This is a genomic window from Dietzia sp. SL131 (assembly GCF_026672565.1).
GTDB classification, from domain to species: Bacteria; Actinomycetota; Actinomycetes; order Mycobacteriales; family Mycobacteriaceae; genus Dietzia; species Dietzia kunjamensis.
Genome location: NZ_JAPPRI010000003.1, coordinates 396844 through 453085 on the forward strand (window position 1 = coordinate 396844; position 56242 = coordinate 453085).

Genomic DNA, 56242 nt, shown 5'->3' on the forward strand with positions numbered 1-56242 from the left:
TCGCTCGTCGCCGTCACCATCGCGCAGCAGGTGACCTGGGCCGAGGCCATGGGCCTGGTGGTCATCGAGGGCATCATCATCGTGATCCTCGCCGTCACCGGGTTCCGCACCGCCGTGTTCAACGCGGTGCCCGGCGAGCTCAAGGCGGCCATCGCCGTCGGCATCGGCCTGTTCATCGCGATGGTCGGTGTCGTCGACTCCGGTTTCGTCCGCCGCCTCCCGGACGCGGCCGGCACCACCGTCCCGGTGGGGCTCGGCATCAACGGGTCGATCGCCTCGTGGCCCACCTTCGTCTTCGTCGTCGGTCTCCTGCTCTGCGGAATCCTCGTCGCACGCCAGATCCGCGGCGGCCTGTTCATCGGCATCGTCGTCACCGCGGTCTTCGCGGTGATCGTCGAGGCCCTAGCGGACGCGGGCCCGTCCTTCGTCGACGGTGAGCCCAATCCGACCGGCTGGGGCCTCGCGGTCCCCGGCATCCCCGATTCTCTCGGGGGCATCCCGAACCTGTCGCTGATCGGCCAGGTGGACCTCATCGGCGCGTTCGTCCGCATCGGGCCGCTGGCCGCGGGCCTGTTCGTCTTCACCCTGCTGCTCGCCAACTTCTTCGATGCCATGGGCACTTTCACCGGCCTCGGCAAGGAAGCCGAGCTCATGGACGACAAGGGCAACCTGCCCAACATGAAGGCCGCGCTGGTCGTCGAGGGATTCGGTGCCGTCGCCGGCGGTCTGACCTCGTCGTCGTCGAACACGGTGTTCCTCGAGTCCGCCTCCGGCATCGCCGAGGGAGCCCGGACGGGCCTGGCGAACGTCGTCACGGGCGGGTTGTTCCTGCTGGCGATGTTCTTCACCCCGCTGTACGAGGTCGTCCCGGTCGAGGCCGCCGCGCCCGCGCTGGTGATCGTGGGTGCGCTGATGATCCCGCAGATCAAGGCGATCGACCTGACCAACTTCGCGGTCGCGCTACCGGCGTTCCTCACGATCGTGGCGATGCCGTTCACGTACTCCATCGCCAACGGCATCGGGATCGGTTTCATCGCCTGGGTCGTCATGGCAACGGCCACCGGCAAGGGCCGCACCGTGCACCCGATCCTCTGGATCGTCGCGGTCGCGTTCGTCGTGTACTTCGCGATCGGTCCCATCACCGACGCGCTGGCCTGACCGGCCGGCGGGAGGAGCGACCGAACCGTGCACGTCGTCGACGTCTCCGACCCCGCCGACCCCAGGCTGGACGACCTCCGCGACCTCAACAACTCCGACCGGCGGCCCGACCTGCCCGGCGGGCGGGGACTGGTGATCGCCGAGGGCACGTACGTCGTGGGCCGCATGCTGCTCTCGCGCTTCCGGCCACACGTCCTCCTGGGTACCGACGCGCGGTTGCACCAGTTGCGCAGGGAGGCCGCCGCCGAGGGGTGGGACGCCGACGAGCGCGCGGGCGACGCGGTGTACCTGCGCACCACCAAGGACGTCCTCAGCGAGGTGATCGGCTTCCGGTCCAGCCGCGACATCCTCGCCGCCGCGGACCGGCCCGCACCACTGCCGGTCGAGGAGGTGCTGGACGGCGCGCGGACGCTCGTCGTGCTCGAGGGCGTCAACGACCCCGAGAACCTCGGCGCGATCTTCCGCAACTGCGCTGCCCTCGGGGTCGACGGCGTGCTGTTCGGGGCGGCCGCCGGGGACCCGCTCTACCGGCGGGTCGTGCGGGTGTCGATGGGACACGTGCTCCGCCTGCCGTTCGCCCACCTGCCCGGCACGCCCACCACCTGGCAGCGTTCGCTCGAGGACCTGCGGGAGCGGGGCTTCCGGACCGTCGCCCTGACGCCGTCCGCCGACACCCCGCTGTCCCGGGCCGTCGACGCCGACAGGGTGGCGTTCGTGCTCGGCGCGGAGGGCCCGGGGCTCACCGAGCACGCGATGCGTGCCTGCGATGTGCGGGCCGCGATCCCCATGACCGACGGCACGGATTCGCTCAACGTCGCCACCGCCGCGGCGGTCGCGTTCTACGAGCGGTCCCGCCGGGACTGACCCGCTCGCGACGGGCCGCGTCGACCCGCTAGCGGGATCCGCCGTCGCGACGGCGGCGGGACACCGAGTCCGCGCCCCGGCGCACGGCGTCACCGACGAGGCCGGCGATGCTCCGTATCCGGCCGCCGCGCGCACCCCCGCCCGGCCCGCGGGATCCGGAGGGGAGCCGCTCGTAATCGTCGTCGGCGTAGGGGGAGGGCCCGCCGGCGGCGCTGTCGCCATCGGCGTCCGTGTCGGACCCGACGCCGGCGGCACGCCTCGCGGCCGCGTGGAGCTCGGCGCGGCCCGGCATCCCCACGACGTGCAGTGCCGGCCCGGAGAGCGGGGTGTGCTGGCGTACCTCGCGGCGACCGTCGGTGGCGAACCCGTGGACCGGCACGTCGAGACCCCCCGGCTCCAGGTCGAAGCCGAGCAAGTCGCGGTGGGCGGCGTGGAGGAGTGACGACGGCGAGAACGGCAACGCCAAGGGGGTGTCGGTCGCCGTGTCGAGCGGGAACTCGCCGGCCCAGTAGGGCCTCTCGAACGGCAGGGGCATGCCCTCGTCCTCGACGATCCGGTCGTCGGCCCCGGCGAACGCCCGCACGAGCCGCCCCGACTCCCACCGGGCGAATCCGCTCACCCCGTCCTCCGCATCCTGGGCGAACAGCAGGATGGTGGGCGCCTCGACCAGTTTCAGCCACGACTCCGGGGTGGCGGACGGCGTGATGGGCCCCTCCATCGGGATCTGGACGACGGTGAGTCCCGGGAACGAGCCCACGTAGATCTCCCCCGGCCCGGCCGAGGCCGAGCGGTTGAGCGGGAACGCGCCCAGGGACGCCACCGTGACCGTGGGGAACAGCCGCGACAGCAGACGTCGCGCGAAACCGGGGTCGGACGGCTGTCCCGCCCGGATCGGTGCGGCGGGATCGTCCGTGGCCAGATACCAGAAGGTTGCGACGTGGTGTCCCATGACCGGACTCAGTCGTCCTTACCGCGGACCCCGAGCAGGACGTCCTCCCACGAGGGCATCGTGGGATGACGGCGCGAGGGGCGTCGTTCGGGTTCGGTGGGCGTGGGCTGGAGGAAGTCCTCGTTGTCGGTGTTGTCGTCGTCGTCGTTGTCGTTCCCGCCTCGCACCCCCGCGGGGCGCGAGGCGCCGGACGTCGGCTCCGACCGCCCGGACGACACCGGTCCCGTCCCCGCGGTAGGGGCGGATGCGGCGGGGGTGGACGGTCCGGCTGGTGTCGACGATCCGGCTGGGGTGGCCGGCGCGGCGGACGGCGCGGGGACCGCGCGGATCGGCGGCGGGCCCGGCGGCAGCGGGGGAGGAGACGAGACCGAGCGCAGCGCCGTCGCGCGCGAGGGGTCGAGGATGTTCTCCGCCTCGTCGTCGAGGGCCCGGGCCGAACCGCCGTGCGAGTCGGGGACGAACGACCACGTCGCACTGGCGTCGTCGGACAGGCCCGCCGGCCAGGAGGTACGGACGACCCACCCACCGGACCGGTCACGCCAGGCGTCCCAGACGACCAGGTCCGGGTCCACGCCACGGCGGTCGAGGGCGGCACCCACCCGGTCGGCGAGCGTGTTGAGGGCCGGGCCGTCCGGCAGCACCGGATGGGCGCCCTTGGCCATGTCGGCGGCGTTGGCGCGTTCCAACAACACCGGCACGGCGAACCCCTGGATCCGCGACAGTGACACGCCGGCGTCGGCGGCGACCTCCTCCGGGGAGGCGCCGTGCCGGATGCGGTCCTGGATCTCGCGGGGGCGCAGCGTACCGGTCACGGGAGCCCGACCGGACCCACCACCGGGCACGAACTCACCACGGGCGGCCGCCCGCAGACGATCATCGAGTGGGAGGGAGAGCTTCTCGCCGGAGTCCGGGACCTCGCATTCGACGACCGACGACTCGGTGTCCACACCGACGATCCTCAGCTTCCGCATGCCGCCTCCTCGACTCCTCGCGGTCCCGTGGGCGGCTCGAGGGGTCGAGTGGCGCGCACCCGGGTCCTGGGCGTTGATCCACATGGTAGGTCAGCACAGCCCACCCGGCGCGCGGACGGGCCGGGTGGGCTGCGGAAAACTGCAGACGATGCTGCGCGGGTGGCCCCGGAGGACGCCGATCAGGCGAGCTGGCCGACCACGTGGTCGATGCAGCGGGTCAGCTGCGTGACGTCCTCCGGCTCGATCGCCGGGAACATGCCGATGCGCAACTGGTTGCGGCCCAGCTTGCGGTACGGCTCGGTGTCGAGGATGCCGTTGGCGCGCAGCGTCCTGGCGACCTTCGCGGCGTCGATCTTCTCGTCGAGGTCGATGGTGCCCACGACCTGCGAGCGGTGGGCCGCCTCGGTGACGAACGGGGTGGCGTAGTCGCTGGCCTCGGCCCAGTCGTAGAGGCGCGAGGACGAGTCCTTGGTGCGCGCGACGCACCAGTCCAGACCGCCCTGCGAGTTCATCCACTCGATCTGCTCGGCGAACATGATCAGCGTGGCCACGGCCGGGGTGTTGTACGTCTGGTTCTTGCGCGAGTTGTCCACCGCGGTCGGCAGGGACAGGAAGTCCGGGCACCAGCGGTCGGTGGCGGCGATCTCGTCGACCCGCGCGAGCGCGGCCGGGCTCATGATCGACACCCACAGGCCACCGTCCGAGGCGAACGACTTCTGCGGGGCGAAGTAGTAGACGTCGGTGTCGGCGATGTCGACGGGCAGCCCGCCGGCGCCGGAGGTGGCGTCGATCGCCACCAGCGCGTTGTCCGAGCCGGCCGGACGGCTCACGGGGAGCATGACGCCGGTCGAGGTCTCGTTGTGGGCCCAGCCGATGAGGTCGACCGACGGGTCCGAGGTCGGCTCGGGGGCCGAACCGGGCTCGGCGGAGATGACGATCGGGTCGGCCAGGAACGGCGCACCGCCGGTGACCTTGGCGAACTTGGAGGAGAACTCACCGTAGGTCAGGTGAAGCGACTTCTCGCGGACCAGTCCGAAGGCGGCGGCGTCCCAGAACGCGGTGGTGCCGCCGTTGCCCAGCACGACCTCGTAGCCGTCGGGCAGGGAGAACAACGAGGACAGGCCGTCGCGCACGCGGCCCACGACATCCTTGACCGGGGCCTGCCGGTGACTGGTGCCCATCACGGTGGTGGCGGCGTCGGACACGGCCGCGATCTGCTCGGGACGGACCTTGGACGGGCCGCAGCCGAAGCGGCCGTCGGCGGGCTTGAGGTCGGCGGGGATGGTGGGCAGCTGATCGCTCATGCTCTTGGGGTGCCGTTCGGTCGGGGTGTGGGACGTGGTCCATCGTAGTCCGGCCCGTCCGTGGCCCGGAGTACCGTCTGGGTCATGGAGGAACCCGCCCTGGAACCGGCCGATTTCGACGTGATGCGGGTCGGGTACGGCCTGCATCCGCGCTTGGACGTCGCCGACCTGGACGACGGGTGGCTGCCGCTGTTCACCGCGTGGTTGGAGGAGGCGGGGCGCCGAGGTGTCCGTGAGCCCAACGCGATGGTGCTCGGCACCGTCGGTGCCGACGGCCGGCCCTCGACCAGGACGGTGCTGTGCAAGGGCGCCGACGAGCGGGGGGTGACGTTCTTCACGACGACGACGTCCCGCAAGGGCACGCAGTTGGCGGAGACCGGGTACGCGTCGGTGACCTTCCCGTGGTTGGTCGCCGAGCGTCAGGTCCACATCGAGGGTCCGTGCCATCCGGTTGACCGGGCGGACAGCCTCGACTACTGGCGCACGCGGCCCCGGGGGTCGCAGGTCTCGGCGTGGGCTTCGGAGCAGTCCCGACCGGCCGAATCCGTCGAGGAGCTGGAGTCGCTGTACGCGACCGCGGAGCGGCGACTGGCGGGCGTCGACGAGATCCCCATGCCGGACAGATGGGGCGGGTTCCGGCTGGTGCCCGAACGGGTCGAGTTCTGGCAGGGCGGTCCGGACCGCTTCCACGACCGCGTCGAGTGCCTCCTGGCGGGGGAGACGTGGACGGCCCGCAGGCTCCAGCCCTGACCACCCGCGTCCAGACAGGCTGTGGGGCCGTGGGGGGGAGCGTCTGAGAACTCCCTTCGAACCGTGGTCCGCCCTCACGGTAGGGTGTGGCACAGCACATTCGTGGCGGGATTCAGGCCGCCGGGACCAGTCGTCGGAGAGGGAATCGCGTGACCGCAGGCTCGAACGGTTCGGACCGCAATGCAACACTGTCCTACCCCGGCGGTGAGCTCGAACTCGATGTGGTGGAAGCGACCTGCGGAAGCGACGCGGTGCAGCTGGGTTCCCTGCTGGCGAAGACGGGGATGACGACCCTGGACGTCGGGTTCGTCAACACCTCCGCCTGCACCTCCTCGATCACCTACATCGACGGCAACGAGGGCATCCTCCGTCACCGCGGGTACCCGATCGACCAGCTCGCCGACAACGCGTCCTTCCTGGAGGTCTCGTACCTGCTCATCTACGGTGAGGACCCCACGGAGGCCCAGCTCGCCGAGTTCACCGAGAAGGTGCTCGCCGAGACGACGCTGCCCGGCCAGATGATGCCGCTGCTGCAGGCCTTCCCCCGGGACACCCACCCGATGCCCGTCCTGTCGGCCGGCGTGAGCCTCTTCGGGACCCACGGTGACGACCTGGACATCGACGACCCCAAGGCCGTCGACCTGGCCACCGCCCGACTCCTCGGACGCGGCCCGACCCTGGCCGCCGCGATCGAGCGCATCCGGGGCGGCAAGAACGCCATCGACCCGGACCCGTCGCTCGGGTACGTCCGCAACTTCCTGCGGATGACGTTCGGCCCGGACTACGAGGTCACCGACGAGGTCGCCGACGCCCTCGACATGCTCCTCGTGCTGCACGCCGATCACGAGCAGAACTGCTCCACCTCCACCGTCCGCATGGTCGGTTCCTCCGAGGCCCCGCTCTACGCCTCGATCACCGGGGGCATCAACGCGCTGTACGGTCCGCTGCACGGTGGCGCCAACCAGGCCGTGCTGGAGATGCTCGAGCGGATCGACTCGGAGGGCGGCGACGCCACCGACTACATGGACCGGGTCAAGAACAAGGTCGACGGCGTCAAGCTGATGGGCTTCGGCCACCGCGTCTACAAGAGCTACGATCCGCGCGCGCAGATCGCCAAAAAGCACGCGCACGCGCTGCTGTCGCAGAGCAACGACCCGCTGCTCGAGATCGCGCTCAAGCTCGAGGAGACGGCGCTCGCCGACGACTACTTCGTCGAGCGCAAGCTCTACCCGAACGTGGACTTCTACACCGGCCTGATCTACCGCGCGATGGGCTTCCCGACGGAGATGTTCACCGTGCTGTTCGCGCTCGGCCGTATGCCCGGGTGGATCGCGCACTGGCGCGAGATGCGCGAGGATCCGTCCACCAAGATCAACCGCCCGCGTCAGGTCTATACCGGCCCGGCCGAGCGGAGTTTCACCCCGATCAGCCAGCGCTGAACCCGGGAACCTGACTCCAGGAGGAGACACCATGGACAAGCCCGAGATCGACATGCCGACGGGCCCCGCGCCCACCGACCTCGTCGCCGAGGACATCACGGTGGGGGACGGTGCCGAGGCGGTCGCCGGCGGCAACGTCACCGTCCACTACGTGGGGGTCGACTACGAGACCGGTGAGCAGTTCGACTCCTCCTGGGACCGCGGCGAGTCCATCACCTTCCCGCTCAACGGCCTGATCCAGGGTTGGCAGGAGGGGATCCCGGGGATGAAGGTCGGCGGTCGCCGCCAGCTGGTGATCCCGCCGGACAAGGCCTACGGCACCTCCGCGGCGCTGCACCCGCTCGGCGGCAAGACCCTGGTGTTCGTCATCGACCTGCTCAACGCCTGAGCCCTCCTCCCGTAGCCGGGAGACCCGATCGCCCCGTCCTCCCCACGGAGGGCGGGGCGATCGGCGTCGGTAGGGGGGCCGGCAGGGCGGAGATGGCGGGGCGGACGTCGCACGCCTCGCCCGGGCTGACGCGCACCGTGGGGAGCCCGGGGTGTGTGCCCGTTCTGCCCGCATAGACGGGGGCTACGCGCCCGGACTGGTCCCAGGCGGACGCGCACCCCCGCGCAGCCGTGCAGAACCGGCGCGTAGGTCCGGGTTACTTCCTCGGTCGCAGGAAAGGCGCCAGCGCGTCCAACACGGCCGGGTCCTCGATCGTCGAGGGCACCACCACGTCCTGCTGGCCGTCGGCGATCTGCCGCATGGTCTTGCGCAGGATCTTGCCCGACCGGGTCTTGGGCAGCCCCTGGACCACCGTGCAGTCCCGGAACGTGGCCACCGCCCCGATCTCGTCACGCACCATCGCCACCAGCTCGGCCCGCAGCTCCTCGGGGTCCCGGACCTGGCCGGACTTGAGGACCACGTACCCGACGGGCCGCTGGCCCTTCAGCTCGTCCCTGACCCCGATCACGGCGGCCTCCGCCACGGCGGGGTGGGTCGCGATGACGGCCTCCATCGACCCGGTCGACAGGCGGTGGCCGGCCACGTTGATCACGTCGTCGGTCCGGCCCATCACGTAGACGTAGCCGTCGGAGTCGATGTACCCGCCGTCCCCGGTCGAGTAGTACCCGTCGAAGACCGACATGTACGAGGAGACGAACCGTTCGTCGTCCTCCCACAGCCCCGCCAGCGTCCCCGGTGCCATGGGCAGCTTGATCGCGAGATTGCCTTCCTCGCCCGCGGGCAGCGGGTTGCCCTCGCCGTCGAGAACGTGCAGGTCGTACCCGGGCACGGCGACGGTGGGCGAGCCCGCCTTGATCGGCATCGGCTCCAGACCGCGCAGGTTGGACGCGATCGGCCACCCTGTCTCGGTCTGCCACCAGTTGTCCACCACCGGCGTGCCGAGCTTGTCGGTGGCCCACTGGTAGGTGTCGGGGTCCAGGCGCTCACCCGCGCAGAACAGCGTGCGCAGGGAGGACAGGTCGTACTTGTCGACCTCGGCGCCCTCCGGATCCTCCCTGCGCACCGCGCGGACGGCGGTCGGGGCGGTGAAGAGCGCGGTGGCACGGTGCTCGGAGATGACCCGCCAGAAGGCACCGGCATCCGGCGTGCCGACCGGCTTGCCCTCGTAGATGATGGACGTCGCACCGATCAACAGCGGTGCGTAGACGATGTACGAGTGGCCGACCACCCAGCCCACGTCCGAGGCGGTCCACCACACCTCACCCGGCCGGACCCCGTAGACGTTCCACATCGACCACGCGAGCGCGACCGCATGGCCACCGTTGTCCCGCACGACGCCCTTGGGCAGGCCCGTGGTACCGGAGGTGTAGAGGATGTACAGGGGGTCGGTGGCCTTGACGGGCACCGGGGCCGCCCGCTCGGACGCGGCGACGGCGTCATCCCAGTAGCTCCAGGTGGTGCCCGGCGTCTCCGGGAAGGCCTCGTCGCGGAACTGCTCGTGACGCGGGGCCACGATCACGGCGCCGGGGGTGTGCCGGGTGAGTTCGAGAGCCTTGGTCACCATGGGGAAGTACGGCACCTTGCGGGTCGGCTCGATCCCGCCGTGGGAGGTGACGATGACCTTCGGGCGCGCGTCGTCGATACGAATCGCCAACTCCGGGGCGGCGAAGCCCCCGAAGACGACGGAGTGCACCGCACCGAGCCGGGCACACGCGAGCATCGCGACGGCCGCGCGGGGAACCATGGGCATGTAGATGACGACCCTGTCGCCCCGCCCGACGCCCTCGGCGGCCAGCGCTCCGGCGAACTCCTCGACCCGGTCCAGCAGCTGGGCGTAGGTGATGGTCTCCTTCACCCCGGTCACGGCGGAGTCGTAGATGAACGCGGCCTGGTCCCCCCGGCCCGCCTCGACGTGGCGGTCCACGCAGTTGTAGGAGGTGTTCAGCTCCCCGTCCGGGAACCAGCGGTAGAACGGCGGGCGAGAGCGGTCGACCGCCGTGGTCGGAGGCGTGGTCCAGTCGATATCCGCCGCGACGTCGAGCCAGAACGCGTCGGGATCGCTGATCGAGAGCCGGTGGGCGGCGGCATAGGACGAGGCGGTGGAGTCCGACATCGGGAGTTCCCCTCACAGGTGGCAGCGTGCCCGCCGGCCGGGCCGACGGGCTGTGACAGGACTCACTCTAGTGGCAGGCCGAGCTCCCGATACCTCATCATCCGCTCGGCATACCTCCGCTCAGGGGGGCGCCTGCGGACCTCGAGGAGGGCCGCGGCGACGGCATCGGCCATCCGGTCGCAGAAGGAATCCGGTTCGTCGGCGGCGTCGGGCCTCTCCGGGACCACCACGTCCACGATCCCGGCTCCCAGCAGGTCGGCGGAGGTGATCCCCTGCGATCGGGCGACCTCCGGCGCCCGGGAGGTCTCGTGGTGGAGGATGGCGCTGGCGCCCTCGGGCGGGAGCGGTGCGAGCCACCCGTGCCGTGCACACAGGACCCGGTCGGCCGGGAGCAGCGCGAGGGCGGCCCCGCCGGTGCCCTGGCCGAGTATCACCGAGACGGTCGGGCTGGACAGCGTGACCAGGTCCGCGAGGCTCCGGGCGATCTCGCCCGCGAGGCCGCCCTCTTCCGCCTCCCGGGACAGCGCGGCCCCCCGGGTATCGATGAGCAACACCAGCGGAACGCCCATCTCCGCCGCGATCCGCATCCCACGGCGGGCCGACCGCAACGCGGACGGACCGAGCGGGCTCGTCTCGTTCTCCGCATCGCGGTCCTGGGCCAGGACGACCGCGGACTGGCCCCGGAAGCGCGCCAGGGAGAGCAGGAGGGACCCACTGTCCTCTCCCTGCCCCGTCCCCGACAGCGGGACGCGGGTGGGTGCAACCCGGTCGAGGAAGGCGCGGGCGCCCGGGCGGTCGTGCCGGCGGGACCGGGTGATGGCGTCCCAGGCGTCGGGTGGGGTGCCGTCGTCGGGCTCCGGCTCGGGTACGGGGCCGGGCGGTGGGGCCGGCTCGTCGTGGGAGGGCGGGTCCTGGCACAGCACCCGCAACGCCCGCGCGGTGAGGTCCCGCAGGCCCTCGGGAGGGAGGACACCGTCGATCATCCCGCGGCGTGCGAGGTTCTCCGAGACCTGGACGCCGTCGGGGAAGGGGGCGTCGTAGAGGGCCTCGTACACGCGGGGTCCGAGGAACCCGATGAGTGCTCCGGGTTCCGCGACGGACACGTGCCCCAGTGAGCCCCAGGACGCGAACACGCCGCCGGTGGTGGGGTGCCGCAGATAGACGAGGTAGGGCAGGCCAGCGGTCTTGTGTCCCGCCACCGCGGCCGAGATCTTGACCATCTGCAGGAATGCGATCGTGCCCTCCTGCATCCGGGTACCACCGGAGGTGGGGGAGGCGAGGATGGGCAGGCCCTCGGCGGTCGCCCGTTCGATCGCCGAGACGATCCTCTCGGCGGCGGCGATCCCGATGGAGCCGGCGAGGAAATCGAACTCGCATGCGATGAGCACCACGCGTCGACCCAGCAGGGTTCCTTCGCCGGTGATGACGGACTCGTCCACTCCCGATTTCTCCGCCGCCCGCCGCAGGGAGTCCTCGTACCCGGGCACCGAGTCCACGTGGGGCGGGCGTACCGGAGCGCCGTCCCACGGTCGGAACGAACCGTCATCGAGGACCAGGTCGAGGATCTGCAGTGCTCCCGTTCGCGCCATGACCGCATCGTACGGTGGGGGCGACTACCAGCCGGTATCCTCGGCGCAGGGGTGCGCCGCCGCACCCCCCGTCCCGCAGAGGAGGCCCCGTCGCCATGATCGTCACCCGCAGGGACGGCGCAGTCGTCGTCGTCACCATCGACCGTCACGAGACCCGCAACGCCCTGGACGCCGAGGTGTGTACCGCGCTGCGGGAGGCCGTCGAGGCCGCCGGGGTTGAGGCCGAGTCCGAGGATCCGGTCCGGGCGATCGTCATCACGGGCGCGGGAACCGCGTTCTGCGCCGGGGCCGACCTGTCCGGCGGGGTGTACAACTCGAACTTCTACGACTGCCACGCCGGGATGCTCCGGGCCGTCGAATCGGCTCCCGTGCCGGTCATCGCAGCCGTCAACGGACCGGCCGTGGGCGCCGGTGTGCAGCTCGCGCTGGCCGCGGATCTCCGGGTGGTGGCACCGGGCGCGGTCTTCGCCGTCCCGGTCGTCAAGGTGGGGCTGGCGCTCGACAACTGGACGATCAAGCGGCTCGCCAACGTCGTCGGCGGCGGGCACGCCCGCTCGGTCCTCATGACCGCGCGCCCCGTCGGCGCGGAGGAGGCGGCCCGGATCGGCCTGGCGAACGAGATCGGTGACATGGATTCGGCGATGGAGCTCGCGGCGGAGCTCGCCCGCTCGGCGCCGCTGAGCCTGCGGCACATCAAGACCGTCATCAACGACGACGACGCCCGGCTGCTCCCGCGGGACGAGCACACCGAGCTCCAGCTCCGGGCCTGGGGCAGTGAGGACATGGCCGAGGCCCGGGCCGCGCGCGCCGAGAAGAGGCCCCCCGTCTTCCGCGGACGCTGACGCGCCACACCAGCGGTAGGGCGCGCCGCGGCGGCTCCCACGTGTCGGCCCCACGTGGACCCCGGCCCGGGTACGATTCCAGCGCCCGACCCGGATCCGCCTGACGTGGGCGTCTGGCACGGCCCCGGGTAAATGACATCCAGGGGGAACGCCAGCGATGGCCAGGCACAGTGCGTCGCCGCAGAGTGGGAATCCGACGGCCCGCAGGGTCGTCCTCGTGGGAGCCGCGCTCCTCGCGGTCGTGCTCGTCGCGGTACTGGTGCTCGCCGGGCTCTCCCGGGCCGGTGTCGGTGGATTCTGTGGAGACGACCTCCGGATCAGTGTCGCCGCCGAGCCCGAGATCGCCGACCACGTGGATGCCCTGGCCGAGGATGCCGACGGGTGCTATTCCTTCGAGGTCGCCCCTGTCTCGTCGGCTGACCTCGCCGGGCGTGTCGCCTCCCGTGAGGCGCTCCCCGACATCTGGGTCCCGGACTCGGCGGTGCGGCTCGCGCAACTGTCGCGGGACGTGCAGATCCCCTTCGACACGGTGGTGAACTCGCTCGCGTCCACCCCGGTGGTCATCGCGTCCCGCGACACCCCGGTCGACATGTCGACGTGGACCTCCGCCCTGGCGACCCCGGGACTGATGATGGGCGATCCCGTCCGGTCCGGGATCGCGGACGCGCCGATCCTCGCCGCCGCGTCCGAGGTGGAGATCATGCGGTCGACCGCGGACGCACTGGGCGCGTCCATGGCGATCCTGGCGCAGGGGCAGATGAGCCGCATGGAGGTTCCCCCGACATCGCGCGAGATGCTGGACAGGGTGGTCTCCGGGGGCGGCGCGACGATCGTGACGGAGCGTGAGGCGGTGCTCGCCCGGCGTGAGGCCCCGCACGCGGGACTCCAGATCGCCGCTCCCGCCACCGGGGCGGTGTTCCTCGGGTACCCGCTGGCGGTGACCACCCAGGACCCGACCCGGCGAGCCGAGGTCGCCGGTGCCGCCGAAGCACTCCGCGACGCCACGGCCTCGCCCGCCCACCGCGACGGCCTCTCGGCGGACGGTTTCCGGAAAGCGGACCGCGCGCCCCTCGCGGACGGGTCAGGGGTGGGCGAGATCGAGATGCTCGTCGTCCGCGACCCCGACCGCCTCCACGGCGTCCTCCGACGGTGGCGGGTGTTGGCGATGCCCGGGCGGTCCCTCGTCCTGGTGGACACCTCGGGATCGATGGGATTCGGGATACCGGGTACGAACCGGACCCGGATCGAGGCACTGGTCGCCACGGCGGGCGCCGGCCTCGGGCAGTTCCCCGACGACGCGGCTCTCGGGCTGTGGGCGTTCGGCGGGGCCGCCGGCCGGGATGGCAGGCCCTACGCGGAGGTCGCGCCACTCCGACGACTCGACGAGGCCGGCGCCGACGGTTCGCACCGGGAGGCCCTCGGCGGCGCGCTGGCGGCCCTGCCCGGTCTGGTGGGCGGCGGAACCGACCTCTACCGGTCCGTACTCGACGCCTACGCCCAGGTGCGCTCCGGCTACGACCCCAACATGGTCAATTCGATCATCGTGATCTCCGACGGGGCCGACGACGCCACCTCGGACCTCGACGAAGGGGAGTTCCTCGCCCGACTACGCGACATGGTCACCCCGTCGCGCCCGGTGATCGTCGTGACGATCAGTCTGCTCGACGACGCCGCGTCGGGCACCCTGGCGGAGATCTCCCGGGTGACCGGCGGCAGCAGCCACGTCGCGCGGACGCCCGACGAGATCGTGCGGGTGTTCGCCGACGCGGTGGGCCGTCGCGGAGCGGCGCCCGGCGCCTGACTCCCTTAACCCCGGATAGAGGTAGCTGCCCCCTCGGATGGGGGTGCGGCATCCTCCGGTTTCCAGGGAATCGACCGCGTTGCCTGAGAGTCTTCGCCGAGAACTTGTGTTACGTGTCACACTTCCTCCGTCACTATCTGTGAGGCGCATCACTACAGGGGTGCGCTGATGAGAACCCGAAACGGAGGACCTCCGTGTCCCAACCAACTGATCCGCCGACGGGGGGCGCATCGCGGCGAACCCCAGGAACGGCGGAGTTCACGGCGATGCAGTCCAGCCCCGCCTTCCAGGAGTTGCGCAGCAAGTTCCGGGCGTTCGTCTTCCCCATGACCGTCGCCTTCCTCATCTGGTACTTCCTCTATGTCATCCTCGCCGTCTACGCCACGGACTTCATGGCCACGAAGGTCTTCGGAAACATCACCTGGGGGCTGATCATCGGGCTGGGGCAGTTCGTGACCACCTTCCTCATCACGTTCCTCTACATCCGGTTCGCCAACCGCGTGATCGACCCCCGTGCGGAATCCATCCGCCTCGAGCTGGAAGGTGAGGCTGTCTGATGGATTGGCTACTCAACATCAATGAACTCACGCCGGGTGAGCAGGTAGGCAGCACGCTGCTCAACATGGTCGTGTTCGGGATCTTCATCGTCATCACGATGACGCTCGTCCTGAGGGCATCCAAGTCCACGAAGTCGACGAAGGACTTCTACACCGGTGGGTCGAGCTTCACCGGTCCGCAGAACGGGTTCGCGATCGCCGGTGACTATCTGTCGGCGGCATCCTTCCTCGGCATCGCCGGCGCCATCGCGATCAACGGCTACGACGGCTTCCTCTACTCGATCGGATTCCTCGTCGCCTGGCTCGTCGCCCTGATGCTCGTCGCCGAGCTGATGCGCAACACCGGCCGGTTCACCATGGCCGACGTGCTCAGCTTCCGCCTCAACCAGCGGCCCGTCCGGATGGCGGCGGCCCTGGCCACCCTCGCGGTGTGCCTGTTCTATCTCATCGCCCAGATGGCGGGCGCGGGTGGCCTCGTCGCCCTCCTGCTGAACATCAACGACTCCACGGGGCAGGCGATCGTCGTCGCGGCCGTGGGGCTGCTGATGATCGTCTACGTGCTGGTCGGCGGCATGAAGGGCACGACCTACGTCCAGATGGTCAAGGCCGTCCTGCTGGTCAGTGGCGTCCTCATCATGTGCCTCATGGTTCTCGTGGCCGCCCGCGGCAACTTCTCCGCGCTCCTGGGTGAAGCAGTCGCGAACTCGGGCAAGGATCTGCTGCAGCCCGGTCTGCAGTACGGCGCCACCGAGACCAGCAAGCTGGACTTCGTCTCGTTGTCGATCGCACTCGTCTTCGGTACCGCCGGCCTGCCCCACGTGCTCATGCGCTTCTACACGGTCCCCACCGCCAAGGAGGCCCGCCGGTCCGTCACCTGGGCCATCGCCCTCATCGGCGGGTTCTACCTGTTCACCCTCGTGCTCGGCTTCGGTGCCGCGGCGATGGTCGGACCGGAGGTCATCGAGGCCGCGCCCGGTGGCGTGAACTCGGCGGCACCACTGCTCGCGTTCGCCCTCGGCGGTGAGATCTTCCTCGGCATCATCTCCGCGGTCGCCTTCGCGACGATCCTGGCGGTGGTGGCGGGGCTGGCGATCACGGCGTCCGCATCGTTCGCCCACGACATCTACAACGGCGTCATCAAGCACGGAAAGGCCACCGAGAAGTCGCAGCTCCGGGTCTCGCGGATCACGGTCGTCGTGATCGGGCTCCTGTCGATCGTCATGGGTATCGGCGCCATGGGGCAGAACATCGCCTTCCTCGTCGCCCTGGCCTTCGCGATCGCCGCGTCGGCGAACCTGCCGACGATCCTGTACTCGCTGTTCTGGAAGCGGTTCAACACCACCGGCGCCCTGTTCTCGATGTACGGCGGGCTCATCAGCACCCTGGTGCTGATCGCGCTCTCGCCGGCGGTCTCCGGTGGCGAGAAGTCGATGATCACGGGCGTCGACTTCTCCCTGTTCCCGCTCTCGAACCCGGGCATCGTGTCGATCCCGCTGGCGTTCCTGCTGGGCATCGTCGGCACGTTCATCGGGAAGAAGGACGAGTTCCCGGAGAAGCGGGTGGAGATGGAGGTCCGTTCCCTCACCGGTGTCGGTGTGGAGAAGACCATCGCTCACTGACGTCTCCTCGGCGGGCCCACCACCACGGGCCCCCGCCGGGTCCGCCCGGTCGTCCTCGGACGACCGGGCGGACCTCGTCGTGGGCCGGGAGGGACTACCCTCAGTGGGCACCACACCGATTCGGAGGCGGTAGAGATGTATCCCGGACAGGACGACCAGACCCGACGCATGGGGCAGCAGCCCGACTCGCGTGCCTACTCGCGGATGGGCGACGACCAGGCCTACGACCCCGCCTATGACGACGGCTACGGAGCCGACGGGGGATACGCCGCCGCGCCCGCGGCGAAGCGCCGTGGCCCCGCCCTCGATGTGGGCAAGTTCGCCGGCAGCGTGGTCGCGACCGCCCTTGTGGCGGCCATCGCCGGATGGCTGATCGCATGGATCGTGGAAGCGGTGTTCGCGCGTTTCGGCCACCAGTGGGCCAACGGCGGGAACACGCCCACGATGTACGCGGTCTACGGGGCCGTCGCCGCGCTCCTCGCCGGGCTGCTCTGGTACCTGCTGCTCGTCGGCACGGCCAACCCCCAGCAGTTCTACTCCTGGACCGTCGGGCTGCTCATCGTCGCCGCCGTGGCGCTGCCGCTGCTGGTCACGGTGCCGTTCCTCGACGGCCTGGCCGCCGCGATCGTCCACCTGTTCATCGGGTTGCCGATCCTGGCGCTGACCAGCGCATTCTCCGCCACTCTTCGGCGATGACGCGCCTGCGGCGGCCGTGACGGCCGGCCGCTGTGGGTGGTGCCCCCGAGAGGAATCGAACCTCCGACACCGGCTTTAGGAGAGCCGTGCTCTATCCACTGAGCTACGAGGGCGGGAACCGGGGAGAGTCTAACCGATGGGCAGGGGATCGTGATCGCCGACTTGGAGTGAGTGGTCCCGGCCGGTAGTCTTGACCGTCGGCGTCCATGTCATCCCCTGGTGGGACGGTGGACCACCTCGCGCGGGTCACCACCGGCCGCCGTTCGAGGGGGAGGGCGCCCGCCCGGCCGGCAGCCCACTAGACAGACAGAGGTATCGCCTGTGTCCACGTACACCCCCAAGCCCGGGGACGTGACGCGCGCCTGGTACGTCATCGACGCCACTGATGTGGTTCTCGGTCGACTCGCCGTCCAGGTCGCCAACATCCTCCGTGGCAAGCACAAGCCGCAGTTCGCCCCGAACGCCGACACCGGCGACTTCGTCATCATCATCAACGCCGACAAGGTCGCGATCTCGTCCAACAAGCGTGACCGCGTGGTGCAGCACCGCCACTCCGGTTTCCCGGGCGGCCTGAAGTCGCAGACCCTGGGCAAGGCCATGGACACCCGTCCCGACCGCGTCGTCGAGAAGGCCGTCAAGGGCATGCTGCCGAGCAACAAGCTCGGCCGTGCCGTCGCCTCCAAGCTCAAGGTGTACGCGGGTCCCGATCACCCGCACGCCGCCCAGCAGCCCGTGCCCTTCGAGATCAAGCAGGTGGCCCAGTGACCGACGAGAACATCACCCCCGAGGCCGAGGTCGCCGACGACGTGGTGGCGGACCTCGCCGCCGAGGTCGCCGAGGACTACAGCGAGGCCGACTACGCCGGTGGCACCGACTTCGTCGCCGACGCCGACGCCCAGCTGGGGTCGACCGTCACCTCCGGTCCGGCCCAGGCCGTCGGACGTCGCAAGGAAGCCGTCGCCCGCGTGCGCCTGCTCCCCGGTTCCGGCCAGTTCACCCTGAACGGCCGCACCCTCGAGGAGTACTTCCCGAACAAGGTGCACCAGCAGCTCGTCAAGTCGCCGCTGGTCCTCGTCGAGCGCGACGAGCAGTTCGACATCGTGGCACTGCTCCACGGTGGCGGCCCCTCGGGTCAGGCCGGCGCGCTGCGTCTGGCCATCGCCCGCGCGCTCATCCAGTACTCGCCGGACGACCGCCCGGCGCTCAAGAAGGCGGGCTTCCTCACGCGCGACGCCCGTGCCGTCGAGCGCAAGAAGGCCGGCCTCAAGAAGGCCCGTAAGGCCCCGCAGTACTCGAAGCGCTGATCCACCCGGGTCGCGTCACCGGAGCAGGCCCCTGCGTATGCGGGGGCCTGCTCCGGTCCATTTGCCCACTGCACTGTGGGTCGGGGTTATCCTGACCCGGCCATTCACGCCCACCGTCCGCGGCGGGGCGAACCACCACCCCCGGAGGACCACACGATATGACGCGACTGTTCGGCACCGACGGGGTCCGCGGACTCGCCAACCGGACCCTCACCGTCGACCTGGCCGTGCGCCTGGGGGCGGCCGCCGCGGCGGTCCTGGCGACCGAGGTCGAGCCGTCGCCCCGGCGGTCCGGATCCCGGCCCGTCGCCGTCGTCGGCCGTGACCCCCGTGTCTCCGGGGAGATGCTCGAGGCCGCCCTGGCCGCCGGCCTGGCGAGTCAGGGCGTCGATGTCCTGCTCGTGGGCGAGTTGCCGACCCCGGCCGTCGCCCACCTCACGGCCCAGCACGAGGCCGAGCTGGGTGCCGTGATCTCCGCCTCGCACAACGCGATGCCGGACAACGGCATCAAGTTCTTCGCCGCCGGGGGCCACAAGCTGGCCGACGAGGTGGAGGACCGTGTCGAGGCCGCCCTCACCGACGGTGCCATCACCGGACCGACCGGCTCAGCGATCGGCCGTATCTCGCGGGCGCCGCAGGAGGACGCCCTGGACGGCTATGTCCGGCACCTGCTCGATGCCACGCCGGGCCGGTTGGACGGGCTCGTCGTCGTCGTCGACTGCGCCAACGGCGCCGCCAGCGCGGCGGCCCCGCGTGCCTACCGCGAGGCCGGCGCCACGGTGATCGAGATCCACGCCAGCCCCGACGGCTACAACATCAACGACAACTGCGGTTCCACCCACCTCGACGACGTCCGCGCCGCGGTGCGCGCGCACGGCGCCGACCTGGGCCTGGCGCACGACGGCGACGCGGACCGGTGTCTGGCCATCGACGCCTCCGGCGAGGTTGTCGACGGCGACCAGATCATGGCGATCCTGGCCCTGGCGATGCGCGACTCCGGGGAACTCGTCGGCAACACACTGGTGGCCACCATCATGAGCAACCTGGGGCTCAAGGTCGCCATGCGGGAGGCCGGGATCGAGATCACCGAGACCAAGGTGGGCGACCGCTACGTCCTCGAGCGTCTGCGCGAGGGTGGGTACAGCCTCGGCGGCGAACAGTCCGGGCACCTCGTGCTGCCCGCCCACGCCACCACCGGTGACGGCGTGCTCACCGGGTTGCGCCTCATGGCCCGCATGGCGGAGACCGGCAAGTCGCTGGCCGAGCTCGCCGGGGTCATGACCGTGCTGCCGCAGGTCCTCGTCAACGTGCCGGTCGAGGACAAGGCCGCAGTCGTGGCATCCGGGGCGGTCTGTGACGCCGTGGTGGGGGAGGAGCGCAGGCTCGGCTCCACAGGCCGCGTGCTTCTGCGTCCCTCCGGCACCGAGCAGCTCGTCCGCGTGATGGTCGAGGCGGAGGACGCGAACCTGGCCGGCGAGGTCGCCGAGCGCCTGGCGGGCGTGGTCGCCGCCGTGTGACCGGCCGGGCCCGTGCGCTCTCCGGCGCCGGGCCCCGGCGACCGGGCCCCACGGGCCGGGCACCGGAGGGCGATCAGCCGCCCGTGAAGGACTTGACCAGCTTGAGCATCGGCGGGGCGCTGGCGAGCAGGTCGTCGGCCTCCTCGTCGAGCATCTCGTGGGTGACCGTGACGGTGCCCTTGAACTCCGCCTCCGGATCGGCGAACGCGGCATAGGTGTCGTCGTCGGTCAGGGTGGCCAGCAGGTACCCCGCCAGCAGCGGGCGCACGGCCCGATGGGTGCGGAGGTCGGGGTCCGCCAACCCGACCCGCTCGAGAAGCGGGTTGCGCTCGACCAGACCCGTCTCGATCGCCTTCTCCAGGCGTCGGTGTACCAGGTCGCCGCGCCACAGGCGCTGCAGATCGCGGGCGTCCTCGGAGTGGACCCCGCCCGCACCCGAGAGCAGCAGGGCGGGGGCGTCGACGGTCATCGCCCGATCGGCGGCCGAGGGCACGGTCTCGGTGGGGAAGACCATGACCACCCCGTCGATGTCGGTGCGCTGGGAGGCCAGCAGCGCGGCGACCCCGCCGCCGAGACCGTGCCCGGCCACGGCGATCCGGTGTGGATCTGCCCGGACGGCCCCACGGCCCAGGGTGGCCTGGAGGACGTCCTCCAGCGCGGCGGACAGGTGATCCGCGTAGTGCTGGTGGTTCGGCCTCAGGCCGCGGTCCGAGGCGGGCGCCACCACCACGAACCCCCACGACGCGAGATGCTTGAGGGTGTCGACGTAGTGCTCGGGCCCCCTGGTCCAGTCGTGGGCCCAACCCACGAGCGGGGCCGGCGACGGAGCGCCGCGGGGGACGAACACGACCCCCGGCGTCCCGGTGAAACCGAGGTCGCCCCTGTCGACACCGTAGGGGCCGCGTCGGGACACCTGGGCGAGCAGTTCCTTCGTCTTCTTGGCCACGATGGCCACAGTATCGCCTCGGGGGCGACGAAGGGGCGAGGGTCCCCGGACTGCGTGGCTACACTTAGCGGCCATGTGCGGAATCGTCGGATATGTCGGGCACAGGCCCGCCCTCCCTGTCGTCGTCGAGGCCCTGCGGCGGATGGAGTACCGCGGCTACGACTCGGCTGGTGTCGCCGTCCTCGACGGCGCGGGCACCTCCCGGGTCGAGAAGAAGGAGGGCAAGCTCGCCAACCTCGAGGCGGAGCTCACGGCGGCGGGCGGGGGCGGGTTCCCGGGTACCACCGGCATCGGCCACACCCGCTGGGCCACCCACGGTCGCCCGAGCGACCGGAACGCCCACCCGCACGTCTCGGGCGACGTCGCGATCGTGCACAACGGCATCATCGAGAACTTCGCCCCGCTGCGCGCGGAGCTCGAGGCCGCCGGGGTCGATCTGGAGTCCGACACCGACTCGGAGGTGGCTGCCCACCTGGTGCGGTGCGAGATGGAGTCGGGCCGCAGCGGCGGTGACTTCGTCGCCGCGTGCCGCACCGTGCTCCGCCGCCTCGAGGGCGCGTTCACCCTGGTCTTCAGCCACGCGGCCCACCCGGACGTCCTGGTGGCCGCGCGCCGCTCGACCCCACTGGTGCTGGGCGTCGGCGAAGGCGAGATGTTCCTCGGTTCCGACGTCGCGGCGTTCATCGAGCACACCCGCGAGGCGGTCGAGCTCGGCCAGGACAACGTCGTGGTGTTGCGGGCCGACTCCTACGAGATCACCGACTTCGCCGGAGAGCCCAGCGAGGGGCGCCCCTTCCACATCGACTGGGATCTCGCCGCCGCCGAGAAGGGCGGTTACGACTACTTCATGCTCAAGGAGATCGCCGAGCAGCCGCAGGCGGTCGCCGACACGCTGCTGGGCCATTTCCAGAACGGCCGCATCGTGTTGGACGAGCAGCGGATGACAGACCAGGACCTGAGGGACATCGACAAGGTGTTCATCGTCGCCTGCGGCAGCGCCTACCACTCCGGCATGGTCGCCAAGTACGCGATCGAGCACTGGACGCGCCTGCCATGCGAGGTCGAGATCGCCTCGGAGTTCCGTTATCGCGACCCGGTCCTGGACCGTTCCACGCTGGTGGTGGCCATCTCCCAGTCCGGCGAGACCGCGGACACCCTCGAGGCGGTCCGCCACGCCAAGTCCCAGAAGGCGCGCGTCCTGGCCGTGTGCAACACCAACGGCTCGCAGATCCCGCGGGAGGCCGACGCCGTCCTGTACACGCACGCCGGTCCCGAGATCGGTGTCGCGTCGACGAAGGCGTACCTGGCTCAGATCACCGCCAACTACCTCGTGGGCCTCGCGCTCGCGCAGGCCCGCGGCACCAAGTACCCGGACGAGGTGGCCGCCGAGTTCCGTCAACTCGAGCAGATGCCGCACGAGATCCAGAAGGTCGTGGACTCCCTCGACCCGGTCCGCGGGATCGCCCGGGAGCTCGCCGGCGCCAAGTCGGTGCTGTTCCTGGGGCGCCACGTCGGCTACCCGACGGCCCTCGAGGGCGCGCTCAAGCTCAAGGAGCTCGCGTACATGCACGCCGAGGGCTTCCCGGCGGGCGAACTCAAGCACGGGCCCATCGCGCTCATCGAGGAGGGCCTGCCGGTCTTCATCGTGATGCCGCCGGTCGAGGGCCGCGGGGTGCTGCACTCGAAGCTGGTGAGCAACATCCAGGAGATCAGGGCCCGCGGCGCGCGGACCATCGTGATCGCCGAGGAGGGTGACGACGTCGTCCGGCCGCTGTCGGACTACTTCATCCCGATCCCGGCGTCGACCACTCTCCTGCAGCCGCTGCTGGCCACCATCCCGTACCAGGCGTTCGCGGCCGAGGTCGCGGCCGCGCGGGGGTACGACGTGGACAAGCCGCGCAACCTCGCCAAGTCCGTCACGGTGGAGTAGGACGGCGGGGGCCACGGCAATGAGGCGCGCTCACCCGGTCGGGCAGATCAGGGATGCCGAGCGCCCGCTCATCGCCGCCGCCGCAGCCTCCGGGGACCCGGATGCGGTGATGCGCCGTGCCGCGGCCGGGGTGGCCCACCACACCGCCGTCCTCCTGAGGGAGCGCACCGGGGGCCTCTATGGCCGGACGGTGCAGTTGCTGGTCGGTGCAGGCGACAACGGGGGCGACGCGCTCTACGCCGGCGCGATGCTCCGGGCCCGTGGCTGTCGCGTCGACGCCGTGATGCTCGACCCGGTCCGCGCACACTCTCGCGGCCTGGTCGCCCTGCGCCGTGTCGGCGGGCGGATCCACGACACGGAGTCGGTGGGCTCTCGTCTTCCGGTCCCGGATGTCGCCGTCGACGGCGTGGTGGGCCTGGGCGGACGCGGACCGCTGCGCCAGCCGGCCGACCGGATCGTCGACGGCCTGGCCGCGGCCGGGGTTCCGTGGGTGGCAGTGGATCTGCCCAGCGGGGTCGACGCCGACACCGGCACCGTCCACGACGCCCACGTTCCCGCCACCCTCACCGTGACGTTCGGGCTGCTGCGGCGGGCCCACTTGCTGGCTTCGCCGGTGTGCGGCCGCGTCGAGGTGGTGGATATCGGCCTCATCGATCCCACGGATCCCGTGCAGGCGCGTCGTCTGCAGATGCAGGAGCGCGTGCCGGACTATCTGAGCGCCGGTCCGGACACTGTCGTCGCCCACTCCCGCGCCGAGGTGGGGCGCACGTGGCCGGTGCCCGGCCCGGCCGACGACAAGTACACCCAGGGCGTCGTGGCCGTGCGCGCTGGATCCGACCGGTATCCGGGGGCAGCGGTGCTGTGTGCGTCCGCCGCCGTGGCGGCGACGTCGGGGATGGTGAGGTACGTCGGATCCGCCGCGGGGGCGGTGCTCGCGGCCCGACCGGAGGTGGTGTGCCACCCGACGGTGGCCGAGGCCGGCACCGCCCAGGCGTGGGTGGTGGGGCCGGGCGGCGGGACGGGGACCGACGCGGTGGCCGACATCGACGCGGTCCTGTCGACGGGACGGCCCACCGTCCTCGACGCCGACGCCCTCACCTGCATCGCCACCCACCCCGTGCTGCTGCGCAGCGCCACCGCGCCCGTACTGCTCACCCCGCATGCCGGCGAGTTCGACCGCCTCACCGGTGGATGGGACCGCGGGGACCGCCCCGGCGCGCTGCGCCGCTTCGTCGCGGGTCTGCGCGAGCGCGGGATCGGGGCGACGGTGCTGCTCAAGGGGCGGGTCACCCTGATAGACGACGGTGAGACGACGTTCGCCGTGGATGTCGGTTCCTCGTGGGCCGCGACAGCGGGCTCGGGCGATGTCCTGGCCGGGATGGCGGGCGCGCTGCTGGCGAGCGGCATGGGTGTCGGTGGCACGGGGGTCGGTGGCAGGGGTGTCGGTGGCAGGGGGTGGGCGGTTCCGTTCCCGGGGAGTCGTTGGCGTGGCCGGCGGTCGCGGCCGCGACGGCGCACGGGGAGGCCGCGCGGCGGGCCGCGCACCGCCAGGGAGTGGCGGGTGCGCCGATCGGGGCCTCCGATCTGCTGGCAGCAGTGCGGGGAGCGATCTCCGCCCTGCGGGGGGCGTGAATCGCCCACCGGTGGTGCTTTTTGGCAGTATTGACGAAATGGGTCCAGTTGTCCCCCCGGCGCCGTGCCGCGCCGAGATCGATCTGGACGCGATCGAGCACAACAGTCGCGTCCTGGTCCGAGCTGCGCGCGGGGCGCGGGTCATGGCCGTGGTCAAGGCGGACGCCTATGGTCACGGGGCCGTCCCGGTCTCACTGGCCGCACTGCGCGGTGGCGCGCACGCCCTCGGCGTGACGACCATCGCGGAGGCGACGCAGCTTCGGTCGGCGGGGATCGGGGCCGAGATCCTGGCGTGGCTCTACTCGGCGTCCGATGACGTCCGGTCGGCCCTGGAGGCCGACATCGACCTCGCCGTCCCGAGCCCGGGTCACCTCGACACCGTTCTCGAGGCCGCCCGACGTACCGGCCGCCGCGCGCGGATCACCCCCAAGATCGACACGGGTCTCGCCCGGTCGGGCATCGCGTTGGAGGACTGGCCGGCCGTGCTCGAGCGGCTGGTCGCGGCGACCGCCGGCGGTCTCGTCGAGGTGACGGGGTTGATGGCGCACTTCGCCCACGCCGATGATCCGGGCAACCCGGTGATCGACCTGCAGGTGGCCCGGCTGCACGAGTGCGTGTCCCTCGCGCGTGCCCGGGGGCTGGAGTGCCCGGTCAACCACCACGCCAATTCGGCGGCGACCCTGACCCGCCCCGAGGACGGCTTCGAGATGGTCCGGCCGGGGATCGCGCTCTACGGTCTCAACCCGGTCGAAGGCCTGGAGGCCGACCTGGTCCCGGCCATGACGTTCTCGGCGGAGGTCCTCCTGGTGAGGCGCGTGGCCGCCGGTCAGGGCGTGAGCTACGGGCACACGTGGCACGCCCCGCACGACACCACCGTTGCCCTGATCGCTGCCGGTTACGCCGACGGGGTGTGGCGGCTGCTGTCGGGCCGGATGGACGTCACGATCGGCGGACGCCGGTATCCGAACGTCGGCCGCGTCTGCATGGACCAGTTCGTCGTCGACCTCGGCCCGGAGCCCGCGACGCCGGTCCGGGTGGGGGACACCGCGGTGCTGTTCGGGAACGGGGCCGACGGCGGCCCGACGGCCGCCGAGTGGGCCAGGACGGTCGGCACCATCCATTACGAGGTGGTCACCGCCGTGCGGGGGCGTGCCGAGAGGCACCACGTCCTTCGTGCGTCACACGGTGCCGACCGGGGGCGGGAGGCTGCGATATGAGCGAGGACAACGACGACGACGAGGTGACCGGTCGCAGCGGAAGGCCCCGGATCCGTCTGCCCAGACGCCCGGCCCGGTCCGCGGCCGAGGAGCCGGTGGAGATCCGACCACCCGAGGTCGTGGGGGGCGCGCCCGGGGATCTCGAGGCGATCAGGGAGCATATCCGGACCCCGGGAGGGCTGCGTGCGGGCCTGGGAGCCCTCGGTGCGGCCACGCTCGGTTCGGTGGTCACGCTGCTGCCCGGTCGACGGGCCAACGACCCGTGGGCCGGCGAGGACATGTGGGAACTCGGAGTGGACCGTGGCTCCATGGTCGCCGCCTCCGACGGTGTGCCGCTCGCGGTGCGGGAGGCCGGCCCCACCGATGCGCCGATGACCGTCGTGTTCGCCCACGGCTACACCCTGTCGATGGACAGCTGGCACTTCCAGCGGCGCCATCTCGCGGACCGGTTCGGCTCGGAGATCCGGATGGTGTTCTACGACCAGCGTGGACACGGGCTGAGCGGGATGAGTTCGCGGAAGAACTCCACCATCGACCAGCTGTCCCGGGACCTCGACACCGTCATCTCGGCGACGGCACCCACCGGTCCGGTGGTGGTGATCGGGCATTCCATGGGCGGGATGACGGTCATGGGATATGCCGCGCGCCACCCGGAGACCGTGCGGGAGCGCGTCCTGGGGGCCGGGCTGGTCTCCACCGCGATGGCCGAGCTCTCCGAGGCGGGGCTCGGCGCGGTGCTCGACAACAAATCCGTCGCGCGGCTCGCCGGTCTCGCAGGCCGGAGTCCCGGGGTGTTCACCAACGGTCGGCGGGCCCTCGGGGCGCTCATCTCGCCGTTCATCTACGGCGGCTCGTTCGGTGACCCCGCCGCGATGAGCCCGACCGTCGCCCGGTTCGTGGACAAACTCATCGGCTCGACCGACGTGCTGACCATCGCCAACTTCTTCGAGACCCTCACCCAGCACGACGAGTCGGCCGCCGTGCCCGTCCTGCGGGACGTCCGCACGACCGTCCTGTGCGGTGACCGCGACCTGCTCACCCCGCTCGACCGGTCGGTCGACATCGTCGAGGAACTGCCGGACGCCGAGTTCGTGGTGGTCCCGGGTGCCGGGCACATGGTGATGCTGGAGGAGCCCGCCCACGTGTCCGAGGTGCTGGGGGACCTGGTGGCCGACGCGATCATCGAATGGCGGGAGCGGGAGCGTCGCGCCGACGGCGTGGGCCGCGCCGCCATGCCCCCGCCGGACCGGGGCGCCGGTGGGGAGACGGCCCCGTCCACCGACCACGACCGGGCCTCGTGACGATCCGCGTCCCCGGGCAGCGCGACCTGCCGACGGCGGAGGACACCCGGGCACTGGGCGCCGAGCTCGCCGGCCTCCTGCGGGCCGGCGACGTGGTGATCCTCGACGGCCCCCTCGGCGCCGGCAAGACCGCGCTGACCACCGGGATCGCCGCCGGCCTGGGGGTACGCGGGCGCATCACCTCGCCGACCTTCGTCATCGCCCGTCGCCACGCCCCGGCGACGCCCGGCCGTCCGGGGCTGGTCCACGTCGACGCCTACCGACTGCTCGGCGGCCAGGACCCGGACGGTCCGCAACCGACCAGGGCCGACCTGGCCGACGAACTGGAATCGCTCGATCTCGACACGGCACTCGACAGCGACGTGGTGGTCGTCGAGTGGGGCGCCGGATTCGTCGACTCCCTCGTCGAGGCGCCACTGGTCGTCACCCTGCGTCGGCCCGACGGCACCGACGGCACCGACGTCCGGACGGCGAGCTGGCGCCGGGACGCCTCGGACGGTCCCGCACCCGGCCCGGCGGTACCCTGACCCCGTGCTCGTCCTCGCCGTAGACACCTCCACGCCCTTCGTCACCGCAGGGGTGTGCCGACTCGTGCCCAGCGACCGAGACCCGCAGGTGGATGCACTGGCCACGCGGGTCACCGAGGACGCCCGCGCCCACGCGGAGCTGCTCACCCCGCACATCCTCGAGTGCCTCACCGCCGCGGGCCTCACGCCGCGCGAGCTCGACGCCGTGGTCGTGGGCATCGGTCCGGGACCGTTCACCGGCCTGCGCGTCGGGATGGCGACCGCAGCCGCATTCGCCGACGCCATCTCCAGGCCGGTCCACGGGGTGTGTTCGCTGGACGGGCTCGCGGCCACCGCGCGCGCCGCCGGGGCGACCGGAGACCTCGTCGTCGTCACCGACGCCCGCCGCCGGGAGGCGTACCACGCCCGCTACTCCGCGGACGGCGCACGGACCTCGGGCCCCACGGTGGGCCCCGCCGCCGGGATCGACGTGGACGGCGTCGACCACCTGGTCGGCGACCCCGTGCGCCTGGGAGAGGTCACCGCCGCCGGCCACGCCGCCGCGGGGATCCTCGAGGCGGTCACCGCGCCCGACCCCGCCGGCCTCGTCACCGTCGCGGCCCCCGACCTCCTCGCGGGCACGGCCCCGGCGCCGCTGGAACCGCTCTACCTGCGTCGGCCCGACGCCGTCCCGCCCCGGCGCGCCGCACCCTCGACCGCGCTGCGGGGGGTCCAGCGGTGACCGGGACGCCGCCGGACGCGATCGTGCACGACCATCTGGTCGCCGACGACGCCATGCGGTGCGCCGACCTCGAGAGGGTGCTGTTCCCCGCCGACGGCCCGTGGTCGGCGGCGGCGTTCCTGTCGGAGATCGGTTCCCGGCACACCCACTGCTTCGCGGCGCGGGCGGACGGGGTCCTCGTCGGCTACGCCGTGCTGGCCGTGCTCGGCCCCGTGGGCGACCGTGAGTACGAGGTGCACACCATCGGGGTCGATCCGGCCCACCAGGGCCAGGGGATCGGGCGCACGCTCCTGCGCCGCATGCTCGACGTGGCGGACGCGGACGCGGCGCCGGTGGTGCTGGACGTGCGGACCGACAACGTCCCGGCCCGCACGCTGTACGAGGCCCACGGGTTCGAGGTGGTGGGGCTGCGTCCCCGGTACTACCGGCCCAGCAGGGCCGACGCGCACCTCATGGTGCGGCCGGCGGGAGCCGGTGGTCAGAACGACGCGGAGAAGGTGAGCGGCCGGTGAGAACCGTCATGGGGATCGAGAGCTCGTGCGACGAGACGGGGGTCGCCGTCGCGCGCGTGCACGACGACGGGCGCGCCGAGTTGCTGTCCGACGTGGTCGCCTCGTCGATGTCCGAACACGCCCGGTTCGGCGGAGTCGTCCCGGAGATCGCCTCCCGCGCCCACCTCGAGGCGCTGGTGCCCACCGTTCGCGCCGCCCTCGCCGAGGCGGGGGTGGAGCGGCCGGACGCCGTCGCCGCCACCATCGGGCCCGGCCTGTCCGGGGCGCTGCTCGTGGGGTCGTCCGCCGCCAAGGCCTATGCGGCCGCGTGGGGGGCCCCGTTCTACGCCGTCAACCACCTCGTCGGTCACGTCGCCGTCGCGGGCTTCGACGGTGACCCGCTTCCCGAGTGCGTGGCCCTGCTGGTCTCCGGTGGGCACACCCAGCTGCTGCACGTGCGCTCGCTCACCGAGCCGGTCGTCGAGCTCGGCTCGACCGTCGACGACGCGGCCGGGGAGGCCTACGACAAGGTGGCCCGGCTGCTCGGCCTGGGGTACCCGGGCGGACCCGTGATCGACCGGCTCGCCCGCACCGGTGACCCCGCGGCGATCGCCTTCCCGCGGGGGATGACCGGCCCGCGCGACGCCCGGCACGACTTCTCGTTCTCCGGGCTCAAGACCTCGGTCGCCCGACGCATCGAGGCCGCCGAACGCGACGGCGAACAGCTCGACGTGGCGGACGTCGCGGCCTCGTTCCAGGAGGCGGTGGCCGACGTGCTCACCATGAAGGCGGTCCGGGCCTGCACCGACCTGGGCGCGGACACCCTGCTCGTGGGGGGCGGGGTCGCCGCCAACTCCAGGCTGCGTGACCTCGCCGCGAGCAGGTGTGCCGACGCGGGCCTGACCCTGCGCGTCCCGAGGCCGCGGTTGTGCACCGACAACGGCGCGATGGTGGTGGGGGTCGCCTCCGCGCTCCTCGCCGCGGACGCGGACCCCAGCCCCCTGACCGTGGCGGCCGACCCCGGGCTGCCGGTCGAGGTCACCCAGATCGCCTAGTAGCCGAGGAGTGCCATCCCCACGGTGGTGAACGTGAACGCCATCAGCAGGAACGCGGCGACCGCGGCCAGGCAGAGGTAGCCGATCACGAGGGCGGACACGGCCATCTCCCTTCCGGCCTCGCCGCTGCGGGTGATCTGCCTGAGGGACGTGTGTCCGATCGCGACCACGACGACCGCGACGGCGGCCGGGACCAGCGGCACGAACAGGCCGAGGAACGAGCCGAACACCACGTTCGCGACGGCGATCACGAGGGCGACGACGGCCAGTGTGTTGGTCCCGGGAGGGTGGAACGATCCCGGCGTGCCGTCGGACCCGGTTCGGCGGCGCGGCCCGTCGGGCCGATCCCCTGGCTTCTCGGGTGGGTGCATACGAGGAGGTCACTCCTGGGGTGGGTGGGTGTGGCCCGCCGGTGCCCCGGGGGAGCGGTCGACCCGCGTCCGTTGCGCGAAGTACAGTCCCAACCCCGCGAGGGTGATCCCGCCGATGAAGTTACCGACATGCACCGGGATCTGGTTCCACAGCAGCCAGTCGGCGATGCTCACATCGGCCCCGAGCATCATGCCCGCGGGGATCGTGAAGTGGTTGACGACCGCGTGCTCGTAACCGAGGGCGAAGAACGTGAGGATCGGCAGCCAGATGGCGAGGATCTTGCCCGAGGTGCTCGTGGAGGAGAAGGACATGATCACGCCGAGCGCGACCAGCCAGTTGCACAGCACCGCGCTCAGCGTCACCCAACCGAGTCCGGTGACGACGCCGGCCTCCTTGTAGGCCACCGTCTTCTCCACCGCGAGGTCCACCAGGCCCTGGGCCCCGGTGGCGTCGGGTTCGGTCCCCATCCCGGTGAGCACGGAGGTCAGCATCCACGCCGCCGCGAGCCCGCCGACAGTGTGCCCGAGGATCATCCAGCCGAAGATCCGTAGGCAGTCGCGCACCCGGAGGCGGCCCTCCATCGCGGCCAGCGGGACCAGCCCGTAGGCGCCGGTGACGAGTTCCCAGCCGAGCAGGACGACCATGGTGAGGCCCAGTGGGAAGAGTACGGCGCCGAGGATCGCCACTCCGGTCGCCTCGGTGGCCACGACGGCCAGTAGGGTGGCCGCGCCGAGCAGGTAGACGGCGAGGAAGCCGCGGAGGGCCAGTTGCCACCCCGGGGCGTCGGCTTTCGCCTCCCCGCCCTCGACTGCGGCGGTGACGATGTCGGGGGGCGCGACTGCGGTCATTTCTGGGCCTCGCTGTACTCGATCGGGATCGGGTCGGGCAGAGGGGGTGGTCCGGTTGATGTCCGTGCGGTGCGGGTGAGCCTACCCGCGGCGCAGGCCCGCGCCGAGCGTTCTCCGATCTCCAGCGGACCCCGATGGCGGCGAACCCGCACGCGGTTTCCTTGAGTGCTGGCACTCGCCTGTGTAGAGTGCCAATAGACACGGAGCTCCGAGGGCGCCACCCGCGACGGTGCACGCGGCAGCCCGGGTCGTACATAAACCACGGGCCGCCTTCCGGCGTCCCGATCTGTCCAACCACACTCCGAGTCGCCCGGGATCCGGGCGGCCACACCCCATACGGGAGGATCATCGTGGCGATCAAGCCGCTTGAGGACAAGATTCTCGTCCAGGCCCTCGAGGCCGAGACCACCACGGCGTCGGGTCTCGTCATCCCGGACACCGCCAAGGAGAAGCCCCAGGAGGGCACCGTCGTCGCGGTCGGCAAGGGCCGCTTCGACGAGGACGGCGACCGCATCCCCATGGACATCAAGGAGGGGGACAAGGTCATCTACTCGAAGTACGGCGGCACCGAGATCAAGTACGAGGGCAAGGAGTACCTGATCCTCTCCTCGCGTGACGTCCTCGCCGTCATCGACTGACGTGAGCTGTTGACCCCCGCCCCGGCGGCGCCGGCCAGAGCCAGGCACCACCGGGGCGGAGGTGTCTCACCCCGCGGTACCCGCCCGTCACGACCACCCACTTCCCTCCAGGAGTTCCATCGATGTCCAAATTGATCGCGTTCGACGAGGAGGCCCGCAAGGGCATGCTCGCCGGTGTCGACGAGCTCGCCGACACAGTCAAGGTCACGCTCGGCCCGAAGGGCCGTCACGTCGTGCTCGCCAAGGCCTTCGGCGGGCCCACCGTCACCAATGACGGTGTCTCCATCGCCCGCGAGATCGAGCTCTCCGAGCCGTTCGCGAACCTCGGCGCACAGCTGGTCAAGAGTGTCGCCACCAAGACCAACGACGTCGCGGGCGACGGCACCACCACCGCCACCGTGCTCGCCCAGGCACTCATCCGCCAGGGGCTGCGCAACGTGGCCGCCGGCTCCAACCCGATGGCGATGGGCAAGGGCATCGAGAAGGCCTCCGCCGCCGTCGTGGAGTTCCTCCGCGCGGCAGCGACACCGGTCTCCGGCTCGGACGCCGTCTCGCAGGTGGCGACCGTCTCGTCGCGTGACCCCGAGATCGGTCGCATGGTCGCCGAGGCCATGGACGCCGTCGGAGTCAACGGCGTCGTCTCCGTCGAGGAGTCCCAGGGGCTGCACACCGAGGTGTCGGTCACCGAGGGCATCGCCTTCGACAAGGGCTTCCTCTCGCCGTACTTCGTCACCGACCCCGACGAGCAGAAGGCCATCCACGAGGACGTGCTGATCCTGATCCACCGGGAGAAGATCAGCTCCCTGCCGGATCTGCTGCCGCTGCTGGAGAAGGTCGCCGAGACCGGCAAGCCGCTGCTCATCATCGCGGAGGACGTCGACGGCGAGGCGCTGTCGACCCTCGTGGTCAACTCGATCCGCAAGACCCTCAAGGTCGTCGCGATCAAGGCCCCGTTCTTCGGTGACCGGCGCAAGGCCTTCCAGGAGGATCTGGCGATCGTCACCAAGGGGCAGGTCATCAGTCCCGACCTGGGCATGAAGCTGTCGGAGTGCGGCCTGGACGTGCTCGGTCAGGCCCGGCGGGTGACCGTGTCCAAGGACGACACGATCATCGTGGACGGTGCCGGCGACCAGGCGGACGTCGACGCCCGCGTCGCGCAGCTGCGCCGCGAGGCCGAGGCCACCGACTCCGACTGGGACCGCGAGAAGCTCGAGGAGCGCGTCGCGAAGCTCGCCGGCGGTGTCGCCGTGATCCGCGTGGGTGCGGCCACCGAGACCGAGTTGACCGAACGCAAGCTCCGCGTCGAGGACGCCGTCAACTCGGCCAAGGCGGCCGTGGAAGAGGGCGTCATCGCCGGCGGTGGCTCCGTGTTGGTCCAGGCGGCCGCGGCACTCGAGCGGCTCGCCGCCGACACCGCCGACGCCGACGAGGCGGTCGGGGTGAACGTGGTCCGCAAGGCGCTGTCCGCCCCGCTGTTCTGGATCGCCGCCAATGCCGGCGAGGACGGCTCCGTCGTGGTGAGCAAGGTCTCCGAGATGGGCCCGCGCGACGGCTTCAACGCCGCCGTGGGGGAGTACGGTGACCTGGTCTCCGCCGGGATCATCGACCCGGTGAAGGTCACCTCCTCCGCCGTGGTCAACGCCTGCTCGGTCGCCCGTATGGTCCTCACGACCGAGACGGCGATCGTCGAGAAGCCCGAGGAGACGGGCGCCGGCGGCCACTCGCACGCCGGTCACTCGCACTGATCGCGTCCGGCCTCCCGGGCCCCGCTCTCCGCGCCGCGGGGACGGGGCCCGGCCCCGTTCCGGGCCGGTCACGTGGTCCCGCACGCCCCCCAGCGGTTACGCTTGGCGCTCAGCAGTGGTCCCACGACCCAGGGGTCACACGCCTGTTCTGAGCCCGAGCCACATCGGCCGCTGACGGGCCGGGACGTGGGATCCGTCGTGACGTGCGTCGCGACTCGAGAGAAAGGCCGTGCCCCGTAACACATCCGTGTAACACGGGGCCCCCGTAATCCGATGACAGGTACAGCAGACGAGTTGGAACTCGCCGTAGCCGAGGCGGTCAAGGGTGACCGTGTCGCTGCCACGCGGGTGCTGGAGCTCGTGCGGCCCGGTGTGGTGCGGTATTGCCGTTCCCGCGTCGGTGGCTCGGAGAGGGTCAACCTGTCTGCTGACGATGTCGCCCAGGAGGTTCTGATCGCGGTTCTCTCGGCTCTGCCGGGGTACCGGGACCAGGGACGTCCCTTCATGGCCTTCGTGTACGGGATCGCGGCCCACAAGGTCGCGGACGCCCATCGTGGCGCCGCGCGGAACAAGTCCGACCCCGTGGAGTACCTCCCCGAGGTGCTCTCGACCGACACGGGGCCGGAGGACCACGTCCTCGACGGCGAGGTGTCGAGAGCGGTGAGCCGCCTCCTCGGCACGCTGCCCGAGAAGCAGAGGGAGATCATCCGGCTACGTGTGGTGGTCGGACTCTCCGCGGAGGAGACGGCGGAGATCGTCGACAGTACGGCCGGCGCCGTGCGCGTCGCCCAACACCGGGCGATGAAGCAGCTCCGGGCGAGGATCGAGCAGGACGGAGAGGAGCGATGGCGATGAACGACGAAGTCGATCCCGGCACCCGGGACGATGACGCCTCGCTCCGCGCGCATGACGTGGACGGCCACGACGAGGACCGTGTCGACGAGGACCGGGTCGAGGTGGATCGCGACGACGAGCTCCTCGACGCGCTCGGACGCGGCGACCGTCCCGAGGGGGATGAGCCTCTCGTCGCGCTGCTCGCCGACTGGCGCGCCGAGGTGGACTCGGCCGGACTGCCGGACCTGCCCAGCGACGAGCAGATCGAGGTGGCCCTCGCCCCGAACGTCTCCCGACTGTGGCCGCGCCGCGGGTGGGTGCATTCGGGCGAGCACCACCACGGCCAGCGTCCGGCCCTGTGGCAGGCGGTGACCGGCGCCGCCGCAGTGGCGGCCGTGATCGTCGGCGGTCTGTCCGTGGCCGCGCACAGCGCGATGCCGGGCGACCCGCTCTGGGGGGTGTCCAAGACGATGTTCTCCGACCGTGCCGGGAACGTCGAGCTCGTGAGCGATCTCAGCGAGGACCTCGCCGCCGCGGACCTCGCCGCCCGAGAGGGGGACCGGAACGAGGCCGAGCGGCTGCTCGATGAGGTGAGCGCGCGGCTCGACGAGGTCTCCGACGCCTCCGAACGAGTCGAGCTCATGAAGCGTCGGGACGCCATCAAGCGCGATCTCAGTCGGGTCACCCCGAGCGTCGTCCCGTCGCCCGCCCCGGCACCCGCGCCGGCCCCGTCGCCCCCGCCCGCTCCGGGTGTGGCGACTCTCGTTCCCGGCCTCCCCGTGCCGGTGCCGTCCAACCTGGTCCCCCCGCCGCCTCCGGGGATGCCGGTCATCCCGCTCCCGCTCGACGGGCTGCGGATCTCGACCACGCTGCAGATCCCGATCGACACCCAGCGGATCCAGGATTTCCTGTCACCGACGACCGGACGACAGGGTGACGAGGCGGATGACGACCGGGTGGTGCCGGCGCCGACGCCGAGCCGCACCACCGTGACCCAGGTCCCGACTCCCACGCAGCCGGCGCCGACCGACTCACAACAGACCTCGCAGTCGGTCCGGCCGACGAACTGACCCCGGGAAACGACTCGATCCCCGCCCCTCTCGGAGGGACGGGGATCGAGTCGTCCGGGCCGGGCCGGGCCGGGCCGGGCCCGGGTCGAACGGGCGGCACCCGCGCGCGGCGACCGCCTCTGCTCAGCGGCGCCAGTTGAGTCGACGGGGGCGCAGGGCCCGGGCGGCGTCCGCGTATCCGCGGCAGTACTCCCAGGTGACGTAGTCGTCCGGGATCGGGTCGAAGGCAGGCTCGTGGGGGAGGAGGGAGCCGTCCTCGAGAAGCTGCATGAGGTTGGCGCGGAGCATGTCCCACTCGTGGTAGTGCTCCTCGGCGCAGTCGTCACACTGGACCGCGACCCCCTTCACCCCGATCGGGGCCAGCAACCGACGGAACTCCGAGAGATCCGCGAGGTCCTCCTCGATCGCCCGCCGCTCGTCCGCGTCGAGCGGGCCCGTGGGCATGTCGTCATCGACGGGGTCGAGCTCGGCCAGCTCCGCGGCCGGATCATCCGGATCTCCGGCGAACGGGTCGGGCGGCATTCCGTGCCGTAGGGGATCGTCCACGACCTCCACCGTACCCGTGACCACGGTCTCACGTGGTCGACGGTTCGAGCCGTGGCCCCCGGAACCACTATCCTCGAAAGTCAGCACCTAGACGACCCCCCAGGAGGACGGCAGATGAGCGAGTCGAATGGCCCCGTGCGCACCGGCGGCGACGACCCGACCAAGGTCGCGATGGTGGGCCTGACGTTCGACGACGTGCTCCTCCTCCCGGCCGCGTCCGAGGTGGTCCCGAGTGAGGTCGACACCAGCACCCGCCTGACACGGGACATCACCCTGCGGGTGCCGCTGATCTCGTCGGCGATGGACACCGTGACCGAGGCCCGCATGGCCATCGCCATGGCACGGCAGGGCGGGATCGGCGTCCTGCACCGCAACCTCTCCGTGGGGGACCAGGCCGCCCAGGTCGAGACGGTGAAGCGGTCCGAGGCCGGGATGGTGACCGACCCGGTGACCTGCGCGCCCAGCGACACGTTGGCGGAGGTCGACGAGAAGTGCGCCCGCTACCGCATCTCCGGATTGCCGGTGACCGACGAGCGCGGTGAGCTGGTCGGCATCATCACCAACCGCGACATGCGGTTCGAGATGGACAAGTCCCGGCGGGTCGACGAGGTCATGACCCGGGCGCCCCTGGTGGTCGCGCGGGAGGGCGTCACCGCGGAGGCGGCGCTCGGCCTGCTGCGCCGGCACAAGATCGAGAAGCTGCCGATCGTCGACGGTGACGGGCGACTGACCGGACTCATCACGGTGAAGGACTTCGTCAAGACGGAGAAGCACCCCGACGCCACCAAGGACTCGGACGGCCGGCTGCGCGTGGCCGCCGCCATCGGCACCGGGGAGGACGCCTGGCAGCGCGCCGGGGCCCTCACCGACGCCGGGGTGGACGCCCTGGTGGTCGACACCGCCCACGCCCACAACCGCAACGCCCTCGACATGGTCGCCCGGGTCAAGCGGGAACTCGGCGACCGCGTGCAGGTGATCGGGGGCAACCTCGCCACCCGCGGTGCCGCCCAGGCGATGATCGACGCGGGTGCGGACGCCATCAAGGTGGGCATCGGCCCCGGTTCCATCTGCACCACCCGGGTGGTCGCGGGCGTGGGTGCTCCCCAGATCACCGCGATCCTCGAGGCCTCGGTCGCAGCGCATGCGGCGGGGATCCCCGTCATCGCCGACGGCGGAATGCAGTACTCCGGTGACGTGGCCAAGGCGATCGCCGCCGGCGCCTCGGCCTGCATGTTCGGGTCCCTGCTCGCGGGGTGCACCGAATCGCCGGGTGAGCTGATCTTCGTGGACGGCAAGCAGTACAAGGTCTACCGCGGCATGGGTTCGCTGGGCGCGATGCGCGGCCGCGGCAAGCCCGGGCAGGAGAAGTCGTTCTCCAAGGACCGGTACTTCCAGGACGACGTGCTGTCCGAGGAGAAGCTGGTGCCCGAGGGCATCGAGGGGCGGGTCCCGTATCGCGGAGACGTCGGTCAGGTGCTCCACCAGCTCGCCGGAGGGCTGCGTGCGGGCATGGGCTACACCGGAGCCGCCACCATCCCGGAGATGCACCGTGCCCAGTTCGTCCAGATCACGGCCGCGGGGCTCAGGGAGAGCCACCCGCACGCGATCCAGATGACGGTCGAGGCCCCCAACTACAACGTCAAGGACTGAAGTCGCGTGCGCAATGTCGTGGAGATCGGCCTGGGTCGCGAGGCCCGTCGGATGTTCGGGCTGGGCGAGGTCGACATCGTCCCCTCCCGCCGGACCCGCAGCTCCAAGGAGGTGTCCACCTCCTGGCAGATCGACGCCTACCAGATGGACATCCCGGTGATGACCCACCCGACCGACGCCGTGGTCTCCCCGGACTCGGCGGTGGAGTTCTCCAAGCTCGGTGGTCTGGCCGTGCTCAACGGAGAGGGACTGTGGGCCCGTCACGCCGATCCCGATGCCGTGATCGCCGAGCTGAGGGAGCTCGCGCTGGAGGACGTGACCGGCAACCGGGCCGTGGCGCGACTGCAGGAGCTGCACCGCGCCCCGATCGACCGCGAGCTCCTCGCCGCTGCGGTTCACCGCATCCGCGACGAGGGTGCGACCGTGGCGGTGCGGGTCTCACCGCAGCACGCGCGCGAGCTCACCCCGGGGCTCGTCGCGGCGGGGGTCGACCTGCTGGTGGTGCAGGGCACGATCATCTCGGCGGAGCACGTCAGCGGTGAGGACGCCCCGCTCGACCTCAAGGAGTTCATCGGTGGCCTCGATGTCCCGGTGATCGCCGGCGGCGTCGTCGACTACAAGACCGCCCTGCACCTCATGCGCACGGGCGCCGCCGGTGTGATCGTGGGATACGGCGGGGTCGACGGCATCACCACCACCGGCCAGGTGCTGGGTATGGAGGTCCACATGGCCACCGCGATCGCCGACGCGGCCGCGGCCCGGCGGGACTACCTCGACGAGACCGGAGGCCGCTACGTGCACGTGTTGGCCGACGGCGACATCTACACCTCCGGTGACATCGCCCGCGCCGTGGCGTGCGGCGCCGACGCGGTGGTCCTCGGGCCGCTGCTCGCCGGCTCGTTGGAGTCCCCGGGCCGCGGTGTCTACTGGGACGCGGTCTCCGCCCACCCCAAGGTGCCGCGTGGGCATGTGTCCGAGGTGGAGGACGAGACGGCCCTGGCGCCACTGGAAGAGGTCCTCGAGGGGCCCACCAGCGTCCCCGACGGCACCCGCAACCTCATGGGCGGACTGCGTCGCGCGATGGCGAAGTGCGGCTACTCCGACGTCAAGGGTTTCCAGAAGGTGGACCTGTCCGTCCGGCCCTGATCGCCCGACCGGGGGTCGGACGGCCCCACTCTCTGGACAAATCGTGACCTACTGTCGGGTAGGTTCGAGGGTGCTCGGGTACTGTGATGCCCACCATCGACCACTCCTGGGAGTTGCACCATGACGCCGCACACACCGTCGACCCCGACCGACGCCCCCACCACGCCGACGGACACGGATGTCGTCGTCATCGGATCCGGTTTCGGTGGCAGCGTCACGGCCCTGCGGTTGTCGGAGAAGGGGTACCGCGTCACGGTCATCGAGGCGGGTCGCCGCTTCGAGGACGCGGACCTGCCCAAGACGTCCTGGCGACTCCACCGGTACGTGTGGGCGCCCAAGCTCAAGCTGTTCGGGATCCAGCGCGTCCACATGATGCGCGACGTGATGATCCTCGCCGGCGCGGGCGTGGGCGGGGGATCGCTCAACTACGCCAACACGCTGTACAAGCCCACGAGCCAGTTCTTCAAGGACCGGCAGTGGGGTCACATCACGGACTGGGAGTCCGAACTCTCCCCGTTCTACGACCAGGGCCGCCGCATGCTGGGCGTGGTCACCAATCCCACGCACACCCACTCGGACGAGGTCATGAAGAAGGTGGCCCGCGTTACATGGGCGCCGAGGACACCTTCGTCTACACCCCGGTCGGCGTGTTCTTCGGCGAGAAGACCGGCGGTCAGGGCAAGCCCGGCGAGCTCGTCCCCGATCCGTACTTCGGCGGGGTGGGGCCGGATCGCAACGCGTGCATCGAGTGCGGCGAGTGCATGACCGGCTGCCGGCACAACGCCAAGAACACGCTGATGAAGAACTACCTCGCCCTGGCCGAGCGCGCGGGCGCCCGCATCCTGGACCGGACCACGGTCAGCGACCTGCGCGAGCGCGGCGACGGCACGTGGGAGATCACCCTCGAGCGGACGGGCGCCTGGACGCGTCGCGGCAAGCGCACCACCACGGTGACCGCCGGTCAGGTCGTCGTGGCGGCCGGCACCTGGGGAACCCAGCACCTGCTCCACTACGCCAAGGACTCCGGGTCCCTGCCCAGGCTCTCGGATGCGATCGGTCGGCTCACTCGGACCAACTCGGAGGCGATCCTCGGGGCCATGCGTCCGAACTACAAGCCGGAGCAGGACTTCTCCGAGGGAGTGGCCATCACGTCGTCGTTCCATCCCCGGTCGGACACCCACATCGAACCGGTCCGGTACGGCAAGGGCTCCAACGCCATCGCCATCCTGCAGACCCTGCTCACGGACGGTGACGGGCCGCTCCCGCGGTGGCGCACCCTGCTGGCCGAGGTCCGCCGCAACCCGGCCATGTTCATGCAGCTGTTCTATCTGCGCCGCTGGAGCCAGCGTTCGGTGATCGCGCTCGTGATGCAGAACCTGGACAACTCGCTGCAGACCTACGTCAAGCGCTTCGGTCCGTTCAGGTACGTCACCAGCAAGCAGGGTCACGGGGAGCCCAACCCCACCTGGATCCCCGCCGGAAACGAGGCCACCCGCAAGATCGCCGAGGAGATCGGCGGCCTGCCCGGGGGCACGTGGGGCGAGATCGCCAACATCCCGCTCACCGCCCACTTCCTGGGCGGGTGCGTGATCTCGGATTCGCCCGAGACCGGGGTCGTGGACCCGTACCACCGCGTGTGGAACTACCCGACGATGCACATCGTGGACGGCTCGGCGATCTCCGCGAACCTCGGTGTCAACCCGGCGCTGAGCATCACCGCCCAGGCCGAGCGGGCCATGTCGCTGTGGCCCAACAAGGGTGAGGCCGACCAGCGCCCGGCCCAGGGCGAGGACTACCGGCGCCTGTCGCCGGTCCCGCCCGTGTCGCCGATGGTCCCGGAGGCCGCGCCGGGAGCCCTGCGGCTGCCGATCGTCCAGGTCAGCTGACGGTCGACCCCCGTGGTCAGGAGGCGGTGAGCCCGGTCAGGGGGCGGTGAGCTCGAGCAACTCGTCGAGCGCCGCCGCGATCCCGCGGGCCACCGCGTCCGGGTCCGGCACCAGGTGTTCGCACGAGATCACCCCCAGGTCGAGCCGCCCGTCGGTCGACAGGCTGGTCACGGACAGCCCCGCACCGTGGAGCAGCGGGCCGAAGGGGTGCATGTGGGTGATCCGCGCGCCGAGGAAGTAGAGCGCGTGGCGGGGGCCGGGCACGTTGGAGACGATGAGGTTGTAGATCACCGGGTGGACGTCGGCCAGTCTCAGCGCCTCGTACGCCCGCATGCCCATGTCGAGCAGCCGACGGGGGCCCATGCGGGCCCAGTTGTCCAGGAGGGCCGGGCGGATGCTCGCGGCCTGGCGCTTCGTGGTCTCCGCTGCGGCGGAGATCCGATCGTACCGTTCGACCGGGTCGGCCACATCCGTGGCCAGGGAGACGAACATGGCCGACACCTGGTTGGCGCCACCGGTGGCCAGATCGTCTCGGGTGGACATGGGGACGATCGCCACCATGGAGGAGGTGGGAGAGTCTCCGTGGGCCTCGAGGTAGGACCTGACAGCGCCGCCGACCACGGTGAGGAGGACGTCGTTGACGGTGCCGCCGAGGCGGGCGGTGACGAGCTTGACGGACGCCAGGTCGAGTGATGCGGTGGCCACGGCGCGGTGCGGGGTGAGCGAGTGGTTGAAGAGGGTCCGCGGCGCCGTGAACGGGGCCGGCATGGATTCCCCGTGGCCCGCCCGGCCGCGCGCGCGTCTCATGGCCGCGGGGACCGACAGCGTCTCGGGGAGCAGTCGGAGGAGGGCCAGGGGCCGGCCCAGCACGTCGCGGGCGCCACCGGCGATCAGCTGCAGGGTGTTGGCCCGTCCGACGTGCGTGCGCACGAGCGCGGGATCCTGGTCGGGCGTGGTGGCGTCCGTCGCGGCGAGGGCGGAGAGCAACTCGGCGCCCAGCATCCCGTCGATGACCGAGTGGTGGACCCGGCAGAACGCGCTGACGGTCGGCGCGTGCGGGTCACCCCGCTCGATGATCCAGACCTGCCACAGCGGGTGGGCGCGGTCCAGCGGGGTGGAGGCGAGCCGACCGCACGTCTCCAGCAGCTCGGCCTCGGTGCCGGCCGGCCCGAGTTCGATCCGGCGTAGGTGGTGGGTGATGTCGAAGTCGAAGTCCTCGACCCACGCCGGGTGGCCGGGGTTCCACGGTGAGTCGTGGACCTTGCGGCGGAACGGGGGGACGGCTTTGACCCGGCGGGCGAGCCCCGATCGCAGGCGTTCGAACGAGTAGCCCTCCTCGATGGTGGTCACGTCGAGGTGGACCAGGCCGTTGATCACCATCATCTGCTCGGCGGTCTCGAGGTAGAGGAAGCTCGCGTCGAGCCCGGTCATCCGTTCCACGTGTCAGCGCTCCCCGGCGGCCGCCGACCGCGCCGCCTCCCGGGTGAGTTCCAGCAGTCGGGCCATCGCCTCCCGGATCCCGGTGGCCAGCAGGTCGGGGTCGGGGGCGAGGTGCTCGCAGGCGTTGATCCCCACGTCGAGTCGACCGCCCATGGACATGGCGGTGACCGAGAGTCCGGAACCGTGCATGAGGGGCCCGAGCGGGTAGACGTGGGTCACCCGGCATCCGAGGAAGTCCAGTCCCTGACGGGGCCCGGGGATGTTCGACACGACGAGGTTGTGCACGACGGGATGCAGGTCCGCCAGGTGGAAGTCGCCGTAGATCCGCATCAGCATCTGCAGGGTCCGGGCGGGGGCGAGCGTGGCGACGTCCTGGATGAGGTCCGGCCGCATGCCGTTCTTCGACTGCTTCTTGCCCCGGCTGGTGCGGGCGGCGATGGCGCGCAGGCGCTCGAGCGGGTCGGCGATGTCGGTCCCGAGGGACGCGAACAGGACCGTCACGCGGTTGTTGCCCCGGGCGTCCTCGGCGTCGCGGGTGGAGACGGGGACCACGGCGACGAGCGACGTGTCGGGCAGGTCGTCGTGGGAGCGCAGGTACCGCCGCAGCGCGCCGCCCATCACCGCGAGGAACACGTCGTTGACGGTCACGCCGAAGGCGTCCTTGATCTCGCTGATCTCACCGAGGTCGAGTGAGGCACCCCAGACCGCCCGGTGGGGGGTGATGGTGGCGTTGAAGCGGGTGCGGGGCGCGGTGAACGGTGCCGCCCTGGGAACGACGACGAGGTCGTCCGTGGCGTCGGCCGTGCCCGTCTCCTCCGGGGCCGGATCGTCCGACTTCTTCCTGGCCGCCGTGGCCCTGCGCAGTGCGAAGGGGAGCGCGGCGAACTCGGGTACCAGCCGGGCCAGGGTCAGCGGGCGGCGTACGGAGAAATCCCACCACCCGCCGGCGAGGAGCCGGATGGGGTTGGCGTTGCCCGCCTCGACGCGGACCATGTCGAGGTCGCGGGCGGAGGGCTGCTCTCCGGCGGAGGCGAACTTGCGCAGGATGTTCGCGCCGTTGGCCCCGTCGAGGATGGCGTGGTGGGCCCGGAAGTACACGACGATGGTGTCCGGTTCGGTGAGCCGCTCGAGGACCCACATCTCCCACAGGGGGCGTGACCTGTCCAGCGGGCGGCTGCCGAGGGTGCCGCACATCTCGAACACCGCGCGGTCGTCACCGGGGTGGTCCACGTCGACGCGGCGGACGTGTGCGGTGATGTCGAGGTCGTATTCCTCGACCCACGCGGGGTGGCCGAGGTTGAGCGGGGAGTCGTAGATCTTGCGTCGGAGTTCGGGCAGTTCCTTGATCCGGCGGCCGAGCTCGGTCCGGAGCCATTCGAAGGAGTACCCGACCTCGAGGCCGGAGACGTCGACGAAGAGGATCCCACCCACCACGAGGGGTTGCTGGGGGGTCTCCATGTACAACAGGCTCGCGTCGAAACCGGTCATTCGCTCCATCGATGCGCTCCAGCTCTCTCGGTCCCGGGCCGGCCGGGGTCGTGGTGGGGTTCATTGTGAACCCCGGCACGGGGGATGTGGCCGAGTTCGGCGGATGGGCCGCGGGGCCTAGACTCGACCCCGTGGCCGAGAACGCACAGACCGACTCCCAGATCGCCGCCGAGGCGGTGGCGCCCCGCCCGGTACTCGTGGTGGACTTCGGCGCCCAGTACGCGCAGCTCATCGCGCGCCGCGTGCGCGAGGCGCGCATCTACTCCGAGGTGATCCCGCACACCGCGACGATCGAGGAGATCCGCGCCAAGGATCCCGTCGCCCTGGTGTTGTCCGGCGGACCCGCGAGCGTGTACGCCGAGGACGCGCCCTCGCTCGACCCGGCGGTGTTCGATCTGGGTCTGCCGGTGTTCGGCATCTGTTACGGCTTCCAGGCGATGGCCGGTGCCCTCGGCGGCGAGGTCGCGCACACGGGTAGCCGCGAGTACGGCCGCACCGACGTGAGCGTGTCAGGCGGCCTCCTGCACGCCGGACTGCCGGAGCACCACCCGGTGTGGATGAGCCACGGGGACGCGGTCACGGCCGCGCCCGAGGGGTTCACCGTCACCGCGTCGTCGTCCGGTGCCCCGGTCGCCGCGTTCGAGTGCACCGAGCGGCGCATGGCCGGAGTGCAGTACCACCCGGAGGTCCTGCATTCGCCGCACGGCCAGCAGGTGCTGAGCCGCTTCCTCACCGAGGTGGCGGGGCTCGAGCCGACGTGGACCGCGTCGAACATCGCCGACCAGCTGGTGGAGGCCGTCCGCGAGCAGATCGGCGACGGCCACGCGATCTGCGGCCTGTCGGGCGGCGTCGACTCGGCCGTCGCGGCCGCCCTGGTCCAGCGTGCGATCGGGGACCGCCTCACGTGTGTGTTCGTCGACCACGGACTGTTGCGTGCGGGCGAGCGTGAGCAGGTCGAGAACGACTTCGTGGCCGCCACCGGTGCCCGCCTCATCACGCTGGACGACTCCGATGTCTTCCTCGGGCACCTCGCCGATGTCACCGACCCGGAGACCAAGCGCAAGATCATCGGCCGCGAGTTCATCCGGTCTTTCGAGCGGGCGGTGACGCAGGCGCTCGAACTCCAGGGTTCCGGTGAGGCCGCCGCCTCCTCCGTCGACTTCCTCGTCCAGGGCACGCTCTACCCGGACGTCGTCGAGTCCGGTGGCGGAGCGGGTACGGCCAACATCAAGAGCCACCACAATGTCGGCGGCCTGCCGGACGATGTGGAGTTCACGCTCGTCGAGCCACTGCGGCTGCTGTTCAAGGACGAGGTCCGCGCCGTGGGCCGTGAGCTCGGTCTGCCCGAGGCGATCGTCGGTCGCCACCCGTTCCCCGGTCCGGGCCTGGCGATCCGCATCGTCGGCGCCGTGGACCGCGACCGACTGGAGACCCTGCGCGCGGCGGACGCGATCGTGCGCGAGGAGATGACCGCAGCGGGCCTGGACTCCACGGTGTGGCAGTGCCCGGTGGTCCTGCTGGCCGATGTCCGGTCGGTGGGCGTGCAGGGCGACGGCCGGACGTACGGTCATCCGATCGTGCTGCGGCCGGTGAGTTCCGAGGACGCCATGACCGCCGACTGGACGCGCGTGCCGTACGAGACACTGGCGCTGATCTCCAACCGCATCACCAACGAGGTCCCTGACGTCAACCGGGTCGTGCTGGACGTGACGAGCAAGCCGCCGGGCACCATCGAGTGGGAGTGAGCCGCCTCCGCACGCCCACACCACCCCACCGCCCCCACCGCCCGGGCATCCGCTCCCGCGCCTGAACTCTCGCTCGCGCGCCTGTACGTTCCGGACACAGCCGCCGACGAATCCGGGGCCGATGGATGGCGCAGGGGCCGTGCGCTGCGTATCGCGGCCGGGCGTCAGCGGCGGATGACCATCATCAGTCCCACGAGTACCGCCAGGACGAGTCCCGCGGCCAGCAACGCCGTCGGGGCGATCGCGGGCGCTCCCAGGATCGCCCACACCGCCACTCCCAGCGAGGTCACGCCGGCCAGGGCGAGAACCGGGGACCCGAACCGCCGGTGCTCCACCACCTCGACGGCGCCGGCCGGGGTGGTCGCGGGCTCGGGGGAGACCCCGAATCCGAGCGGTTCGGGTGTCGGGTATCCGGTGCCGTAGGGCAGCGGGTCGTACAGCTGCGGGTCGAACCGCGGCGACTGGTCGGGCGGGGCTCCCGCGGTGGAGTGGTGGCGGTCGTCTGCGGGCGTGTTCGTACTCATCGGGTGACCTTCACGCTTCCCATCTCGGTGGTGATGTCCAGGGTCAGGACCGGCCCGTCGGTGTCGGCGGGCGGGTCGGGGCAGTCGACGGAGCCGATGTCGGTCCGGCAGTCGGCCTGCACGGCGAGCCCGTCGGGCAGCAGCACCCGCACCTCACCGACCTGGTTGGTGATGCTGTAGCTGCGGTCGCGGTCCAGGTCGAGCTCGCGCATGTCGACGGTGACGGTGCCGACGTCGTGGGTGACCGGCGTGTCCAGTTGGGCGGGGGAGGTGATCTCCACCCGCTCGTCGCCGATGGTCTCCCAGCCACCCGCGGGGACCTGGACCGACAGGGCGAGCAGCACGAACCCGACGAGTGGTCCGGCCACCACGAGCAGCCCGTACCCGCGGCGGGTGACGGCGCCGACGAGCAGCCCGCCGGCCACCACCGCCAGGGCGATCGCGGCGATGCGCGTGGTGTCGAGCCAGGTGAATCCGCCCAGCGTCGACAACCCGGTGGCGACCGCGGTCGCGATGAGTGCCAGGCCGATCGTGACCTTGGTCAGCCGCGACCGGGGCCGGGTCGGTTCGACCGGGGCGGGGGCGACGCCGGGTTCGGGCAGGTCCCACGCGAACGGGGCGGCGCCGAGCGGATCCCACGACGGCGGCACCGGGGGCCCGAAGGGGGCGTCGGGGCCGGAGCCGGGCGCCTGGGAGGCCCCGGGCGCGCGCCACGGCCCGGCGTCTGTGGCCGCGCCCCTCGACGCGTCGGAGCCGTGCGTGGTGGGGGGCCGCACCGCGGAGACCTCCGCCCACCCGGCGGGTGGTTCGGGGGTGCGCCGGTGCAGGCCGTACCAGCCGGCGAGCATCGCCGCGACCATGAGGAACCCGGCGCCGACGAGGAGGGTCTCCCCGGAAGCGCCGAAGGTGGGGGCGGAGAGGAGGACGACGACGACGAGGATCACCGCGGTGACCTTGGAGCCCGACGCCCGGCCCTTCCCCAGGAGCGCCTCCCCGGAGGAGACCTCGTCGCCGGCGGAGCGCAGGAGCAGCCACATCAGGGCGTACAGGAACACGCCCGCCCCACCCCACAGTGCGGCGATGACGAACGCGACGCGGAAGAGGACCGGGTCGACGCCGTAGCGCCGACCGAAGCCGCCGCACACGCCGGCGATCCTGGAATCGTCCGGGGTCCGGACGGGTCGGGTCCGCCACAGGGAGCGGCGCTCGGACGGGAGGTCGTGGGTGTTCGTTCTGGACATGACCCCATCGTGGTCCGTGGGCGTCCGCGGCACATCGGGGTCCGACCCTGATTTCCGACCCCGAGACCGCAGGGGAGGGAGGATGGCGGGATGGTCGACACCGTCATGGGTTTCCTGGGCTCCGACGAACAGCTGCGGCTCTTCGGGGTGACGCTGGTCGGGGTCAGCGGGCGGACCGTTCTCAAGGTGCTGCTCAGCATCCTGTTGTTCGTGTTGCTCTCCCTGTTCACGTCGATCTCGCGGGCGGTGATGCGGCTGATCACTGGGCCCGCCGGGTCCGCGTCGAGGTTCTGGACGAAGCAGAGTCTGCAGCTGTTCACCGCCATCGTGGCCGTGCTGGCGCTCTTCTCCATCTGGGTGACCCCGGGAACCGACCTGACGGTGGGGGTCGGACTCGTCACCGCGGGCCTGGCGTTCGCGTTGCAGAAGGTGATCGCGAGTCTGGCGGGATACTTCGTCATCCTCCGGGGGAGGGTCTTCGCGGTCGGTGACCGGATCGCCGTGGGAGGGGTCCGGGGCGACGTGATGTCGCTCGGGTTCCTCCGCACGACCGTCATGGAGATGGGGTCCCCGTCGTCGATGGCCGGCGCGGAGACCGGCAACTGGGTACCGAGCCGTCAGTTCACCGGCCGGGTGGTGACGGTGTCGAACGGCGTCATCTTCGACGAGGCGGTCTACAACTACACCCGCGGGTTCCCCTTCCTCTGGGAGGAACTGTCGCTCACGCTGCCGTTCGACGTGGATCTCCGACGTGTCGACAGGGTGTTCCACGCCTGCGCCGACCGGCACACGAGGGAGCTGAGCGACGAGGCGATGGCGAGCATGCAGCGGATGGGCCGCGTGTACGCGGTCGATGTCCGGGAGTTCGGGCCGCAGGTGTTCATCTCGCTGCAGGAGGACGGGATCCTCGCCACCGTCCGCTTCGTCGTGGGCAGTCACGGTGCGCGGGCGGTCAAGGACGCCATCTCCCGCGACCTGGTCGCCGGATTGCGGGAGGGGGGTGTCTCGCCGGCGAGCATGGCCGTGGATATCCGGGTACTTCCCGATTCCCCTCGGGGCGATGATCTGTGACGATGGCGTCCATGAGTGAGAACGCGACCGATCCCGCGCTGGCCACCGCGGTCCGGTCGGCGTCCCCGGTCGTCGGTCCACCGGTGCGGACCGCCGCCGTGGCGACGACAGATTTCCGGTGGTACCCACGGTTGACCCGGGGCAGCGACGGATCCGTGGTCGCGGGCGTGTGCGTGGGCCTGGCCGACCACCTCGGGGTGCGGGTCGTCCACGTGCGCCTGGTCATGGTCCTGCTGGCCACGCTCTCGGGCGCCGGCGTCGCCCTGTACTCGGCGCTGTGGGCGCTCACCCCGGCCGGTCCCGCGCGGGAGGGCGCGGTTCCGGTCGACGAGCGCGAGCGCAGACGCGGCATGGCGCTGGCCGTCGTGGCGGTGGCGGGCGCGGTGCTCTCGTTCATGGTGACCACCGCCACGGGACTGAGCGTCATCGTCCCCGTCCTCGTCGTGGCCCTGGGTGCCGGGCTGGTCTGGCAGCAGTACGACGGTGGGGGACGAGTCGCGCCGCGGTCGGTCTTCGACTGGGCCAGGGTCACCGCAGGGGCCACCCTCGTCGTCGTCGGGCTCGCCGTCGTCGTCCTCGGTCAGGTCGAGTTCGCCGCCCTGCGGTCGTCCCTCCTCGCGGTCGTGGCCACCCTCGTCGGCGTGGGATTGCTCAGCGTGCCCGTCGGACTGCGACTGTGGCGGTCCCTCGAGGAGGAGCGCGCGGCGCGGATCCGTGAGTCCGAACGCAGCGACATCGCCTCCCACCTGCATGATTCCGTCCTGCAGACCCTGGCACTCATCCAGAAGAGATCCGATGACCCGGGCCAGGTGGCGCGGCTCGCCCGCCGACAGGAACGGGAGCTCCGGCAGTGGCTGTTCGGCGCCGGCTCCCGGATGTCCTCGGGCGCGGCGACCTTCGCGGGGGCGGTCGAGGTGATGGTCGGCGACGTCGAGGACGTCTACGGACTGCGGGTGGACCAGGTCGTGGTGGGCGGTGACGGCCCGGTCGGAGACGCCGGGGAGGCCGTCCTGGGTGCCGTCCGCGAGGCCCTGGTCAACGTCGCCAAGCACGCCGGCGTCGACACCGCCGACGTGTTCGTGGAGAACGACGGACGCACGCTCAGCGCGTTCGTCCGCGACCGCGGACGCGGCTTCGACCCCGATGCCGTGGGCGGCGACCGCCACGGGCTCGCGCAGTCCATCCGACACCGCGTGGAGAGCCGCGGTGGGACCGTGCGCGTGCGCAGTACGCTCGGGCGCGGGACGGAGATCGGGATCGAGATGCCGCTGGAGGGCGAATGACGGACGGGCCGCAGGACGGGTCGGGGGAGTCGATGTGCCGGGTCTTCCTCGTGGACGACCACGCGGTGTTCCGCAGCGGGGTCCGTGCCGAACTCGCCGGGCAGTCGACCATCGAGGTCGTCGGCGAGGCGGGTTCCGTCGCCGAGGCCGTGACCGGCATCGACCGGGTGCGTCCCGACGTGGTGCTGCTCGACGTGCACATGCCCGACGGCGGCGGCGTGGCCGTGCTGCGGTCGGTGCTGGGGGCCGACCCGGGCGGCGTGGCCGATCCCGCCCGCGCCCCGGAACCGACCTTCCTCGCGCTGAGCGTCTCCGACGCCGCCGAGGACGTGATCGCCGTGATCCGCGCCGGCGCGCGCGGCTACGTCACCAAGACCATCACCGGCGAGGACCTGGCCGCCGCCGTGTGTCGGGTCGCCGACGGGGATGCCGTGTTCTCCCCGCGACTGGCCGGGTTCGTGCTGGACGCGTTCGCGCGCGCCTCCCCGGGCCCCGCCGATCGTGGCGAGCCCGTCCACGACCCCGAGGTCGACTCGCTCACCCCGCGTGAGAAGGAGGTGCTGCGGCTGCTGGCCCGCGGCTACACCTACAAGGAGATCGCCGAGGAGTTGTTCATCTCGGTCAAGACGGTGGAGACCCACGCCTCCAACGTCCTCCGCAAGACCCAGCAGTCCAACCGGCACGCGCTGACGCGCTGGGCGCAGTCCCGACACCTGGACTGATCCCCTCGCCCGGCCCGGCCGGGGTGGCTTCTCGCCCGGGTCGGCTCCGCGCACCCACCCGGACCGATAGCGTGACCGGGATGAGCGAACCGCGCGACCTGCCCGTGTGCATCATCGGTGACTCGTTCGTGGCCGGATACGGCGATGACACGGGCCGCGGGTGGACCGCGCACCTGATCGAAGCCGGCCCCTCGGCCGGTGTGCACATCCACGCCGCGGTCGCCGGGATCGGCGGGGACACCTCCGAGATGATCCTGGCCCGCTGGGACGAGGTCGATCGTCGGCGGGCCGCGTTCCCCACGACCGCGGTGATCGCGGAGTTCGGCGTCAACGACGTCATGGAGCACGAGGGCGCGTTGCGTGTCGACGAGGCGGGCACCGTCGCGGCGCTGCGCGGAATGATCGACCGGGCGCCCGAGGGGCGGTTCCTCGTGGTGGGGCCGCCGCCGGTGGTGTGGGACGAGGTCAACGAGCGTATCGCCGCCCGGGCCGAGACCATGGCGCAGGTGTGCGACGAGGCCGGGGTGCCGTTCGTGCCGACCTTCGACGTGCTGCTGGCGGGTGGTCAGTGGATGCGCGAGGTCGCCGCCGGCGATGGCGCCCACCCCGGGCCCGGCGGGTACGAACAGTTCGGCCAGGTGATCTCCGGTCCTGTGCTCGAGTGGTTGCGTCTCCTGCCGGATGTCGAGCCGGGTTACTAACGGGAACTCTTCATGGCGGCCCTGACCGTCACCGTCGGGTCCGCCTCGAGCTCGGCCACGCGCGTCGAGTCCATCGGCAGCAGCGCGATGCGCCCGTCGGAGTCGAAGTGCAGCGCCCAGCCGTAGGTCTTGGCCAGCGGGGAGGTGCGCAGGCACGGTTGGCCCGTGGAGAAGAACCGTTCGCGTTCTGCTGCGCGGTCGACTTCGGCTATGTCCTTGCGCTGGCAGTACACGTCGAATATCAGGTCATCGCTCGTCCACCTGTAGTCCTCGCCCGAGAGTCGTTCGTACTGCAGCTCGGCGACCGACCCCTTCCCGGAGGGCGGGGCGGTCGCCGCCACGGCCCTGGTGTCCGGGGCGGGCAGGATCAGGGTGTCGGTGTAGTGGGTGGTGTGCATTGTGCGCCTCTGTTCCTGTAGCGGTCCCGGGTGTCCGGTTGTCCCGGCGGTGAGGTGATGGTCTCCGGTAACCTGATTCTCGTCGTACGCCCCGTACGGCGGCAGGAGGATGAATCATGACGAGTCCGCAGAACCCTGACCGTGTCGGCGAGCATTCCGAGGAGCCCGCGGACAAGGCCCGGTACGACCACGACGACGCGGTCGCCGACGAGTGGGGTGACGAGTCCTTCCCGGCCAGTGATCCCCCCGGCGCGCTCTGAGTCAGCGCAGGATCTCGAACTGTTCGGACACCGCCCGCAGTGCACTCGCGCTGCGGGCGAACTGTTCGCGTTCGGTGGTGTCGAGCTCCAGCTCCACCACCCGCTGGACGCCGGTCCGCCCGATCACCGCGGGCACCCCGATGAAGATCCCGTCCTGGTCGTACTCGCCCCGCAGCAGGGTGGAGACCGGTAGCGAGACCTGCTCGTTGCGCAGCACCGCCCGGGTGATGCGGGCCAGCCCCATCCCGATGCCGTAGCTGGTGGACCCCTTCGAGTCGATGATCCGGTAGGCGGCGTCCCGGGTCTCGTCGAAGATCTGCGTCAGACGTTCCCGCTTGGCCGGGTCGCCCGCCAGGTCGCGGCGCAGCGGCACCCCGGAGACGTTGGCGGAGGAGAAGACCGGCAGCTCGGTGTCGCCGTGTTCCCCGATGATCGAGGCGTGCACGCTCATCGGTGCCACGTCGTAGTACTGGCCCAGCATGAACCGGAAGCGCGCCGAGTCGAGGATCGTGCCGGAGCCGATGACCTGCGCGGCGGGGAGCCCGGAGTAGCGCCACGACGCCTGGGTGAGGATGTCGACGGGATTGGTGGCCACCAGCAGGATGCCGTCGAACCCGGTCGCCATGACGTCACCGACGATGTTCTCGAACAGCGTCATGTTCTTGCCCACGAGGTCGATGCGGGTCTCGCCGGGTTTCTGGGCTGCGCCGGCGCAGATGACCACCATGGTGGCGTCGGTGCAGTCGGCATAGGTGCCCTCGGTGACGAGGGTGGGGGAGGGCGCCCACACGACCCCGTGGTTGAGGTCCATGACCTCTCCGAGGAGTTTGTCGTGGTCGATGTCGATGATGGTCAGATGGTCGGCCAGCCCCTGGTTGACGAGCGCGTAGGCGTAGGCGATACCCACGTCCCCGGCGCCGATGAGCACGATGCGATTCCCGACGGAGGCCTTCATGCCCGCAAGGGTAGAGGCGTGGGGTCGCCGCCCGGAGGGTATCGGAGGAACGTCGGTGGGCCCTGCCGTCCGGCTCGGCCCCGCTATCCGGCGGCGTCCAGTACGGCGCGGTGACGACGCTCGATGGTGATCCGGTCGTCGGCGTTGCGGGTGGCTTCGAGGGCGTCGTCACGGAGCTTCGTGGCGTGGTGGGTGAGGACCGCACGACGGTCGGGGTCATCGAGGACCTGCGTCGCGACGGCGAGGACGTCGAGAATCCTGATGCTGACCGCTGGCGCACCCGCACCGTACTGCCGCATCTGGTCGAACATCGTGGCGACGAGGCCGGCGAAGTCGGAGGTCGCCACGACGAGGCGGACCTCCCCGTCCCTGGCGTGCACCCCGGTCGGCCATTCCCTGTCCTCGAGGGTGCACAGGGCGTCCCCGAAGCGGTCCACGACGTCGACGGCGGTGAACGGGTCGTTGGTCCCGGGGCTCAGGGCACGCGTGCCCACCTCGGCGAGTAGACGGACGGCGTGCTCGACATCCTGGTCGCGGGTACGGGATTCACCGACCGTGAGGGCGGGCATGATGCCCTCGGGCAGGGTGGGGACGGCCTCGGCCACGGGGGAGTTCGGATAGAGATAGTCCCCGGGTCGCACGAGGAGCCGGATCGTCGTCCCGGTCTCGACGGCGAGTTCGACGAGCCGCCCGTGGTCGACGAGCTGCAGGTAGCCGCCCTTCTCCACGAGGAGAGTCTCCGCGTCCGCCCAGAACTCCTCCTCTGGTGGGGGCAGCACATCGCGGTCCGGATCCGTCAGTTCGGTGGCGGTGAGCAGGGAGGAACGTAGATCCGTGGTGAGGAGGTTCACGACGCGGGTGGTGTTGATCGACCCGGTGACGTGGCCGATGAAGTACACGAGTGCGCTGATGCACCCGAGCGCCAGGATGAGGGCGAGGGTGACGTTGTACTGGGGGACGAACGGGGTCCCCTCGTCGCCACCGGTGACCGTGCGGAGGCTGTAGAGGCTGAAGGCGAAGGTGGAGATGAAGACGCCCAGTGTGATCTGGTTGCCGCGGTCCTCGGTGAAGTTCTGGAGCAGGCGCGGCCCCATGGTGCCGGCGGCGTAGGAGAGGGCGGCGATGGTGATGGAGAAGACGGTGCCGCCGACGCCGATCGAGCTGCTCGCCACGGCGGCGAGGATGCTCCGGGAGCCCTCCACGCCGCCGCCGTAGATCCAGGAGGCCGCCTCGTCACTCGTGCCCGGGTTGGTGGACAACCACGCCCCCAGGTGGGCGAGGCCCAACGCGACGAGGGTCATCACGGCGGGGAGAAACCAGAAGCGCCGGCTGATCTGTCGGAGTCGGAAGCGTAGTCCGGCCATGGCTGTCCTCTCTGTGGTGGACACAGCGTAGCCGGTGGGTCCGACGGTGAAGCGCGTTCCGGCCTGTCGAACAGGTGTTCTTGCGCGATGTCGTACCCGTGGTGTTCACTGATCGCGTACTCGAAAAGCCATTCGATCAATGGTCTGTCCGGCGTGTCGGACCCGGTGGGAGGTGGGGATGATGGTAGTGGCGACGTCACCTGTCGACCTGTCCGGCCTCGGCCGGGAGGAGCGTGTCACGGAGCTGCGTCGCCGCCTGGCCGCGATGCCCGGCGGCGGTGCACCCGCCGCGGTTCGCGCCCAGGCCCCGGCAGGGCCGGCTTCGGTCGTCTCTGCGCCCTCTGCTCCGGCTGCCCCGGCTGCCCCCGTTGCCCCCGTTGCCCCCGCGGAAGCGGCGGAGATCGTGGTTCCCGGAGTCGCGGTTCCGGGGTCGGTGGCGCCCCTGTTGCCGGGTGGGGTGCTGCCCGCGGGCCGCGTCACGGCGGTGTCCGGCAGCGCCACCCTACGGGTGGGGTTGCTCGCCGCGGCCACGGCCGCCGGTGCCAGGTGTGCGGTGGTCGGATGGCCGGAGCTCGGCGTGGCCGCGGTGGCCGAGCAGGGAGGTCGACTGGACTGTCTGGCGCTGGTCCCGGATCCCGGCCCGGATCCCGCAGCGGTGGTGTCCGTCCTGCTCGACGGGCTGGACCTGGTCTTGCTGGGGCCTGGTGTGGCCCCGGTCGCCCCGTCCCGTGCGCGGGTGCTGGCGGGGCGGGTCCGAGCCGCTGGCGCGGTGTTGCTCGTGGGCGCCGGGTGGCCCGGGGCGGAGCTGACACTGGCGGGGCGGCACTGCCGCTACGGCGGACTGGGTGCGGGCGCGGGTCGGCTGGCCTCGGTCTCCACGGTGGTGCGCTGTTCCGGCCGGGCGGCACCCGCCCGGACCGCGGAATGGGTGGCGGCGGGATGAGCGCCCGGGTCATGGCGGTGTGGTGCCCGGACTGGCCGACGGTCGCGGCGGCACGGGCCGAGGGGCACGGGCTGCATCTTCCGTTGGCGGTCGTCGGGCCCCGGGGGGTGCTCGCGTGCAACGCCGTCGCCCGCGCGGTGGGGGTGCGTCGTGGTCTGCGCCGGCGTGAGGCGCAGTTCCGCTGTCCCGAACTCGTGGTGGTCGCGGCCGACCCGGCCCGGGACGCCGCGTGGTTCGAGCCCGTGGTGCAGGCGCTCGATGCCGTCGTCCCGGGTATCGAGGTGCTGCGCCCCGGACTGTTCGTGTTCTCCGCAGCGGGTGCCCTGCGCTTCCACGGTGGGGTCGAACAGGTCGTCACCCGCGTCGTCGACGCGGTGGCGGCCGCCGGCGCGGAGTGTCAGGTGGGCCTCGCGGACGAATTGCCCACGGCCGTGCTCGGGGCCCGCGGTTCGGCACTGCTGGAACCAGGTGGGGACGCTGACTACCTGGCCGGATTGCCTGTGGACGCACTCGTGGTGGAACCCGCGTTGGGGGACCCCGAGGTGCTGTCCGAGTTGGTCGGGTTGCTGCACTGCCTCGGCGTGCGGACGCTCGGCGACTTCGCCGCGCTACCGCCGCGTGATGTGGCCACCCGCTTCGGGGAGGGGGGTGCGGTGGCGCACCGTATCGCCCGCGCATCCCGTGGCGTCCGCCCTCGGTGTCCGCGGTGCCCACGGGGTCGGCGGTCGAGCACCGGTGCGACCCGCCACTGGAGCGTGTCGACGAGGCCGCGTTCCTCGGCCGGCGGCTGGCGGGGGAGTTGCACGCCGTGCTCGCCGCGTCCGGCGTCTCGTGCCTGCGTCTGTCCATCACCGCCCGGGTGGAGGGCGGTACGGAGGTCAACCGGGTGTGGCGGTGCTCATCGCCCCTCACCCCGGAGGGCACCGCCGATCGGCTCCGCTGGCAACTCGAGGGTTGGCTCACCGGGACCGCGATCGCCGGTGGGGCCGGGGGCGCGGTCACCGCCCTCGTCCTGGAACCGGTGGAGGTGGTCCCCGCCGGCCGCGTACAGGAGGGGCTCTGGGGCGAGGCCGGGCTCGCGGAGGCCCGCGTCCACCGCGCACTGGTGCGGGTCCAGGGTCTGCTCGGGCCCGAGGCGGTCCGTGTGCCCGTGGAAGTGGGTGGCCGCGGGCCGGCCGAGCGGGTGCGGTCACTGCCGTACGGTGACGCCCCGGCCGAGCCCGCCGCTCAGGGGCCGTGGCCGGGGGCGCTGCCCGCCCCCTCGCCGTCGGTGGTGTGGCCGGGGCCGGGCTACCGGTTGGAGATCCGCGAGAGCGGCGACCCGGGAGCCGCCGTCGCGGCGCGGGTGGCCCTCGTCAGGGGAGTCGTGCTGCGCAGTGCAGCCGGAGATGTCGTGGGGGTGACCCCGCGGGGTCTGCTCAGCGGCAGGCCTGCCGCGGTCGAGGTGGGCGGTCGCCGTTGCGCGCTGCTCGGCTGGTCACGGCCGTGGCCGATCGACGAGGCCTGGTGGGAGCCGACGCCCGACGGCGAGCCTCGCCGCCCTCGGGCCCGCATGCAGGTCGTCCCCGAGCGTGCGGCGGCATTGCTGCTCTGCGGCGTGCTCGGGGACGAACAGGGGAACTGGATCGTGG

49 protein-coding genes, 1 tRNA gene and 3 pseudogenes (2 of these 53 running past the window's edge) are annotated in these 56242 nt (G+C 71.4%); 36 read left to right on the top strand and 17 right to left on the bottom strand.

The window, feature by feature from the left end; genetic code table 11:
• A protein-coding gene (locus OVA21_RS02545) for an NCS2 family permease (protein WP_268091712.1) crosses the window boundary here: on the top strand, positions 1-1158 show its 3' portion. Its footprint begins 312 nt before the window's first position; only the last 1158 of its 1470 coding nucleotides appear in the window; the start codon falls outside the window, past its left edge; its stop codon occupies positions 1156-1158.
• 27 nt (positions 1159-1185) lie between these two features.
• Positions 1186-2022: a TrmH family RNA methyltransferase gene (locus OVA21_RS02550; protein WP_067712671.1), complete on the top strand. Its 837-nt coding sequence runs from the start codon at positions 1186-1188 to the stop codon at positions 2020-2022.
• 28 nt (positions 2023-2050) lie between these two features.
• Here the strand turns inward: OVA21_RS02550 and OVA21_RS02555 are convergent, their stop codons facing one another.
• The 3 genes from OVA21_RS02555 to serC all read right to left on the bottom strand — a co-directional run bounded on the left by OVA21_RS02555 (position 2051) and on the right by serC (position 5246).
• Positions 2051-2971, bottom strand: coding sequence for a DUF6928 family protein (locus OVA21_RS02555; protein ID WP_268091713.1), 921 nt, complete (start codon positions 2969-2971; stop codon positions 2051-2053).
• An 8-nt stretch (positions 2972-2979) separates the two neighbouring features.
• Positions 2980-3942 carry a septation protein SepH gene (gene sepH / locus OVA21_RS02560; RefSeq protein ID WP_268091714.1) on the bottom strand — a complete coding sequence of 321 codons (963 nt, stop codon included), beginning with the start codon at positions 3940-3942 and terminating at the stop codon, positions 2980-2982.
• A gap of 179 nt (positions 3943-4121) precedes the next feature.
• Positions 4122-5246 (bottom strand): phosphoserine transaminase, encoded by a 1125-nt coding sequence (gene serC, locus OVA21_RS02565; protein WP_268091715.1) that lies wholly within the window; start codon positions 5244-5246, stop codon positions 4122-4124.
• Positions 5247-5330: 84 nt separating this feature from the next.
• On the opposite strand from serC, the gene pdxH reads away from it, so the two are divergent.
• The 3 genes from pdxH (at position 5331) to OVA21_RS02580 (ending at position 7823) form a co-directional block, all read left to right on the top strand.
• Positions 5331-5996 (top strand): pyridoxamine 5'-phosphate oxidase, encoded by a 666-nt coding sequence (gene pdxH / locus OVA21_RS02570; protein ID WP_082923705.1) that lies wholly within the window; start codon positions 5331-5333, stop codon positions 5994-5996.
• A 149-nt stretch (positions 5997-6145) separates the two neighbouring features.
• Positions 6146-7435 carry a citrate synthase gene (locus OVA21_RS02575; RefSeq protein ID WP_159147867.1) on the top strand — a complete coding sequence of 430 codons (1290 nt, stop codon included), beginning with the start codon at positions 6146-6148 and terminating at the stop codon, positions 7433-7435.
• A gap of 31 nt (positions 7436-7466) precedes the next feature.
• Positions 7467-7823 (top strand): FKBP-type peptidyl-prolyl cis-trans isomerase, encoded by a 357-nt coding sequence (locus OVA21_RS02580; protein WP_067712656.1) that lies wholly within the window; start codon positions 7467-7469, stop codon positions 7821-7823.
• Positions 7824-8079: 256 nt separating this feature from the next.
• Here the strand turns inward: OVA21_RS02580 and OVA21_RS02585 are convergent, their stop codons facing one another.
• Entirely contained in the window at positions 8080-9996 is a 1917-nt protein-coding gene (locus tag OVA21_RS02585) for a propionyl-CoA synthetase (RefSeq protein WP_268091716.1), read from the bottom strand.
• A 62-nt stretch (positions 9997-10058) separates the two neighbouring features.
• Positions 10059-11585: a carboxyl transferase domain-containing protein gene (locus OVA21_RS02590; RefSeq protein ID WP_067712648.1), complete on the bottom strand. Its 1527-nt coding sequence runs from the start codon at positions 11583-11585 to the stop codon at positions 10059-10061.
• Between the two features lie 95 nt (positions 11586-11680).
• On the opposite strand from OVA21_RS02590, the gene OVA21_RS02595 reads away from it, so the two are divergent.
• The 5 genes from OVA21_RS02595 (at position 11681) to OVA21_RS02615 (ending at position 17100) form a co-directional block, all read left to right on the top strand.
• Positions 11681-12427 (top strand): enoyl-CoA hydratase, encoded by a 747-nt coding sequence (locus OVA21_RS02595; protein WP_067712646.1) that lies wholly within the window; start codon positions 11681-11683, stop codon positions 12425-12427.
• 217 nt (positions 12428-12644) lie between these two features.
• Positions 12645-14228 (top strand): substrate-binding domain-containing protein, encoded by a 1584-nt coding sequence (locus tag OVA21_RS02600; RefSeq protein WP_268091717.1) that lies wholly within the window; start codon positions 12645-12647, stop codon positions 14226-14228.
• A 266-nt stretch (positions 14229-14494) separates the two neighbouring features.
• Positions 14495-14785, top strand: a complete 291-nt coding sequence (locus OVA21_RS02605) for a DUF485 domain-containing protein (protein WP_067712641.1) — start codon at positions 14495-14497, stop codon at positions 14783-14785.
• Positions 14785-16404, top strand: coding sequence for a solute symporter family protein (locus OVA21_RS02610; RefSeq protein ID WP_069389713.1), 1620 nt, complete (start codon positions 14785-14787; stop codon positions 16402-16404). The genes OVA21_RS02605 and OVA21_RS02610 overlap by 1 nt, the downstream gene beginning before the upstream one ends.
• A gap of 135 nt (positions 16405-16539) precedes the next feature.
• On the top strand, positions 16540-17100 hold the full coding sequence (locus tag OVA21_RS02615) for a hypothetical protein (protein WP_067712632.1): 561 nt from the start codon (positions 16540-16542) through the stop codon (positions 17098-17100).
• A gap of 37 nt (positions 17101-17137) precedes the next feature.
• On the opposite strand, the gene OVA21_RS02620 is transcribed toward OVA21_RS02615, so the two are convergent.
• Positions 17138-17213, bottom strand: a tRNA-Arg gene (locus OVA21_RS02620).
• Positions 17214-17421: 208 nt separating this feature from the next.
• Here OVA21_RS02620 and rplM point away from each other — a divergent pair.
• The 3 genes from rplM (at position 17422) to glmM (ending at position 19921) form a co-directional block, all read left to right on the top strand.
• A complete protein-coding gene (rplM, locus tag OVA21_RS02625) occupies positions 17422-17865 on the top strand; it encodes a 50S ribosomal protein L13 (protein ID WP_007627425.1) in 444 nt (147 codons plus the stop codon).
• Positions 17862-18404 (top strand): 30S ribosomal protein S9, encoded by a 543-nt coding sequence (rpsI, locus tag OVA21_RS02630; RefSeq protein WP_069389715.1) that lies wholly within the window; start codon positions 17862-17864, stop codon positions 18402-18404. Before rplM ends, rpsI begins: the two co-directional genes overlap by 4 nt.
• A gap of 158 nt (positions 18405-18562) precedes the next feature.
• Positions 18563-19921: a phosphoglucosamine mutase gene (gene glmM, locus OVA21_RS02635; RefSeq protein ID WP_119192247.1), complete on the top strand. Its 1359-nt coding sequence runs from the start codon at positions 18563-18565 to the stop codon at positions 19919-19921.
• 73 nt (positions 19922-19994) lie between these two features.
• Here the strand turns inward: glmM and OVA21_RS02640 are convergent, their stop codons facing one another.
• Entirely contained in the window at positions 19995-20867 is an 873-nt protein-coding gene (locus OVA21_RS02640) for a dienelactone hydrolase family protein (protein ID WP_241504458.1), read from the bottom strand.
• Between the two features lie 73 nt (positions 20868-20940).
• On the opposite strand from OVA21_RS02640, the gene glmS reads away from it, so the two are divergent.
• The 8 genes and pseudogenes from glmS to tsaD all read left to right on the top strand — a co-directional run bounded on the left by glmS (position 20941) and on the right by tsaD (position 29741).
• A complete protein-coding gene (gene glmS / locus OVA21_RS02645; protein ID WP_069389716.1) occupies positions 20941-22797 on the top strand; it encodes a glutamine--fructose-6-phosphate transaminase (isomerizing) in 1857 nt (618 codons plus the stop codon).
• 19 nt (positions 22798-22816) lie between these two features.
• A pseudogene (locus tag OVA21_RS02650) lies at positions 22817-24429 on the top strand (bifunctional ADP-dependent NAD(P)H-hydrate dehydratase/NAD(P)H-hydrate epimerase).
• Between the two features lie 29 nt (positions 24430-24458).
• Positions 24459-25646 (top strand): alanine racemase, encoded by a 1188-nt coding sequence (alr, locus tag OVA21_RS02655; protein WP_371607071.1) that lies wholly within the window; start codon positions 24459-24461, stop codon positions 25644-25646.
• The gene (locus OVA21_RS02660) at positions 25643-26947 is read left to right on the top strand and encodes an alpha/beta fold hydrolase (RefSeq protein ID WP_268091719.1); all 1305 of its coding nucleotides are present in this window, start codon (positions 25643-25645) and stop codon (positions 26945-26947) included. Before alr ends, OVA21_RS02660 begins: the two co-directional genes overlap by 4 nt.
• Entirely contained in the window at positions 26944-27474 is a 531-nt protein-coding gene (gene tsaE / locus OVA21_RS02665) for a tRNA (adenosine(37)-N6)-threonylcarbamoyltransferase complex ATPase subunit type 1 TsaE (RefSeq protein WP_268091720.1), read from the top strand. The genes OVA21_RS02660 and tsaE overlap by 4 nt, the downstream gene beginning before the upstream one ends.
• Positions 27475-27478: 4 nt before the next feature.
• Positions 27479-28195: a tRNA (adenosine(37)-N6)-threonylcarbamoyltransferase complex dimerization subunit type 1 TsaB gene (gene tsaB / locus OVA21_RS02670; RefSeq protein WP_268091721.1), complete on the top strand. Its 717-nt coding sequence runs from the start codon at positions 27479-27481 to the stop codon at positions 28193-28195.
• Between the two features lie 53 nt (positions 28196-28248).
• Positions 28249-28707 (top strand): ribosomal protein S18-alanine N-acetyltransferase, encoded by a 459-nt coding sequence (gene rimI, locus OVA21_RS02675; RefSeq protein WP_268093098.1) that lies wholly within the window; start codon positions 28249-28251, stop codon positions 28705-28707.
• Positions 28708-28715: 8 nt separating this feature from the next.
• Positions 28716-29741, top strand: coding sequence for a tRNA (adenosine(37)-N6)-threonylcarbamoyltransferase complex transferase subunit TsaD (tsaD, locus tag OVA21_RS02680; RefSeq protein ID WP_268093099.1), 1026 nt, complete (start codon positions 28716-28718; stop codon positions 29739-29741).
• Here tsaD and OVA21_RS02685 read toward each other — a convergent pair.
• Positions 29738-30112: a DUF4190 domain-containing protein gene (locus tag OVA21_RS02685; RefSeq protein ID WP_096905925.1), complete on the bottom strand. Its 375-nt coding sequence runs from the start codon at positions 30110-30112 to the stop codon at positions 29738-29740. The two genes, tsaD and OVA21_RS02685, sit on opposite strands and share 4 nt — an antisense overlap.
• Before the next feature lie 9 nt (positions 30113-30121).
• A complete protein-coding gene (locus OVA21_RS02690) occupies positions 30122-30961 on the bottom strand; it encodes a formate/nitrite transporter family protein (protein ID WP_268091722.1) in 840 nt (279 codons plus the stop codon).
• Between the two features lie 344 nt (positions 30962-31305).
• On the opposite strand from OVA21_RS02690, the gene groES reads away from it, so the two are divergent.
• The 4 genes from groES to OVA21_RS02710 all read left to right on the top strand — a co-directional run bounded on the left by groES (position 31306) and on the right by OVA21_RS02710 (position 35248).
• Complete coding sequence (gene groES / locus OVA21_RS02695) at positions 31306-31599, top strand: co-chaperone GroES (RefSeq protein ID WP_181694306.1); 294 nt, start codon at positions 31306-31308, stop codon at positions 31597-31599.
• Between the two features lie 122 nt (positions 31600-31721).
• Positions 31722-33344: a chaperonin GroEL gene (groL, locus tag OVA21_RS02700; protein ID WP_268091723.1), complete on the top strand. Its 1623-nt coding sequence runs from the start codon at positions 31722-31724 to the stop codon at positions 33342-33344.
• A 273-nt stretch (positions 33345-33617) separates the two neighbouring features.
• The gene (locus OVA21_RS02705) at positions 33618-34199 is read left to right on the top strand and encodes a sigma-70 family RNA polymerase sigma factor (protein WP_067712600.1); all 582 of its coding nucleotides are present in this window, start codon (positions 33618-33620) and stop codon (positions 34197-34199) included.
• On the top strand, positions 34196-35248 hold the full coding sequence (locus OVA21_RS02710; protein ID WP_268091724.1) for an anti-sigma-D factor RsdA: 1053 nt from the start codon (positions 34196-34198) through the stop codon (positions 35246-35248). The genes OVA21_RS02705 and OVA21_RS02710 overlap by 4 nt, the downstream gene beginning before the upstream one ends.
• Positions 35249-35371: 123 nt before the next feature.
• On the opposite strand, the gene OVA21_RS02715 is transcribed toward OVA21_RS02710, so the two are convergent.
• On the bottom strand, positions 35372-35794 hold the full coding sequence (locus OVA21_RS02715) for a DUF5319 domain-containing protein (protein WP_372502191.1): 423 nt from the start codon (positions 35792-35794) through the stop codon (positions 35372-35374).
• 114 nt (positions 35795-35908) lie between these two features.
• Here OVA21_RS02715 and guaB point away from each other — a divergent pair, with 114 nt between their 5' ends.
• The 3 genes and pseudogenes from guaB (at position 35909) to OVA21_RS02730 (ending at position 40476) form a co-directional block, all read left to right on the top strand.
• The gene (gene guaB, locus OVA21_RS02720) at positions 35909-37444 is read left to right on the top strand and encodes an IMP dehydrogenase (RefSeq protein ID WP_067712595.1); all 1536 of its coding nucleotides are present in this window, start codon (positions 35909-35911) and stop codon (positions 37442-37444) included.
• A gap of 6 nt (positions 37445-37450) precedes the next feature.
• Positions 37451-38590: a GuaB3 family IMP dehydrogenase-related protein gene (locus OVA21_RS02725; protein ID WP_268091725.1), complete on the top strand. Its 1140-nt coding sequence runs from the start codon at positions 37451-37453 to the stop codon at positions 38588-38590.
• Positions 38591-38710: 120 nt separating this feature from the next.
• A pseudogene (locus OVA21_RS02730) lies at positions 38711-40476 on the top strand (FAD-dependent oxidoreductase).
• Positions 40477-40512: 36 nt separating this feature from the next.
• Here the strand turns inward: OVA21_RS02730 and OVA21_RS02735 are convergent.
• Entirely contained in the window at positions 40513-41907 is a 1395-nt protein-coding gene (locus OVA21_RS02735) for a WS/DGAT/MGAT family O-acyltransferase (RefSeq protein ID WP_268093100.1), read from the bottom strand.
• Positions 41908-41919: 12 nt separating this feature from the next.
• A complete protein-coding gene (locus tag OVA21_RS02740) occupies positions 41920-43413 on the bottom strand; it encodes a WS/DGAT/MGAT family O-acyltransferase (RefSeq protein WP_268091727.1) in 1494 nt (497 codons plus the stop codon).
• 122 nt (positions 43414-43535) lie between these two features.
• On the opposite strand from OVA21_RS02740, the gene guaA reads away from it, so the two are divergent.
• Positions 43536-45149 carry a glutamine-hydrolyzing GMP synthase gene (gene guaA, locus OVA21_RS02745; RefSeq protein WP_269502373.1) on the top strand — a complete coding sequence of 538 codons (1614 nt, stop codon included), beginning with the start codon at positions 43536-43538 and terminating at the stop codon, positions 45147-45149.
• A 164-nt stretch (positions 45150-45313) separates the two neighbouring features.
• On the opposite strand, the gene OVA21_RS02750 is transcribed toward guaA, so the two are convergent.
• Both OVA21_RS02750 and OVA21_RS02755 read right to left on the bottom strand, forming a co-directional pair.
• Entirely contained in the window at positions 45314-45673 is a 360-nt protein-coding gene (locus OVA21_RS02750) for a hypothetical protein (RefSeq protein WP_206474526.1), read from the bottom strand.
• Complete coding sequence (locus OVA21_RS02755) at positions 45670-46914, bottom strand: PspC domain-containing protein (protein ID WP_268091728.1); 1245 nt, start codon at positions 46912-46914, stop codon at positions 45670-45672. Before OVA21_RS02755 ends, OVA21_RS02750 begins: the two co-directional genes overlap by 4 nt.
• A 90-nt stretch (positions 46915-47004) precedes the next feature.
• On the opposite strand from OVA21_RS02755, the gene OVA21_RS02760 reads away from it, so the two are divergent.
• The 4 genes from OVA21_RS02760 to OVA21_RS02775 all read left to right on the top strand — a co-directional run bounded on the left by OVA21_RS02760 (position 47005) and on the right by OVA21_RS02775 (position 50691).
• Complete coding sequence (locus OVA21_RS02760; RefSeq protein WP_132063540.1) at positions 47005-47985, top strand: mechanosensitive ion channel family protein; 981 nt, start codon at positions 47005-47007, stop codon at positions 47983-47985.
• A gap of 11 nt (positions 47986-47996) precedes the next feature.
• Complete coding sequence (locus OVA21_RS02765; RefSeq protein WP_132063539.1) at positions 47997-49268, top strand: ATP-binding protein; 1272 nt, start codon at positions 47997-47999, stop codon at positions 49266-49268.
• Positions 49265-49990, top strand: coding sequence for a response regulator transcription factor (locus tag OVA21_RS02770; RefSeq protein ID WP_326493459.1), 726 nt, complete (start codon positions 49265-49267; stop codon positions 49988-49990). Before OVA21_RS02765 ends, OVA21_RS02770 begins: the two co-directional genes overlap by 4 nt.
• A gap of 80 nt (positions 49991-50070) precedes the next feature.
• A complete protein-coding gene (locus OVA21_RS02775) occupies positions 50071-50691 on the top strand; it encodes an SGNH/GDSL hydrolase family protein (protein ID WP_069389174.1) in 621 nt (206 codons plus the stop codon).
• Here OVA21_RS02775 and OVA21_RS02780 read toward each other — a convergent pair.
• Complete coding sequence (locus tag OVA21_RS02780; RefSeq protein WP_096905916.1) at positions 50688-51089, bottom strand: DUF6157 family protein; 402 nt, start codon at positions 51087-51089, stop codon at positions 50688-50690. The genes OVA21_RS02775 and OVA21_RS02780 overlap by 4 nt on opposite strands.
• A 116-nt stretch (positions 51090-51205) precedes the next feature.
• Here OVA21_RS02780 and OVA21_RS02785 point away from each other — a divergent pair, with 116 nt between their 5' ends.
• Entirely contained in the window at positions 51206-51349 is a 144-nt protein-coding gene (locus tag OVA21_RS02785) for a hypothetical protein (protein ID WP_167457923.1), read from the top strand.
• A gap of 1 nt (position 51350) precedes the next feature.
• Here OVA21_RS02785 and OVA21_RS02790 read toward each other — a convergent pair whose 3' ends face one another.
• Together OVA21_RS02790 and OVA21_RS02795 are read right to left on the bottom strand one after the other, a co-directional pair.
• Positions 51351-52304, bottom strand: coding sequence for an L-lactate dehydrogenase (locus OVA21_RS02790; protein WP_096905915.1), 954 nt, complete (start codon positions 52302-52304; stop codon positions 51351-51353).
• 83 nt (positions 52305-52387) lie between these two features.
• Positions 52388-53668: a DUF2254 domain-containing protein gene (locus OVA21_RS02795; RefSeq protein ID WP_096905914.1), complete on the bottom strand. Its 1281-nt coding sequence runs from the start codon at positions 53666-53668 to the stop codon at positions 52388-52390.
• Positions 53669-53849: 181 nt separating this feature from the next.
• Here OVA21_RS02795 and OVA21_RS02800 point away from each other — a divergent pair, with 181 nt between their 5' ends.
• Positions 53850-54611: a hypothetical protein gene (locus tag OVA21_RS02800; RefSeq protein ID WP_227022330.1), complete on the top strand. Its 762-nt coding sequence runs from the start codon at positions 53850-53852 to the stop codon at positions 54609-54611.
• Positions 54608-56242, top strand: a pseudogene (locus OVA21_RS02805) (DNA polymerase Y family protein); it runs 17 nt beyond the window's last position. Before OVA21_RS02800 ends, OVA21_RS02805 begins: the two are co-directional and overlap by 4 nt.

What these genes read in the sequence shown, in the direction of transcription:
- tsaD (WP_268093099.1), top strand. Translation starts at nt 28,716, where the DNA reads ATGGGGATCGAGAGCTCGTGCGACGAGACGGGGGTCGCCGTCGCGCGC.
- OVA21_RS02585 (WP_268091716.1), bottom strand. Translation starts at nt 9,996, where the DNA reads ATGTCGGACTCCACCGCCTCGTCCTATGCCGCCGCCCACCGGCTCTCG.
- pdxH (WP_082923705.1), top strand. Translation starts at nt 5,331, where the DNA reads ATGGAGGAACCCGCCCTGGAACCGGCCGATTTCGACGTGATGCGGGTC.
- glmM (WP_119192247.1), top strand. Translation starts at nt 18,563, where the DNA reads ATGACGCGACTGTTCGGCACCGACGGGGTCCGCGGACTCGCCAACCGG.
- OVA21_RS02580 (WP_067712656.1), top strand. Translation starts at nt 7,467, where the DNA reads ATGGACAAGCCCGAGATCGACATGCCGACGGGCCCCGCGCCCACCGAC.
- OVA21_RS02740 (WP_268091727.1), bottom strand. Translation starts at nt 43,413, where the DNA reads ATGGAGCGAATGACCGGTTTCGACGCGAGCCTGTTGTACATGGAGACC.
- serC (WP_268091715.1), bottom strand. Translation starts at nt 5,246, where the DNA reads ATGAGCGATCAGCTGCCCACCATCCCCGCCGACCTCAAGCCCGCCGAC.
- OVA21_RS02590 (WP_067712648.1), bottom strand. Translation starts at nt 11,585, where the DNA reads ATGGCGCGAACGGGAGCACTGCAGATCCTCGACCTGGTCCTCGATGAC.
- OVA21_RS02605 (WP_067712641.1), top strand. Translation starts at nt 14,495, where the DNA reads ATGCAGTCCAGCCCCGCCTTCCAGGAGTTGCGCAGCAAGTTCCGGGCG.
- OVA21_RS02785 (WP_167457923.1), top strand. Translation starts at nt 51,206, where the DNA reads ATGACGAGTCCGCAGAACCCTGACCGTGTCGGCGAGCATTCCGAGGAG.
- glmS (WP_069389716.1), top strand. Translation starts at nt 20,941, where the DNA reads ATGTGCGGAATCGTCGGATATGTCGGGCACAGGCCCGCCCTCCCTGTC.
- OVA21_RS02795 (WP_096905914.1), bottom strand. Translation starts at nt 53,668, where the DNA reads ATGGCCGGACTACGCTTCCGACTCCGACAGATCAGCCGGCGCTTCTGG.
- OVA21_RS02710 (WP_268091724.1), top strand. Translation starts at nt 34,196, where the DNA reads ATGAACGACGAAGTCGATCCCGGCACCCGGGACGATGACGCCTCGCTC.
- OVA21_RS02610 (WP_069389713.1), top strand. Translation starts at nt 14,785, where the DNA reads ATGGATTGGCTACTCAACATCAATGAACTCACGCCGGGTGAGCAGGTA.
- OVA21_RS02735 (WP_268093100.1), bottom strand. Translation starts at nt 41,907, where the DNA reads ATGACCGGGCTCGACGCGAGCTTCCTCTACCTCGAGACCGCCGAGCAG.
- OVA21_RS02555 (WP_268091713.1), bottom strand. Translation starts at nt 2,971, where the DNA reads ATGGGACACCACGTCGCAACCTTCTGGTATCTGGCCACGGACGATCCC.
- OVA21_RS02705 (WP_067712600.1), top strand. Translation starts at nt 33,618, where the DNA reads ATGACAGGTACAGCAGACGAGTTGGAACTCGCCGTAGCCGAGGCGGTC.
- OVA21_RS02690 (WP_268091722.1), bottom strand. Translation starts at nt 30,961, where the DNA reads ATGACCGCAGTCGCGCCCCCCGACATCGTCACCGCCGCAGTCGAGGGC.
- OVA21_RS02790 (WP_096905915.1), bottom strand. Translation starts at nt 52,304, where the DNA reads ATGAAGGCCTCCGTCGGGAATCGCATCGTGCTCATCGGCGCCGGGGAC.
- OVA21_RS02660 (WP_268091719.1), top strand. Translation starts at nt 25,643, where the DNA reads ATGAGCGAGGACAACGACGACGACGAGGTGACCGGTCGCAGCGGAAGG.
- OVA21_RS02775 (WP_069389174.1), top strand. Translation starts at nt 50,071, where the DNA reads ATGAGCGAACCGCGCGACCTGCCCGTGTGCATCATCGGTGACTCGTTC.
- OVA21_RS02800 (WP_227022330.1), top strand. Translation starts at nt 53,850, where the DNA reads ATGGTAGTGGCGACGTCACCTGTCGACCTGTCCGGCCTCGGCCGGGAG.
- OVA21_RS02685 (WP_096905925.1), bottom strand. Translation starts at nt 30,112, where the DNA reads ATGCACCCACCCGAGAAGCCAGGGGATCGGCCCGACGGGCCGCGCCGC.
- rimI (WP_268093098.1), top strand. Translation starts at nt 28,249, where the DNA reads ATGCGGTGCGCCGACCTCGAGAGGGTGCTGTTCCCCGCCGACGGCCCG.
- OVA21_RS02760 (WP_132063540.1), top strand. Translation starts at nt 47,005, where the DNA reads ATGGTCGACACCGTCATGGGTTTCCTGGGCTCCGACGAACAGCTGCGG.
- OVA21_RS02755 (WP_268091728.1), bottom strand. Translation starts at nt 46,914, where the DNA reads ATGTCCAGAACGAACACCCACGACCTCCCGTCCGAGCGCCGCTCCCTG.
- guaB (WP_067712595.1), top strand. Translation starts at nt 35,909, where the DNA reads ATGAGCGAGTCGAATGGCCCCGTGCGCACCGGCGGCGACGACCCGACC.
- sepH (WP_268091714.1), bottom strand. Translation starts at nt 3,942, where the DNA reads ATGCGGAAGCTGAGGATCGTCGGTGTGGACACCGAGTCGTCGGTCGTC.
- OVA21_RS02770 (WP_326493459.1), top strand. Translation starts at nt 49,265, where the DNA reads ATGACGGACGGGCCGCAGGACGGGTCGGGGGAGTCGATGTGCCGGGTC.
- OVA21_RS02595 (WP_067712646.1), top strand. Translation starts at nt 11,681, where the DNA reads ATGATCGTCACCCGCAGGGACGGCGCAGTCGTCGTCGTCACCATCGAC.
- groL (WP_268091723.1), top strand. Translation starts at nt 31,722, where the DNA reads ATGTCCAAATTGATCGCGTTCGACGAGGAGGCCCGCAAGGGCATGCTC.
- OVA21_RS02615 (WP_067712632.1), top strand. Translation starts at nt 16,540, where the DNA reads ATGTATCCCGGACAGGACGACCAGACCCGACGCATGGGGCAGCAGCCC.
- OVA21_RS02780 (WP_096905916.1), bottom strand. Translation starts at nt 51,089, where the DNA reads ATGCACACCACCCACTACACCGACACCCTGATCCTGCCCGCCCCGGAC.
- OVA21_RS02750 (WP_206474526.1), bottom strand. Translation starts at nt 45,673, where the DNA reads ATGAGTACGAACACGCCCGCAGACGACCGCCACCACTCCACCGCGGGA.
- OVA21_RS02765 (WP_132063539.1), top strand. Translation starts at nt 47,997, where the DNA reads ATGAGTGAGAACGCGACCGATCCCGCGCTGGCCACCGCGGTCCGGTCG.